We start from the raw sequence: 57,671 nt of genomic DNA on the forward strand, positions 1-57,671 counted from the left end.
TTTCCTCTTTTTTTAGTTTAGTAAAGTATTTATAAAATATTTCCAAAAAAATGGTGAAAATATGTTAATATTTTGTTATTGTAATTTTAAAACATATATACTAATTTTAATTTCTATATTCTTATTCAGGAATAGTTGTATAGTGTGCTCAAATGTCTATTTCGCTAGTAAAGTAAAAAGGTTAGATGTAAGTAGAATTAGTAGGAAACTAGGGTTGTATAGAGCTAGTTATAAAGGTATGTAAGAGAATGAAGAAGCTATAATAAGGTAAGCTAAGTATAGCGATAGGAAACAACTATTTATAATTGAAACGGTATTATATTGCTTTTTATTACAAATAATATTATGTTATTTTAATCGGCATATTTCAAAACGTGATGTATGTAAAGGACGATTATTAGGAAATGAAATGTCTCTATTTCTATGAAAAGAAACAAGTTGTGTTTTAGTCAGATAGGAAGCAAGGAGAGATGCGCATGCTAGAACAAAGAGGTCATGCATTATATGAATCTTCATTGCGAGATTTAAAGTTAGCATTAGATGAGTCTTCAATTGTTGCGATTACAGACCGAAAGGGTCTTATTACATATGTAAATGATAAGTTTTGTGAAATCTCCAAATATACACGAGAAGAGTTAATAGGGAAAGATCATCGTATTTTAAATTCAGGACATCACCCGAAAACATTTTTTCAAATGCTATGGAAGCGTATTTTGAGCGGAAAAGTATGGAGAGGTGAGATTCGAAATCAAGCAAAAGATGGTACATATTATTGGGTTAAAACAACAATTGTTCCATTTTTAAATGAAAAAGGAGAGCCATATCAATTTATTGCGATCCGAAATGATATTAGTAGTAGGAAAGAAGCAGAACAGAGGTTGCGGTTAAGTGAAAGTCGTTATAGGGAGCTTGCGTATCATGATGCTTTAACGAGTTTACCGAACCGTTTACAATTAATAACGACTGTTAACGAATTGATTGCAGATAAAAAAGAGTTTGGTATGATTTATTTTGATTTGGATCGTTTTAAATTAGTAAACGATACGCTAGGTCATATGATAGGAGATTTACTTTTAAGCGAAGTTGCTTCACGGTTGCATTATGTGCTAGGAGAGAAAGATGTTCTGGCTAGGCTGGGTGGCGACGAATTTGTGTTGTTAACAAAAAATCATACACAAGATGAGATGAGGCAGCTAGCGACATCTGTATTGTCATGCTTTCAGGCACCATTTATGCTTGAAGGTCATGAAGTATACATTTCAGCTAGTCTAGGACTGTGCTCATATCCGCAAGATGGACAAGATGTAGAAACTCTATTGAAGAATTCGGATTTAGCTATGTATAGTGCGAAAGAACAGGGGAGAAATGCAGCTTGCTTCTTTACAGGTGAGTTACGTGCGAAAATAAATCGTAGAATGAAAATTGAATTTGCTTTGCAAAAGGCAATTCGTGATGAAGAGTTAGAGGTGGCGTTGCAGCCTATTATTGATTTGAAAACAAAGAAATATACTGGTATTGAAGCTTTAGCACGTTGTTCAACAGAAGAAGGACCGATTTCACCAAGCGAATTTATTCCAGTAGCTGAAGAATCTGGACTTATTATAAAACTAGGAGACTGGGTATTAGAAAAGTCATGCCGCTTGTTTAAAACATTGCCGGAGTATGAAGATGGACTAAAGTTATCTGTGAATTTATCCATACAACAATTAATGCAAAAGCGTTTTATTATATCTGTACGTAGTATTTTAAGGAGAACTGGTTTTCCTGCGAATCGTTTAATTTTAGAAATAACGGAAAGCATTGCTGTTCGTCATTTTGATTATATTATTGCCACATTACAAGAATTAAGAAATATGGGTATTTTAATTGCTTTAGACGACTTCGGAACGGGCTATTCTTCCTTATATTATTTAAAACAATTACCGCTGGATATAGTGAAAATTGATCGTAATTTTATTCGTGAATTTCATTATGATCATGCACAGCCAGAGCGAACGATTGTAAAATCTGTTATTGAAATTGCCCATAGCTTAAATCTAGCAGTAGTTGCTGAAGGGGTAGAGACAGTAGAGCAAGAAAGTTTATTACAATCTATGGGTTGTGATTATGTGCAAGGATTTTATTATGCGAAACCTTTATCTGTAGGAGAGTTAAAAGAAAAGTTAATTACAGATTTTGAATAAAAAAGAGAAGCGGGTAGCTTCTCTTTTTTTAATTCATTTTTTGGGAGTTTTTCATTAGTACTGGATAAAGAATAAGACCTAATACGAACAATCCGATGCCTAAGAAGAACGTTTTTAAATCAGCAGTTCCCGTTTTTATAACCCAAATAGAGTATACAAATGCTAATGTAGTGATGATCCCGTCCTTTATTCGAGAACCGGGCATTATATCATACGTTTCTCCTGTAATAACTAATTTGAATTGGTACAGCGTCGAAACAAGGTATGGAATTAAATAAGCTAATGTTGCTACAACGATAGCGAAATTATAAGCTTCTGATACAGTACCAGAAATCGTTGAAAATAAGAAAATTTGCGTCATCACATTTGTAATCAATAATGATTTTGAAGGACTCCCTTTTTTATTTGTTTTTGCGAACAGCTTAGGGAAAAGTCCGTTCTTTGCAGCCTGGTAAGGTACTTCTGAACTAACAACAATCCAGCCCACTGTAGATCCAAATAAAGATACAAGTGCAAGTAGAGCCATGATATAGGCACCTTTATTGCCAATTGCTAAATTTAATGCGTCTACTAATGGTTTTTGAGACTCTTTTAAAGCATCTTGCGGGAGAGCACCCATTGTAAGTAGAGTAATTGACATGTAAATAAGAAGAGCGATAATTAATCCAAAAATGGTAGCTTTTTTTACATCGCGCTGAGATTTTGCACGATTAGAAAGCATGACAGCCGATTCAATACCGATGAACGCCCAAAGTGTTGCAATAGCAGCTGAATTGATTTGTCCACCTAAAGAAATGGATTGTCCTGCTTCATTCATAAATGTTTGCCCGTCTCCGAAATTAGAGGCGTTGAAAATGAATAATGTGATTACAATAAACATTGTAAATCCGATAATTTTTGCAATAGTAGCAAGAAGATTCATATTTCCAGCACGATCAATATTTTGAGAAAGAATATATTGAATTCCCCATAACATAAGGCTGCATACGAGGAACGTTAATCCTTTTCCAAGTTCTAGTGAAAATCCGTTCGTTGAAAAGAGAATTTGCTTACTTTGTAAAACTGGAAAGAATGTTGATAAATATCCAGCAAAGGAAATAATAACAGATGCTGTTGCAGCCCAGTTCGCAGCCCAATATCCCCATGCCATACTATATCCTGCAACTTTACCCGCTTTTTTTGAAGGAAACATCGCTTGAGCATAGCTTTGTGGCCCCGCTTTTAATTCTGGTTTTCGGATTGCTAAATTTCCAAATACGAGTGCAATCATAAATACGCCAAGTCCTGTAATACTCCATGCAAGTGTAGAACCCATTGGACCTGATACTTGTGCTAAATTTGCTGGGAGCATAAATACGCCACCGCCAACCATATTTCCGATAACAAAAGCTGTTAAAACCCATAATCCCCATTTTTTCGTTTCCATTTTTGTTAACTCCTTTGTAGTAAGATTTGCTTAAACATCATTTTTTACTAGCTTTTTGGCAATAAAAAAAAGAGCCATGTAGATAAAAAATACCTACATGGCTCTTCGCCAAAACGTAGGTACAACGGGAATAACCCTTGTACCTACGCGTAATTTTTCCGCTAGGTTTCAAGGGTTACGTATGATGATGATGTTTTTGTGCAAATGTAACTACAATTGTTGTATAAGTAAGCATAGTTCTTTGCTCCCTTTCTCCTCTGATTTTGAAGTTAGTATACTACATGTTTTTTTGAATGAAAAGAAAAATATAAAAATTTTTATAAAAATACGTTTTAGAGATTAAATATTTACCTTTATTTTTCCTATACTGGAAAATAAGTGAGAGATTGGCAGAAGAGTGTAGCATGGTATAATACATATAGAACTAGAAGGTGACAAGGGGCTATTGTAGATGATGAGTAAGTATGAACAAATTTATACAGAAATCAGTAATTCTATTGATAATAGGCAATTAAAAGAGGGATGCAAAATCCCATCAGAAACTGAATTAATGAAGCAATATGAAGCGAGCCGCGGTACTGTAAGAAAAGCTGTAGATTTATTACAAGAACGTGGATATGTTCAAAAAATACACGGAAAAGGTGTTTTTGTTTTAAAGCGAAAAAACATTGAATTCAACTTTGGTGGTATTGTAAGTTTCCAAGAAGAAAATGAACGTTTAGGACGCCATTGTATTACAGAAGTCGTGGAAATGGAGAAAGTAAAAGCGACAAAAGAGGTTGCAAAGCTATTAAATGTGAAAGAGAAAACAGACATAGATCATATTAAACGCGTACGAAATATTGATGGAGAAAAAGTAATTTTGGATATTAATCATTTTGTATCGGAATATATTCCTGGATTAACGAGTGAAATTGCAGCGGGGTCCATTTATAAATATATTGAGAAAGAACTAGGTCTTCATATTAGTTACTCACAGAGAGTAATTGAAGTGCAACCATGTACAGAGGACGATAGGAAGTATTTAGATTTAAATGGAACAGATTATGTTGTTGTCGTGAAAAACTTTACGCATTTGTATGATGGAAGTCAGTTCGAATATACAGAATCCCGCCACCGCTTAGATATTTTTCATTTTTCGGATGTGGCGCGGAGAAAATAAGGAGATGGAACGTAATAACGTTTCATCTCTTTTTTTATAAAAAATGACAAACTCGTATATACGAGTATTGACTAACTTATATATACGAGTTAATATGTAATTGTAAACGGTATCAAAAAAAGAAAAGAGGGACGGGAATATGGGGAAAGACTATCGTAAAACAGCAGAGGAAGTGTTGCAGTATATTGGCGGGAAAGACAATATTGAACAAGCTGCGCACTGTGTAACGAGACTCCGTATCGCTTTAAAGGATGAAAGTAAAATAGATAACGATAAATTGCAGTCTGTTTCATTAGTGAAGGGAGCGTTTCATAACGCTGGGGTATTTCAAATTGTAATCGGTCCAGGAGATGTTGATCGAGTATATGCTGAATTGATAACGCTTGCAGGTATGAAGGAAGCGACAGTAGCTGATGTAAAAGATTCTGGAAACCAAAAGTTAAATCCAGCTCAAAAGTTTGTAAAAGTATTTTCAGATGTATTTATGCCGATATTACCAGCAATCGTAACAGCTGGTTTACTAATGGGTATTAACAATCTATTAGGCGCAAAGGACTTATTTTTTGATGGGAAAAATTTATTAGATGTGTATCCAAACTTAGGCGGGCTTTGGGATTTAATTAATATGATGGCCAATACAGCATTCGTATTCTTACCAGCACTTGTCGGTTGGTCAGCAACGAAGCGTTTTGGTGGTAGTCCAATACTAGGGATTGTTATGGGATTAATGCTTGTGCACCCAGCCTTATTAAATGCCTGGGATTACGGAAAAGCAGCGACTGGTTTAGATGGTCAAAAGATTGAGTACTTCAATATTTTAGGACTGTTCCAAATTGAGAAGGTAGGATATCAAGGACAAATTTTACCTGTTTTAGTAGCAGCATTTGTATTAAGTAAAGTAGAAATCTTTTTAAAGAAACATGTACCAAATGCAATTCAATTATTAGTTGTACCAATTACAACAATCGTTGTGACAGGTGTATTAGCATTAGGAATTATCGGTCCGGTTACACGTCATATTGGAGATTTATTAACAGTAGGATTAGTAGGTGTATATGAAACAGTACCAGTAGTTGGGGCAGTATTGTTTGGAGCATTATATGCACCACTTGTAATTACAGGTATGCATCATATGTTTATTGCTATCGATTTACAATTAATTGCACAACACGGTGGTACATTCATTTGGCCAATGATTGCTCTTTCTAACATTGCGCAAGGTAGTGCGGCACTTGCGATGTTCTGGATTTCTAAAAATCAAAATGATAAAAGTATGGCATCTACATCAGCAATCTCGGCATATTTCGGTATCACAGAGCCAGCTATGTTTGGTGTAAACTTACGAAATAAATTCCCATTCTATGCAGCAATTATAGGATCGGCTGTGGCAGCAATATTTATTACGTTAAATGGTGTATTAGCACCGGCTATCGGAATTGGCGGATTACCAGCATTTATTTCTATCATTCCGAAATCGATTCCCATGTTTATTGTCGGAATGATTATCGCAGTTGTAATCCCATTTACGTTAACGTGGTTATTTGCAAAACGAGTAAAACAGAAGTAGGAGGAAGTTAAACATGAAGGATTGGCATAAAAGTGTAGTTTATCAAATTTATCCGAAGAGCTTTAATAGCTATTACAATAAAGAAACCGGTGATATAAAAGGGGTTACAGAAAAACTAGATTATTTAAAAGAACTCGGAGTAGATTATATTTGGTTAACACCGATATACCAATCGCCACAAAATGATAATGGATACGATGTAAGTGATTACTACCGTATTGATCCATCTTACGGAACGATGGAAGAGTTTGAAGAGCTTTTAGAAGAAGCAAAAGCACGTAACATTGAAATTATGCTTGATATCGTTGTAAATCATAGTTCGACGGAGCATAAGTGGTTTAAAGAAGCGAAGGAAGATAAAAATAGTCCATATCGTAATTACTATATTTGGCGTGATGAAAAAAATAATTGGCAATCTAAGTTTGGTGGGTCTGCTTGGAAATATGATGAAAAGACAGAGCAATATTATTTACATCTATTTGATGAGACGCAAGCCGATTTAAATTGGGAAAATGAAAAACTTCGTGAAGAAGTATATGATATGATGCGCTTTTGGCTTGATAAAGGGGTAACTGGATTCCGATTAGATGTTATTAATTTAATTTCAAAAGATCAACAATTCTTAAATGATGACGGAAGTACAGCGACAAGCGATGGACGTAAATATTATACAGATGGCCCGCGTGTTCATGAATATTTACAAGAAATGAACCGAAATGTTTTTGAAGGGAAAGATGTAATTACAGTTGGAGAAATGTCATCTACGACAATTGATAATTGTATTAAATATTCAAACCCTGAGCGTAATGAATTAAGTATGACGTTTAGTTTCCATCATTTAAAAGTAGATTATCCAAATGGAGATAAGTGGACGAAAGCGAATTTTGATTTTATTAAATTAAAAGAGATTATGTCTAATTGGCAAATTGAAATGCAAAAGGGCGGAGGATGGAATGCGTTATTCTGGTGTAATCATGACCAGCCTCGTATTGTGTCACGCTTTGGTGATGATAGAGAGTACCGAAATGAATCTGCGAAAATGTTAGCGACAGCGATGCATATGTTGCAAGGAACGCCTTATATTTATCAAGGCGAAGAAATCGGTATGACGAATCCTAATTTTGAGTCTATTGAACAATATCGTGATGTGGAATCGTTAAATATATATGATATAAAGCTGGAAGAAGGATTATCAAAAGAAGAGATTATCGGGATTTTAAAACAAAAATCTCGTGACAACTCCCGTACTCCAATGCAGTGGAATGAAGAGATGAACAGTGGCTTTACAACAAGTACACCTTGGATTTCAGTGGCTGAGAACTTTAAAGAAATAAACGTAGAGAAGGCATTAGAAGATAAAGAGTCTGTATTTTATCATTATAAAGAGTTAATAGAACTTAGAAAAACGTATGATGTAATTACAGAAGGAGAATATGCTATTTTAGATAAAAATGATCCTAAGATTTGGGCATATACTCGTACTACAGAAAGTGAAGTGCTGCTTGTTATAAATAACTTCTATGGAGAAGAAATAACGTACTCTGTACCAGCGCACGTTCAATTAGATGGAATGAAACAAGAAATACTACTGTCAAATTATAGAGATGCCAGCAAGGACATTACAAAACTTAACTTAAGACCATATGAATCAATTGTATATCGATATACGAAATAAAAAGGTTGTATGCCCATACGGCATACAACCTTTTTATTTTAGGACACCACTGTACAAAATGTTTACCTCTACCTCAGGTTTGAATTTTACTTTTGCATAATCTTTATTCCAATTTTTCTTCTTCCATAAGTCAGGATGATAAGCGATAAGATGTCTACCAATTCCGAAAGCATCACAATTTGCCTTTTGTAACTTTTTCGTTATTTTTTTCGCTTCTTTCGTGAGCTGTTTGGATAGTTCCTTATTTAGTTTTTTTCTTTCATCCATTTTGTAAAGATTATCTCTCGGAGCTTCAAGAGCTATAACTTTTAATTGAAGCTTAATGTGAGCATACACATTTCCTTTTTTATCTGTTGTTATTTTTAAGTCTCGTTTTAATTTCCGATTGCTCACTTCCATTGTTAAATAGTCAGATGTCTTCTCGGATTCATCGCTAGTAAGTTTTTGGGTTATACGGGCACTTGTTCCCATTTTTCCAGTTAATAATACGAATAAAACAGATTGTTTTAAAGGTAAATGCCCGGTCAATTTATCATTGTTAAATAAAGCTAATCCGTTTGTAATTACTTCTTTTCCTTTTATTTTTATAGAAGGGAGGGTAAAGTCTTTACCGGGATCTACCATTTTTGTAGCAGCTGTTTCTAAAGTTTCTTTTGGAAATACACTCATATCTTCTAAGCTTTTCACTTTTTTCTTTAGAAAATCTCCAATTAACAAATTTCCGACCTTCTTTTTTTTCAGTATTTCGGATGTTTCACCATCTACTGCAATAAGTTTTACTAAAGCAGTTGGGTTTGTTGGGTCCCGAAAACTGACATCTAAATAGGGTAGTATCCCTTTTTTTAAAATTTTGGTTCCTAGTAATTGAACACCATATTTGAAATAGCGAATATTTCCAGTCACATTTTTTTTTAGAGCATCGCTTGTATCCCTTATGTTATGCCCCGTTGCTGAATGTATTTCATTTTCGAATGAAGATTGCTCTCCGCTTGAACTTTTTACGAGCTCAATTGTTTGCTGGAGTTTATTCTCTTCCGTAATATCAGATCCAATACTATAAGCTAACCTTGCTTCTCTTAATGGTTCTTGATCCCAACAGCCAGAAAGGAGGGAACTCGTACATAATATAAAAAGTAATTTAACTCTTTTTTTGAACATATTGTTCTCCTTTCTTATTTCTTATTCCTGAATAAAGTAGAAATAAAAGAGGGAGGACAACGATGAAAATATAGGTGAACTTATCAGTGAAAGTTGAAATTACTTTTAATTCCTCTGGTGTATCGATAAATAAGGCTACACTAAAAGCAATAATACCAACGATTGGAACAGCCTTTTTATGGTTAGCAAGATTGAATATATGTCCAATGCCGATTGAAGCGGCACAATAATAACTAGCAATAGAAGCCACAACTGTTATCATCCATATTGGTATGAATAGTAAATCAGTTCGGTCTATAATTCCGATATGCAAGGAGCGTAGTAAGTAAGCAACTGGTTCTGGAATAAGCTCAATTTGTTTCGGACTAAATACGATAAAGCAAATCCAAACAGTAAAAGTATAAAAAAGAGTTACAAATCCATTAGCGATAGAAATTGCCTTCAGTTTTGCAATAGAACTCCCATTTACTTTGGGGAAAGCGATAAGAAAAATTTCAAAACCATACATAGCTGTAATGGTTTCTTTGGATGCTTGAATAATATTCCACCATCCAGCTTCTGTAATTGGAAAAATATAAGAAAAGTCAGCCCGTGAGAGCCCAAGTCCAATTAAAAGTGCCATAGGTAAAATAAGAATAGAGGCCATGACATAAAATCGTACGATGACTTTAAACGTGTTATAAGCTACATAACAACAAGCTATTGTAAATAGCATGAGAATGGCAGACCAAGGAGTAGCTTGTAATATCCAAACTTTAATGACATTACAAGCGCTTAACATAACTGTCATACCGATAAGAGTGAAATAAAAAACATAAAGAAAACCTAATAATTTTCCAAATTTATTACCAAATAGCATACAAACACTTTCATACATATCTGCATCAGGAAATCTTTTTAAGAAAAGCCACATAAGTAAAATAATAATCTGAATTGCAAGCCCAGCGATGAGTACAGAAATCCATCCACCACCTTTTGCTATTGGGTGAAGACGGTTTGGGAGAGAAAGTATACCCACTCCAATTTGGCATTGAATAACGAAAAAGGTAAATTGAACAAGCGAAATTTTACTTTGCGTGTTTGTCACCGTCCTCATCCTCTCTCGTTACATGTTGGCGCTGCATTTTTTTCGGTTTTGGATCATGTGGTCGTTCCCAAAATGACCAAATTGGTAGTCTTACAAAAGAATCTTTCATATCTTTAATCCGCATTGGTGCAACAGGAGAAAGATATGGTGTATGAAAAGAATGAAGCTGACATAGGTGAACGAAAGTTATAATGAGACCGAATGATATTCCTACGTATCCGAATAGGGCAGCAAGGAGCATTAATGGAAAACGAAGAATTCGAACTGCTGAACTCATATCGTTTGATGGAACGAGAAAAGATGAGATTGCAGTTAAAGCTACAACGATAATCATTGTGTAAGAAACGAGTCCGGCTTTTACAATTGCATCACCAATTACTAAACCGCCTACAATACCGATTGTTTGCCCAACGCGGCTTGGCAGACGAATACCAGCTTCTCGTAATAACTCGAAAATCAGTTCCATTAAGAGAGCTTCAAAAATAGGAGGGAGCGGTACTTTTTCTAATGAAGCTTTAATTGTATAAACGAGTTCAAGTGGCAACACATCAGGATGAAAAGCAACCGTTGCGATATATATAGCTGGTAAGAGAAAAGCAATTAAGAAACTCACTAACCGAATCATTCGGACGAAAGAACCGACAATCCAGCGGTTATTATAATCATCTGGTGATTGATAGAAAGCAAATAATGTAACAGGAACGATGAGAGCTGTTGGATCACCGTCAGATAAAATAGCAACTCGTCCTTCCATTAAATTTGCAGCGGTCCTATCTGGACGCTCTGTATTTAATTGCTGCGGAAATGGTGAAAAAGACGTATCCTCTATAAATTCTTGTATATATCCTGGAGGCATAAGTGCATCTGTCTTAATCGTTTCTAACCTTCTTTTCACTTCTGTAACTAAATCGTCATTCGCTATATTTTGCATATAAGCAATTGCCACTTTCGTATGCATTTCTTCACCAAGTGTGAAATATTTAACGACGACGTTTGGACTTTTTATGAGTTTACGAATGGAAGCTAAATTGGTTGCTAAATCTTCTACAAAACCAGTATGTGGTCCACGTACAATGCCTTCATTATCAGGCTCTGCTATATCTCTCTTTAAAGATAAAGCTGTTTCGAAAATACAAAAACTGTCGACTTGTTCATGAAAATATAATGATTTGCCTTGTAATAAGAGCTGCACGCCATAATTTAAATTCGTTTCCTTTTTCATATTTAATGTAGAAAAAGCTTTATCTAAAGCTAAATCTGACCGCGTCAATAAAGGCTCAAGGGCTAATTGATGAATTAGATTTGGGTCTGCTAAAGATTCGATATATAGGATTGCTCCTTTTCCGTTTTGAAAAGGGAGATCCAATTTTTTTATATCGTCTGAATGACAGAGCTTATTTTCGATATAATTAATGTTTTCCGGAAGTGATGGAAACATATGCTTTTGATCCGTACTCTCTTGTTGTTCTTTTTGCTCTGTCATAATTTCCACCTCTTTAGAATAAAGTTACTTCTGTTAATTTTTGTTTTTTGTGAGAAATTTATGCTTGGATTATATGAGAAAACAAATTCTATTTTATCGGCTATGATTGTCCACGCATTATTCAATTTCATAGCAGTACTTCTCACATTTGTGTCGAATTAAGAAGATATATAGGAGGGATACATATGGAAATAGCAGTAGAACGAGTTTTTACAAAAGAAATTTTAGCAAGAGCAGCAAAGACATTTCATGTAACAGTGGAAGAAAAGCCACTTGGAGATTTTGAAAATTATATTTTTAAGGCAAAGGGTAATCGTGGCGAAGATTACGTATTGCGTTTAACCCACTCTTCTCATCGTTCTAAAAAAGAAGTCGAAGCTGAACTAGATTTTTTACGATATGTTGCGGAGAATGGGGCAAAGGTAGCAGGACCCCTTTATTCAGCATCTCAAAATCTTGTAGAAGAAATCAGAGCAGAGGATGGGACTTTCTTTTTCGCTTCCTTATTTACATATGCAAAAGGGGAGCAAGTAAAAGGAGAAGAATCGCCTTATTGGGGCGAGCCTCTCTTTGAAGCATGGGGAAAAGCGATTGGACAACTGCATCGTCTAACAATGAACTATCCTAAAACGGATCATCGTGATACGTGGGAAGAAGATGAGAGTGGGATTGTTAATGAATTAGAAGATGATCAAGTGAAAAAGATCGCTGCGGTATTAATGGCTGAGATAAAGGCTCTTCCAATTGAAAGAGAAACGTTCGGCCTTATACACGGTGATATTCATCCAGGTAATTTTCATTATGATGGTAAAGAGCTAACAATCTTTGATTTTGATGATGCGGCTTATAATTACTTTATACACGATTTAGCGATGGTTCTTTATTACTCTGTTCTATTTACACCGTGGACAGCGGAAGAGAAGACCGATTTTGCTCGTAAACAATTACAAGTGTTAAGAAAAGGATACGAATATGAACATAAGCTAGCGGATAGTTGGTATGAATCATTGCTGTTATTTTTACGTTTACGCGATATAGGTTTATATGGCACGATTCAAAAGAAGTTTAAAGGGAAAGATATGCCTGATAACTTCTTGAAATTATCAGAAGAGCTATACGAAAGAATTATAAAAAAAGAAGCAATTGTGAATATATAATACATTCTGTTCAAAACAAAGTATATAAAACAAATATATACTTTGTTTTTTTATACAAAAATATGTTTACTTTATTAAAATAATATTGTCCTAGATTCGGTATACACTTATAATTTTATATATATTCTGAATATTCTTTATAAAGAAGGAGGGGGAATGTTGGAAGCTTTCGTAAATTGGTTAAATAATATTGTTTGGAGTCCAGCACTTGTTTATTTATGTTTAGGGGTAGGTTTATATTTTTCTATTCGAACGAAGTTTTTACAAGTAAGACATGTAGGAGAAATGGTGAAACTGACATTTCAAGGAGAAAAATCAGAGGCTGGTGTTTCTTCGTTCCAAGCGTTAGCACTTTCATTATCAGGGCGTGTTGGGACAGGGAATATAGCTGGGGTAGCAACAGCGGTTGCCTTCGGTGGACCAGGAGCTGTATTTTGGATGTGGGCAGTAGCCTTTTTAGGAGCAGGATCAGCTTATGTAGAATCTACACTCGCACAAATATATAAGACGAAACATCAAGGACAGTTTCGCGGTGGACCTGCTTATTACATTGAAAAAGGTTTAGGGGTTAAATGGTATGCTTTAGTATTCGTGGCAGCGACAATTCTAGCAACGGGGCTTTTATTACCGGGTGTGCAAGCAAATAGTATCGCTGTAAGTTTAGAGACAGCTTTTGGAATTAACACTACATTATCAGGGGCTTTATTGGTTGTTGTATTAGCTCTTATCATCTTCGGTGGAGTAAAGAGAATTGTTAACGTAGCGCAAGTTGTCGTACCTTTTATGGCTGTTGGGTATATTTTAGTAGCTTGTGTTATTGTCGCTATGAATATTGAAAAATTGCCAGAAGCATTTATGTTAATTATAAGAAGTGCGTTTGCATTAGAAGCAGCATTTGGTGGTATTATCGGTTTAGCAATTTCTTGGGGAGTAAAACGTGGTATTTATTCTAATGAAGCAGGGCAAGGAACTGGGCCACATGCAGCGGCAGCAGCTGAAGTATCACATCCAGCTAAGCAAGGTTTAGTGCAAGCATTTTCCGTTTACATTGATACATTATTTGTTTGTTCAGCAACAGCATTTATGATGATTATTACAGGCATGTATAACGTATTTGATGCAAGCGGAAAAAACTTTATCGTAAATAAATTAAATGGTGCTCAGCCAGGACCGGGGTATACACAGGCGGCAGTAGAATCTGTTTTCCCTGGATTTGGAAACGGTTTCGTTGCAATCTCGTTACTATTCTTTGCCTTTACAACAATTATGGCGTATTACTACATTGCAGAAACGAATATCGCGTACTTAAATCGTGATAAAGACCGTCCTTGGATGTCCATGGTACTAAAGTTTGTATTTTTAGGAGCTGTATTCTACGGTTGTATAAAAACAGCAGCAACAGCTTGGGCTTTAGGTGATATCGGTGTAGGAATTATGGCGTGGGTAAATATCATTGCGATTTTACTATTACAAAAACCTGCATTAGTTGCATTAAAGGATTATGAAAAGCAGAAAAAAGAAGGAAAAGATCCAGTATTCGATCCAGGGCCATTAGGAATTAAAAATGCTGATTTCTGGGAGCATGAATATGGAAAAGATAAGAAAGAAGAAGTATCGTAATGGAATAGAAATGAAAAAGCAAAGGGGAAATTCCTTTGCTTTTTTTATGGACAAAATGAGGCTGGAAGTTATTTTTTTGCCTATTTTTGAATATAAAAAGAATGTACATGCTTTGTTAGGGGAAGGGGTGAGTATGTTGATAGAGTTTCGTAACGTAAATAAATATTATGGTACCTTTCAAGTTTTAAAAGATATTAATGTGCAAGTGAAAAAAGGTGAAGTGGTAGTAGTTGTTGGGCCTTCAGGATCAGGAAAAAGTACATTACTTCGGTGTATAAACCAGTTAGAGTCAATTACAGATGGAGAGTTAATTGTACAAAATACGGAGGTACACAATGCGAAAACAGATATGAATGAATTACGCCGAAATATCGGAATGGTCTTTCAACATTTTTATTTATATCCACATAAAACAGTTCTTCAAAATATTACATTAGCACCTATTAAAGTAAATAAAATTTCAAAAGAGGAAGCAGAACAAACAGCGATGTTTTATTTAGAGAAAGTAGGAATTCCAGAGAAGGCTAACGTGTATCCACATCAATTATCTGGAGGACAACAGCAACGGGTGGCAATTGCTAGAGGGCTTGCGATGCAGCCGGAGATTATGCTATTCGATGAACCTACGTCTGCTCTTGATCCAGAGATGATCGGGGAAGTACTTGATGTTATGAAAACGCTAGCTAAAGAAGGGATGACGATGGTCGTTGTCACGCATGAGATGGGATTCGCGCGGGAGGTAGCCGATCGGATTTTATTTATGGATGATGGCAAAATCATTGAGGATACAACACCGGCGCAATTTTTTGCAAGTCCTGAACAAGAAAGAGCGCGTCTATTTTTAAGCCGAGTGTTAAACCATTAAAGGAGGAGTTTTATGCTTAAAATGAAAAAGTTGTTTACGTTAATCGTATTTTCATGTTTATTCGTACTTGTCGTTGCTGGGTGCGGAAGTAAAAAAGATGAGGCGAAAGAAACGAATACGAAGCAAGGCGGGGCTGTTGAGCAAATTAAGAAGCGCGGGAAATTAGTAGTTGGGGTGAAGAATGATACGAACTTATTTGGATTGAAAAACCCTTCAACAGGGCAGGTAGAAGGATTTGATGTTGATGTTGCAAAGGCGCTTGCGAAAAAGATTCTTGGGGATGAAAAGAAACTAGAGTTGAAAGAGGTAACATCTAAAACGCGTATTCCACTACTGAAAAACGGTGACATTGATGCAATTATTGCAACAATGTCAATTACAGAAGAACGTAAAAAAGAAGTCGATTTTTCAGATGTATATTTTAAAGCAGGGCAATCGTTACTCGTGAAAAAAGGGAGCGATATTAAAAGTATTGATGATGTGAAAAAGGGCGTAAAAGTGTTAGCAGTAAAAGGTTCAACGTCTACAAATAACATTCGCCAAAAATCACCAGAAGCGACTGTATTAGAATTTGAAAATTATAGTGAGGCATTTACAGCGTTAAAAGCAGGAAAAGGTGATGTTTTAACAACAGATAATGCAATTCTTTACGGCATGGCAAAACAAGATTCAAATTATGAAGTTGTCGGGAAAATTTTTACGGATGAGCCGTACGGAATTGCAGTGCAAAAAGGTGCAGATGATTTAACGAAAGAGATTAATAGTTTAATTAAAGACATGAAAGCAAGCGGAGAGTATGACAAATTATATGAGAAATGGATTGGGCAAAAACCAGAGAAGTAAAGTGATAAATAGTAAAAGCGAGAGGATGAGAGCACTCATCCTCTTCTTGTAAAGAAAGAGGGGAGAATATGTGCCTGATTTTTCTATATTAACGAATAACATTGATATGTATTTAGAAGGATTTAAATATACAGTGATGTCTAGTGTAATCGCATTAATAGGCAGTTTTATTTTAGGCATAATATTAGCGGTAATGCGTATTGCACCGATTCGCATTTTAAATTGGTTGGGAGCTGCTATTGTAGAATTTGTAAGAAATATTCCGCTCGTATTAATTGCATTTATATTCTATTTCGCTTTACCTGTAATAGGAATTACTTTAAATGGTTTTGTAGCAGGAACAGTTACGCTTACCGTATATACAGCAGCGTTTATTGCGGAAGTCATTCGCGCTGGTATTTTATCAGTCGCGAAAGGCCAAATGGAGGCAGCACGTTCTTCAGGATTGACTTACACGCAAGCGATGTACCATGTCGTTTTACCCCAAGCGATGAAAATCGTAATTCCTCCTCTAGGAAATCAATTTCTCAATTTAGTAAAAAACTCTTCCATACTCGGAATTATCGCTGGTATGGATTTAATGTATCAAGGAGATTTAATTTCAACGAAGACGTTTGTTACGTTCGACGTTTATATATTTGTCGGGATGTTTTATTTAATATTAACAATTCCGCTCAGTATGTTAGTGCGTTATTTAGAAAAACGCTTAGCAAAGGAGGCGGTGTAAATGGATTTTAAGGGAGCAATAACAGGTGATCATATTCTCTTTTTATTAAAAGGGTTACTCATCACATTAGAGGTAGCGCTCGTAGCGATTGTACTTAGCTTTATTATTGGTAGTGTAATAGGAATATTGCGCTACATGAAAATCCCTGTCGTCTCACAAATATTGGGGATTATTGTTGAAGTCATTCGAAACTTACCACTACTTTTAATTATATTTTTCACGTATTTTGCACTTCCAGAAGCAGGATTGAAATTAGAAATTATAACAGCTACAATTGTTGCGTTAACAATATTTGAAGCAGCAATGATATCTGAAATTGTTCGAAGTGGTCTATTATCGATTGAAAAAGGACAGATTGAGGCCGCAAGATCTTCAGGATTAACGTATGTTCAAGCGCTTTGGCATATTATTTTACCACAAGCATTAAGAAGAATGGTTCCGCCGCTTGTCAGTCAGTTTATTTCATTGCTGAAAGATACAGCGCTAGCAGTCGTTATATCACTGCCAGAGCTTATTCATAATGCTCAAATTATTAGCGGACAAAATGTAAATTATATGATTCCAACGTTTATAGTAGTAGCTTGTATGTATTTTATCGTAAATTATAGTTTATCAATTTTATCGAGAAGGTTAGAACTCCGTTGACTCTTACAATATATGTAAGAGTTTTTTCCTTGTTTCTCCTTATTTTCCTCTAAATAGAATCTAAATCTTGCAATAATTCGATTTTTTATATTATTTTATCAGAAAAGTTTTAATTTTATATAGAAAATGTAATCGCTTTCGTGTATATTTTTATTATCAGAAAATTTTAACAAGATATAGGGGTATTGGTAGGGGGAGGATTTAGATGCAGCAACAAACGAATGAGAAATTACATCGTACGATGAAGAGTAGACATTTATTTATGATCGCACTAGGTGGTGTAATCGGAACTGGTTTTTTCTTAGGTTCGGGTTACACCATTAATCAGGCTGGACCAGGGGGAGCCATCCTTTCATATTTAGTAGGCGGATTTATTATGTATTTAACAATGCTTTGTCTGGGAGAGTTAACGGTAGCAATGCCAGTTTCAGGTTCTTTCCAAAAGTATGCGACGAAGTTTATTGGACCAGGAACGGGCTTTATGATCGGTTGGCTATATTGGCTTGGCTGGGCAGTAACAGTAGGACTAGAATTAACGTCAATCGGTTTAATGATGAAAAGATGGTTTCCGAATGTTGATGTTTGGGTATGGTGCCTTGTATTCGGTGTTATTTTATATGCTTCAAACGCAATTTCGGCGAAAAGTTATGCTGAATTAGAATTTTGGTTTTCTAGTATTAAAGTAATTACAATTCTTGCATTTGTTGTTCTTGGTGGTAGTGCATTATTAGGGTTTATATCATATGACGGAAAAGAAGCAGCACCTCTTTTCTCTAACTTTGTAAGCGATGGTGGATTATTCCCGAATGGACTAGCTGCCGTATTACTTACAATGATTACAGTTAATTTCTCGTTCCAAGGAACAGAGTTAATCGGAATTGCAGCGGGAGAAAGTGAAAATCCAGAAAAAACAATTCCACGTGCAATCCGTAATACAGTATGGCGCATCATGTTATTCTTCATTTTAACAATGACGATTTTAGTAGGATTAATTTCTTGGAAGGAAGCAGGCGTAATTGAAAGTCCGTTCGTAGTTGTATTTGATAAAATCGGTATTCCATATGCAGCTGATATTATGAACTTCGTTATTATTACAGCGTTACTATCTGTAGCGAATTCAGGATTATATGCGGCAACTCGTATACTATGGTCACTTGCAAATGAAGGAATGGCACCAAAGTCTTTCCAGAAAGTAAATAAGCGTGGTATTCCAATTACAGCACTAGTTGTAACAATTGCTGTAGCTGCTTTATCTTTATTAACAAGTTTCCTTGCAGAAGATACAGTATACATGTACTTATTATCTATAGCTGGTTTATCAGCTGTATCAAGTTGGATTATTATTGCCCTGTCGCAACTGAGCTTTAGAAGTCAGTATATAAAAGGCGGAGGAAAGTTAGAGGACTTAAAATATAAAACACCGTTATATCCAATCGTTCCTATTTTAGCTTTAATTACAAATAGTATCGTTGTTATTAGTTTAGCGTTTATTCCAGAACAAAGAATGGCGTTATATTGTGGTATTCCATTTATCATTTTCTGCTACATATATTATTATATAAATAAGAAACGGCAGAAACCGATGAAGGTGGAGACAACAAATGAAACTAACCATCAAACAAGATGATATTGAGGCAGATTTATCGTATGGTCAATTAGCGATTGGAAAAGAAAACGGGTATTCACCGTTACAATTACTCATTTCTTCAATCGCAGGATGTAGTGCAATTGTCTTTCGAACAATTTTAGAAAAGAAACGTATTACATATGATACGTTTACAATTGAAACGGAAATTGGTAGAAGTGAAGCATTATCAAAACCAGTTGAAAGTGTTCATTTGCATTATAAAATTAAAGCACAAAACATTACAGAAGAGAAGTTGGACAAGGCACTGCAACTGGCAGTGAAAAATTGCACGATTGTTCAATCTGTAAAAGGTAGTATAAAGGTTACGGAAACAATTGAACTAATAAAATAAAACATAAAAACGTGAGAATACGGCTCTCACGTTTTTATGTTTTTAATAAAGGGGGAAATATGATGGAATGTTTAGGGTGTAAATTAGCCAACGAAGAAGAAATTATATATAAAATATATGAAGATGACTATGTAACAGGCTTTTTAGATCATGCACCTTTCTATCCAGGACATACTTTAATTGTGCCAAAACAACATGTTGTAGAAGTAGATGAATTAGATGATATTGTAGCAAAATCCATTATGGATGCTTCTAAGATTATTGCAAAAGCGATTAAGGCATTATATAAACCAGATGGAGTTACAGTTTGTCAAAATGGTGGAGTATTTAACGAGTTAACACATTACCATATGCATGTCGTACCAAGATATAAAGAGCGCTCGTTTGCTGAATTTTATACGGTACAATCGGGAGAAAAGCACAATCATAATTTTGAAGAGACTAAGCATTTGTTAAAAGAAGCGATAGAGCATATGCTGCTTATTGAAAAGGCGTAGCGGTCAGGAAAATTCTAATATTAAAAAGCCCAATTTCTCAGTTAAAATAGAGAAATTGGGCTTTTGTTTATCCTATTATTAAATTTTATCTATAAAAAGATTTTGCAGTGTCACAAAGTATGGTGCTCATTCGTTATATAGAGTGAGAGGAGGAATTATATGAAGGTTACAAACAACGATTATGAAAAGATGGAAGAGCTATATGAGTTGTATGAACAAAAGATTTATTATGTAGCGTATTCTATTTTAAATAATATTCAACAGGCTGAAGATGTGGTTCAAGAGACGTTTATTACTCTTTATAAGAACCTGGCAAAGCTCCATAGCTTGAGCACTGAAGAGCTTAAACGTTACATATTGAGGGTCACGAAAAACAAGGCGATTGATAGTTACCGGAAAAATAAACGACATGAAACATTTTTAGAAGAATATGAAAGAGAATCAGTAGAGGCAGTAGATGAAAATATTGAAGAGTGGGAAAAACGTAAAATGTCTGAGGTTCAAATTGATGCATTGCTAAAAGAGTTAAATGAATCTAATAGACAGGTGTTTAAGTACAAAGTCTTCTATAACTTAACGTATCAAGAAATTTCAAGTGTTATGGGGATAACGGAGGTCAATGTCCGCAAGCAGTTTGAACGCGCTCGAAAACGAGTCCAAACTATTATAGGAGGTATACAACATGACGAATTCAAAGAACTCCAAAGAAATATATGAACTTGCTGAAAAAATTGCTTTAGATGATTTTGATAAACTCGAAGAACAACATGAATTTTCACATACATATACGCGCAAAAAGAAATTGTTTATGGAAGAAATGAAGCTGAAAGATGGACAACCGCAGAAAAAGCGTAAAAGACATCGTATGTTAATCGCTGCTGCTTGCTTATTGATTGGCATGCCGACAACCGTTTTTGGTGCAGTGAAAGTCTATAATATGATTGTTCAAAAACAAAATTACGAAGTAAATGTTTCCTTAACAAATAAGGATTCGAAAAAGAGTGATAAGTGGTATAAGTTGAAGGTTGGTAAATTGCCAGAAAATATGGAAGCAATTGATGACTCTGCTATGAAATATTCATTTAAAGATAATGACGCAATGGGTGGGTTTTCATTTAGTCTTTGGAGGGTAGGGGAAAATGCGGACTTTCAGACTTTGTACTCAAAAAGCTATGAAGAAAAAGAGATAAATGGTAAGAAAGCAGTAATTATTCATAAAGAAACTGGAAACAACAATGTAATGTTTGACAGGAAGGTCTTTCTCTTTTTTGAGAAAGAAGGGATTATGTTAGAAAGTTTTATTGGATCAGATATAAACGAAGAACAAATGATAGATGTGTTAGGGAATATTTCCCTTGAGCCTACGTCAAAAGAAAAGGCATCATATATAGCAGATTATGATGAAAATCGCTTTACCAAAGCAGCTGAACCGAAAGAAAATAAGGTGATTCCATTGAAAAAAGATAGTAAACGACTATTTCATATAGGACAAAAGGTGCCAGTAACGATATCTATGGATAACAGCCAAATTGAATATGTGATAGAAAAAGTTGAAGTCTTTGATTCAATCAAAGATTTTAAACAAGAGAACTTTAATGAACTTGGCCTAGAGATATTAAGCAAGAATAAGGCTTTAGATCAGACGGGAAAATTACTATCGTACAGACGAGATGAATATAAATTAGGGAATGGTAAAGATTCAATTGATACATTAGTAGATTCGAAATTAGTTAATGTTAAATTTGTCTATTTAACAACAACAGTGAAAAATATTGGTAAAAAGTCGACAGAAGAAATCTATATGCATCCATCCATAAAACAGCTTAAATTTGAAGGGAATGCATGGAAATACGCTAAAGAAGAGGGAATGGACGCAACGCGTATTATGACAGGTGAAGTTGATTATTTAGAACCTCACGGAGATGGAAAAAGTTTTTACAATATTGGCAGTATCCGACCAGGACAAACGATGAAAGTTAACTTAGGTTATTTTGTAGATGAGGATAAACTAGATTCAATCTTTCTTGATGCTTTCCATTACAGAGGGGATGGTGGCACTGAAAATATGAATGCGAAACATCGTTGGTGGTTTGATATTCGTCAACAGTCAAAATAATAGAAACAAATGGACGAAAAAGGCTGCTTATATTTTGCAGCTTTTTTCGTCTCCATACATATGTAAAATTTCTTTCGCACGTATACGTAAACCATCTATCAATTCTGTCGGTTCTAACACTTGTGCATCTTTTCCAAGCCTATAAAATAAAGGCGTAATAAAATTGATTTCTCCTTTATCAATTGTTGAATGTATATATCCTGTCCCATCTTCGTTTACTACTACGAATTCTTCAAGGTAAGGAACGCTTTTACATTGGCGTACACCTTCTGTTGTTAGTAAAACATGTAATTGGATAGGAATGTTTATGACGTTAGAGTTAGAGTCGAACCATTCTTCTAAATTCATGAACGTATCTTTATTTTCTTCTGTTGATAATAAAGAAAGAATACGATCAACGCGATACAGTAATACTTTTTTTCTACTGAAGTCGTAGGATGGTAAGTACCATAGCCCGTCATGAGCATATACACCGATAGGATGAACATGTTTTGTTTTTATCCCCGATTTAGATTCGTATTGAAAGTGTAAATCTTTATTTTCAATAGCCGCGGTTAACACTTCATTTAAAAGAGGTGTATCAATTGTTCTCTTCGGATTCCAGAAAGCAATATAAGAGCGTATTTTATCAACTTTCGCTTTCGCATCATGTTGTAGAGAGCTGTACAGTTTGTGTGTAACGGAATTGATTTCTGTATTAAAAGGTAAGTCTCGGTAGTAGCTTAAAGATTGAAATGCAAAAAAGATGGAGACTGCTTCTTCTTCCGTAAATAAAATAGGGGGAATGACTCTATTCGTTAATACTTTATAGCCGCCGTTACGACCTTGTTCTGCGTAAATGGGCAACCCCATATCACTCAAATCTAAAATGTATCTATGAACCGTACGAACGGAAATATTAAATTCATCAGCTATTTCTTGCGCTGTAAATGTCTTTTTTGCAGAAGCAAATATAAGAATATCTAATAAGCGTTTAGCTTTTGACAAATGTATCACCTTTTTCTTTTTAACATGACATAAATTGTCATGTTTTATTGTTAGTATATTGTTTACATCATATGTTATCAAGATGAGATGCAAGGAGGGAAAGAGATGTCACGTGAAATTGTTTTATTTATTGCGGCGAGCTTAGATGGATATATTGCCAAAGAAGATGATGATTTACAGTGGTTAATGGAAACAGAAGGAGAGGGAGATAACGGTTATACAGAAATGTATGAAACAATTGATACGATAATCATGGGAAAAAGAACGTACGATTATGTAGTAGAGCATATGGAAACATTCCCGTATGTAGATAAAAAATGTTATGTTTTCTCTAACTCAGAAAAAGGTTCAAATGAATACGTGGAGTTTGTAAGTGAAGATGTAGTGGAGTTTACAAAAAGGTTGAAAGAGCAAGAAGGATCTAAAATATGGATGGTTGGTGGAGGAAGTCTACTAAGAGAATTCTTTAAGAATAATTTAATTGATGAATATGTTGTTACGATTACACCGCATATATTAGGCTCGGGAGTTCCGTTATTCCAAGATAAGAACCCGGAAATTCATTTAACTTTAACAGATACGAAACGTTTTGGGCAATTTGTAAATTTATATTATAAAGTAAGATGATAAAGAAACACGACTACTGATGGTAGTCGTGTTTTTGTATAGATGGCAATGAAATAATAAAGCAAGATCCGTGGTCGACTTCACTCATTACAGTAATATTCCCACCGTGTAGCTCTACAATTTCTTTCACGATAGATAATCCTAAACCAGTTCCGCCTGTAGCTCGTGATCTCGCTTTATCAACTCGATAAAAGCGGTCGAAAATGTGAGGGAGGTCTTCAAGCGGAATACCTTCACCTTCATCTTCAATTGTAATAGAAATACTTTTATGTTCTTCAGTAACAGAAATGTGGATAAGAGAATACTCTTTTGAATGTCTATAAGCGTTATTTAAAATGTTCACCACAACTTGTTCGAAGCGTTGTTCATCTAAGTTCACTAGCAGTGTAGGAGGACAAGAGAAAGAAACTCTAATGTGTTTTTCTTTATATATGGCATTTACTTTTTCAGCTATGCGAGTCAGGAAGGTGTGTAAATGCACTTCCTTTACTTGAATAGAAAAGTTATGTTGTTCCATTTGTGCAAGGGAAAACAAATCTTGAACTAAGTTTGTGATGTAATCAGACTCATCTTTTATAATAGATAAATACCGCAAACGTTGCTCAGGAGATGTTGCTTCTTTTGAAGCAATGTCAGCATAACCTCTTACGTATGTTAATGGTGTTCGTAATTCATGAGCAACACTTGCCAGAAATTCACTTCGCTCTGTTTTCATATAATGTAAATCATTTGCGAGTGTTTGAATAGATGATGCTAGTTCACCAATTTCATCATTTCGAGTAGTTGTTAATGAAACGGATAAATCTCCTTTACTCATTTTTTCAGTGGCATGTTTCATGTGTAACAATGGTTTTGTTAACAAACGTGATAATAGAAAGATGGTGATGGCTGTTAATAGAAAAGTAATGATCCCAGCAATAATGAATTGTCTTGTTAGCCCATTCACCATCTTTTCAATGGATTCTGTCCCAAGAAACATGTACACATAGCCTTCATGTTTTCCATCTATTACAATGGGACTAACTGTACATATATAATTAGATGTTTTCCAATGATTCTCTATAATTGCGCCTTCATGATCTGTCCGTGTTTGCATCTTTTCAATATGTCTTTTTATAGTAGTATTTATTTCGTTGGATTTAGCTAGTACATCCTTATTTGCATTTGTAATAACAACAGTCGTTTCGGCCTCGGATTCCATTAGCGCAACATGGGAGATTGTTTGCTTATCAAAATACTTTTCAAGGACATCTCTGTGACTATTTCCGCGCTTTAATAAAGCTGTCATTTCTTCATTTACTCTATTGTTGACAAGGCTATAATAAAGCAAGACAAATAGAACACTTTCGATTAAAAGTGTAACAATTAAAAAATAAAATCCGAGCTGAATAGAAATTCGCTTCATCGTTTTGCTCCTTAATCTAAAGTATCAACCCATCGATATCCGACTCCGTACACAGTTTTTAAATGATTATCAATAGGGAAATTTACTTTTCGTAATTTATCACGCAAATTACGAATATGTGAATCGACTGTTCTATCTTCTGTATTTGTATTTAATCCCCAAATTCGTTCAATGAGCTGATCTCGGCTTAATACGTAGTTCACATGACGTAAAAATAATCCGAGTAAAGAGAATTCGATTGGAGTAAGAAAAAGTTCTTCATTATGGACAGAAACGGAGTGCTTCGCTTCATCCCATATAATCCCGTGATATTGGATTTGTTTATGTTCATTTGTGCGCCTTAAAACAGCTTCAATTCTTGCGAAAAGTTCCTCCTCATGGAAAGGTTTCGTTACGTAATCATCCGCTCCGATTTTTAATCCTCGGACGAGATCTACAGTTTGATCACGAGCTGTTACCATAATGATAGGAACGTTACTAAATGAGCGGATTTTTTTGCACGTTTCCCATCCGTCCATCTTTGGCATCATAATATCGAGTAAAATAAATTTAAAGTTTTGATTTTCTATATGTGAAATCGCTTCTTCTCCGGATTGTGCACATATGCAGTTATATCCAATTGGAGTAAGATAAAGCGTTAATAATTCAAGCATTCGCGGTTCATCGTCTACGAGCAGTATATCAATCATAGAGAGCCCTCCATATATAATTTTTACTTAAATTGTAATGCAAAATCATGAAGAAATGGTGCAGATTGTAATGCGTCTGCATAATTTCTTCAGAATTGCTTGTTATTGTAAAGTTGAAATTCCATTTTAGGTAATGATATTGGCTCGAAAACGATTTATACGGAGGCGGTATAGTGAAAAAGATGACCCGAATCTTTGGGATAACAATAGTTACAGCAGTTGGTCTTGCTGCATGTGGACAAACGAACACGGATCATAAAAATCATGAATCGAAAGAAGAGAAGAAAACAGAGCAGAAGGAAATGAAAATGAATCAGGAGGTAACTGCACCGAAAGAAATGAATCAAGGTGCATCAAATGATTTATTAACGACAAGTTTAAAAAATGTAACGAGATTAAACACAAATGATCCTCTTCAAATGGCAGTATTAACTTCGCAGACGATATGGCCAGCAACACATAAAGAGAATCAGCCAGGCGCTGTTATTTTAGTACCAGTAAACGAGTGGCAATTAGGTATTGCAAGTGCAGACCTTATTCATCATCCGAATAACGGACCGATTTTATTTATAGAAAAAGAAAAGGTACCCGAGATGACGTTAAAAGAAATAAAACGGCTAAATCCGCTCGGAACGAAAGATGGAACACAAATTATGGTGATGGGGGATATAGGGGCAGCCGCACTGGAGCAATTAAAAGATTATAAAGTAAAGCAAATAAAGGAAACGGATCCAGCTATCTTTGCTAAAGATGTTGATAAAGAGTATGCGGATATAACAGGTAGTTATCCGCATAGTGTTATTATCGGTTCGTCTGAAGAAGAAGGGCGTTTATATACAACACCAGCTGTAAACTGGATTTCTCATATGCCAGAACCATTACTTTATACAGAAAAGAATAAAGTGCCAGAAGCGACGATAGAGGCATTAAAGATGCGAAAAGATAAAGCAAATATATATGTACTAGGACCAGAAAAAATCATTTCAAAAGAAGTAGAAAAAGAGTTAAGCAAATACGGGAAAGTAACGCGTATTAGTGGAGAGACTCCAGTAGAAAATTCTATTGCATTTGCAAAGTTTAAAGATGAAAAAACAAAATTTGGATGGGGGTTCACAAAACCAGGTCACGGTGTATCATTTGTTTCAAGCAAAACACCAGACTTAGCAGTTGCAGGAGCACCATTTTCACATATGGGTAAACATGCCCCCGTTATCTTATTAGAGGAAGGAAAAGCTTCACAACCAGTGTATGATTTCCTTGCTACTATTCAACCGAAGTTTAAAGATGACCCAACACTTGGCCCGTACAATCATGGATTCTTATTAGGCAGTACGAATGATATTTCATTTGAAACACAAGGTATATTGGATGAGAGGTTAGAGATTGTTCAGGAAAGTGGTCAAGGGCACGGTGGACATTAATAAAAGAAGCAAAGACGCTACTGAGGTAGCGTCTTTTTATTTAGGAAACTTTTACGTAGGACAAAATCTTCTACTCGTTATATAATCTGTCCTTAGATAAGGAGGGAATATATCGTAAGACACCGAAATTTGATAATTATAATCATTTTGTTACTTGAACCAATAGGAATTGTGATGAAGACTATTTTTGCATTGCGTTCCAAATATTGATTTGTCAAAAGTAATGAACTTTCTAAGAAAGGTGGTGAAAACAATGGTTAGAAAGAAAGCAGTGAAAGTATTACGTAAACAAAAGAAAAGAGAAGACATGCAACGTTTCACGCAGAAACAGAATATTGGACGAGCTTGCCTGACTGCAAAAGAATTTCGGTTACTTCAGCGCATGTCACATAGTTCAAAAGCATTGCGAAATGTTGGATTGTACACGATGAAACAAAGTTACTTGAATCATAACAAGATGGCTACTGTAAAAGAAGTGGACACTGCCATGCAAGCCGATATGAACTACTGGGGCATTCAATCAAACTCTGTTCAAGCGATTCGTAGAGCCTTATTTACAGAAGTGAAGAGCTTTTTTAAAGCAATGGAACAGTGGAAGAAAAAACCTGAAACCTTCGCAGGTCGTCCTAAGTTTCCGAATTATTCTTCTACAACTGACAAACGAATTATTGAAATCTATCAAGTTCCAAAAGTAGATGACAACGGGTATTGGATGATTCCGATGAGTGTTGCATTCAGAAAAAAGTTTGGTTCTATTCAAATACGTATGCCTAAAAATATAAGAAATAAAAAAATCTCCTACATTGAGATTGTACCGAAGCAAAAAGGTCGGTTCTTTGAGGTGCATTACACATATGAAATGCATGTTTCTCAAATGAAGAAAACACCCACGACCACAAGTATTGCTTTGAGTTGCGATTTAGGTGTAGATAGATTATTAAGTTGCGTAACCAATACAGGTGATGCATTTTTAATTGATGGAAAAAAATCAAAATCCATAAACCAATATTTCAACAAAATGGTATGTAATCTGCAACAAAAAAATATGGACAATGGAATTTCCAAACGTGTTGTAACGAACAAAATGGCAGCACTTTGGCATAAAAGGGAAAGACAAATAAATGGTTACATTTCACAAGCGGTAGGCCTGTTGTTCAAAAAAGTGAGAGAATTTGATATAGATACGATTGTTGTAGGGTATAACACGGGTTGGAAACAAAAATCTGATATAGGGAAAAAGAATAATCAAACATTTGTTCAAATCCCGTTTCATAAACTGATTGCAGCGATTGAGAATAAATGTATAAAAGAAGGTATACGATTTTTAAAACAAGAAGAAAGCTATACTTCAAAAGCTAGTTTTCTTGATAAAGATCCGGTTCCTGTTTTGTCTAAGGATGATAGGACGCATTATCGCTTTAGTGGCAAACGAATCACGCGTGGTCTGTATCGAAGTCAATCAGGAACATGTATTCACGCTGATATTAATGGTGCGCTGAATACATTGGAAAAATCAAAAGTTGTAGAATTGGATGACCACCTCAAAGTGAAAACACCGATTTTATTAGAAGTACAAAAACGTAAGGCTGTTGCTTCGCGCATAGCTTAGTGGGTGTGTCAACCATCCATGTGTACTCGACTTGTCGGGGCTTGTAGCACACGCCAGATTCATCTGAGTGGTGGCTTTTTCCGTAAGGAAGAACTGCTCTTTTTCGAAAGGGTGGTGCAAGTGGGAAAACAATCGTTCGTTGCCAGTACCAACCAAAAACATACTTGGGGTGTTACCGTATGGTGGCATGAATGCTGGAGCGTCAAACTGTCTAGCGATAGACGAAAAGACCTAGCGTTCGAACTCAAGCCCCCACTGAAATGCTTTATCTCAGTGGGGGTAGTTGACTTGCATTCAATATGGCAAAGATTCACGTGAAACATTTATATATTGAAAATAAGAAAATATACGAAATTCACGGCTAACTTTTCTTTGCATCTACGGCAGATTTTATAAAAATTTTTTCATTTGAGGAAGATGTAAAAGAAATTGAGTTGAATTTTTCTCACGCACACGTATGGGATGATTCAGCAGTGGCATCAATTGATAAAGTTATCATGAAGTATGAACAAAGTGGCGTGAAAGTAAGTATAACGGGATTAAATGAACGTAGTGCAAAACTTGTTACAAATTTAGCTACTTATAATAAAAGAATTGCTAGTTAGAAGCCTCCTTTTTAGGGGGCTTTATTATATAATACGAGTAGGATAACGAAAAGGGGATTCAGCATATGTATAAACAAATTATATTAGCATGTGACGGTTCTGAACATGCACTTCGAGCAGCGGAACATGCAACATATATTGCAAAATGTAGCGAAGAAACAAATGTTGAAGTAGTGTACGTTGTAGATAATAGAACGGCAAAGTCAGATATTATACAAGGTCAAACAGATTTAGAAACGATATCAGCTAGTCGAAAAGATAAATTAAAAGAGATTGAAGGTTTATTAAAGAAAGAGAACATTTCTTATAAAATTACGATATTACATGGCGATCCAGGAGATACGATTGTTCAATATGTGAATACAGGAGATATAGATCTTGTTATTGCTGGGAGTAGAGGGCTAAATACACTGCAAGAAATGGTGCTTGGTAGTGTCAGTCATAAAATAGCAAAGCGTGTGAAATGTCCGGTGATGATTATTAAATAAATTGAGTGAGATATTCTGTAGTGTAAGCAGGGCCTTGATATAATTCAAGGTCTTTTTTTGACGTATAAAAGGGGAGAGTGTGGACATAATAGATATAGATACATAAGTTTTGGAAAATATTAACTTACAAATTTGTAAGTTTGTTGTTAGGAAAATCGATGTTATGACAATTATTCCATTGGTAAAATAAAAATATCGAAGGGGAGAGAGGGAGGATGAAAAAGATGAAAGCACTTCAAAATTTATCATATAGCCAAGGTGTCAGTCTTATTTGTTTAGGGGGATTTGCTGCATCTGTTACGTTAGCTGTTGTAATAAAGATGATTCATCAAATCTTTTAATCTTAGAGTAGGGAAGGAATTGGTTGTTATAAATAGTAAGAAAAGGATTGTAAATAAAAAATAGCTCTTAGCAGTAAGTAAATGCTGAGAGCTATTTTTATGATTATTTTTCTACTTCTGGCTTCTCACTTGTTACAGTAACGTCTTTCCAATGTGAAGTTATTTGATTCACTTCAGCATTGACATCAAAATCTTTTACGCGCTTATTAACACCTGTTAAATCAAATGTGTAATGAATTGGAATCATCGGTGCTTCGTCATGAATTAATTTTTGCCATTTATCGTATACTTCTTTACGATATTTTTCATCAGTAGCTTTTTCTGATAATCCAGCATCTAATAACTTCGTATTTTCATCATTTACCCAGCGCTGATAGTTAAAACCAGCATTTTTACCCCATAGACCAGAAAGGTCAGGATCAGAACCAGTGTTCCAAGCACCAGAGAAAATATCAACCTTTGGATCATCTTTTTTAATCATTTCACGCATAGCATTAAATTCATGTAAGCGTCCATCAACAAGTTCTACTTTTAAGCCGATATCTTTCCAAGATTGGATATAGAATTTTGCAAGTGGTTCACTTGTTTCACTACCGTTACTAGCTAAGAAGTTAATTTTAAATTCATTACCTTTTGGATCTTCACGGAATCCGTCACCATTTTTATCTTTATAGCCAGCTTCATCTAATAGTTTTTTCGCTTTATCTACATCTAAGTTATATGCGCCAGCATTGTTATTATGGTACTTTGGCATAGATGGTGGAATTGGAGAGTTAGCTGGAACACGAAGTCCGTGATATACTTTTTCTCCTAATTTTTCTCTATCAATTGCATAAGCCATTGCTTGACGTAAACGAACATCTTTGAACTTATCGTTATCCATTACAGCTTCATTCTTTGCTTTGTCCATATGTCCAAATTTAAATCCGATATAAGTGTAAGCAAGCGCAGTTTTTCCTACTAGTTGTGTATTTTTTAATTTACTTACGTTTGGATATTGATCAGCAGTAATTGATGCAATATCAATATCACCTTTTTTCAGAGATGCACTAACAATAGATGGATTTACAACTTTTAATGTTACATTTTTTAGTTTAGGTTTGCCAGCCCAGTAATCATCGAAGCGCTCATACTCAACTGATTCACCAGGAACAATTTTCTTCACTTTAAATGGTCCGAATCCAATTGGGTTTTGACGGATCTTATCAGATTCAGCCAGTTTTTCAATTGGTACATCACCTAAATATTTTTTAGGTGTAGGATATGTCCAAATACCAGTTTTCAGTGAAGGGTTTACTTCTTTATAAGTAATTGAAATTGTTTTTGGGTCGACTACTTTAATACCAGAGATTTTGTCAGCTTTTCCAGCGTGATATTCTTCCATACCTTCAATCATTTGCATTTGTGTATCGTAACGGATACCTGTATATTTACTATTACCAATGATTAAGTAAGAATATTCTAAATCCTCAGCGGTTACAGGGTTACCATCGTGCCATTTTACATTATCTTTAATCTTAATAGTAATTGTTTTTTTATCTTCAGAAATTGTATACGTTGCAGCACCGTCATTTGTGATTTCCCAGTTTTTATCTGAAGCTAATAAACCTTCATCAAAGAAATCCATAATTTCTGAATCTGGAGCAACTTCATACAATACTCTACTTAAAACACCAGCGAAAGGTGAATTTGAAACGAGTCCATAAGTTAATGATCCGTCTTTAATTTCTTTACCATCATTTTTTACAGCAGCACTAAATTTATTTGTTTCTACTTTTTTCGTATTTGCCTTTTTGCTACCGCTATCAGCACCCCCACATGCAGATAGTAATAATGTTGAAGCAGCAAGTGTACTTAATACTTTGTACAATTTTGGTTTGTTCATAACTTCTCCACCCCTTAACCTTTTCTTTGTCTCGCATCAGCCGCACGTTTTAACGCTTGACCAATAAAATTTATACACAGCATCAACACTAAAATCATGATTGATGCGGGTAACCAAATCCACCATTTTTCTTGCAATACATCTGGGTTTGTTGCGTAACTTACAAGTGTACCAAGACTCGGTGTGCTTTCTGGTAGACCGAAGCCTAAGTAAGTCAAACTAGATTCAATCCCGATGTTACCAGCAAGATTTAATGTAATATTTACGATAATAATAGAGCTCAAATTAGGTAATATTTGCTGGAAGATAATTTTCCAATTTGGTGTTCCTAACGTTTTTGATGCAGATACGTAATCAAGTTCTTTCTCCGTTAATACTTTAGAGCGTATAAGCCTTGCTTTTCCGACCCATAAGAAAGCCGTCATTATGAGAATAAATGTAGTAATATTGAAAGTTGGAACGAGTGAGATAAATACGATAACAATCATTAAGAATGGTAAAATCATCATAAAGTCGATAAAACGCATGATGATGTTATCAACAACTCCCCCAAAATAGCCAGCAATTAGTCCCATCGTAAGACCGATAAGGGTTGATAAAAGAGTAATGGCTAAACCAACTGTAAAGGAATTACGTGTACCAATAATTAATTGTCCGAAAATATCACGGCCTCCATAATCAGTTCCTAGCCAATGTTCAGCAGAAGGAGGATCATAAATGGCGAACAGATCGACTCGAACGATATCTTCTTGTTTCATAATAAATGAAGTTGTATAAACGGCTATTAATATTAAAGCTAAAAAGAATAGGGAAAACATTGCTAGTTTATCTTTACGAAATTCGCGCCACATAATGGAGAAACCAGAAGGGCTCTTTTCGTAATGAATGACTTCAGTTTGTTTTTCAGGATTTGCTAACATAACGTTTCTTCACCTCCATTAATCAATACGAATACGTGGATCAACGATGCTTAGAATAATATCGGAAAGAAGAGTCCCGAGTAGCGTTGCGAATCCAGTAAATAATACAAGAGCAGTTACGACACTGAAATCACGTTGAGTAATAGATTGGAAAAATAGTTGTCCAATTCCTGGGTAGCCGAAAATATTTTCTAGAATAATAGAGCCACCAACTAAACCTGTAATTTCATATCCTAAAAATGCTGCAATTGGTAAAAATGAATTTCGTAAAATATGTCTGGAATATACTTTAGATTCTGGTACACCTTTTGCTTTTACTGTGCGTACAAAATCTTTATGTTTCGTATCAATAATTTCACTTCGTAAATATTGTACAGTTCCTACAGTGCCAATTAATGCCCCAGATAAAGCTGGTAAAATCATATGATTTAATTTACTTAAATAGTAATCAAATGATCCGGCTGCCACTTGTGGATCAACGCTACCACTTGTAGGGAAGATCGGGTATAAAAAGCCGAATAAGAATAACATTACTAATCCGAAAATAAATAGGGGTGTACCAAATCCTAAAAAGTTATAGAGTGTAATGAGTCGATCAGCCCACGTATCATTCCAACGCCCACTTATAACGCCAAGTGGAATGGCGATTAAATAAGTAAGAATAAGAATTAGAAGAGCTAACAGCACTGTATTACCAAGGCGTTCCCCAATAATATCTGTTACTTGTATTTTATGTGCGTAAGAAATGCCGAAATCTCCTTGTACGGCGTTTGAAATCCACCTTACATATTGTGTGGGAATAGGATCATTTAACCCAAGTTTCTCACGTTGTTCTTCAATTACTTTTGGATCGGCTTTTGGGTTTGCTAGTTCAGCGCCACTTAATGCATCACCTGGCATTGCTTTAGCAAGTGTAAAGACGAGTACGCTTAATACGAATAATTGCGGTATCATAACTAAAATCCGGCGTAATATAAATTTCCACATGTTTTATCACTCCCTTATGGTAATGCCACCCGGTGAGTTGGCGAGATTGGTTTTAAATCGTAAGCACGTCCATTTTCATTGAAATAATTTTCGTATGATTTTTCGTACTCAGTGCTTACTTCACGACGCAATTTACGCTGTTGTTCGCGGTTTTCCGGACGAATATCAGGAATAGCTGATATTAGGCGCTTCGTATAGATGTGCTGTGGGTTATTATAAATTTCAGCACTAGTTGCTTCTTCCACAATGCGTCCGCGATACATAACACCGATACGGTCACACATATGGCGAATTACACCTAAATCATGACTAATAAATAAGTATGTTAGTCCGAGTTCAGATTGTAAATCTTGTAAGAAGTTTAAAACTTGCGCTTGTACTGACACATCAAGTGCAGATACAGGTTCATCTGCGATAATAAGCTTCGGTTTTAGTGTAAGTGCGCGTGCAATACCAATCCGCTGTCTTTGTCCACCGGAAAATTCATGTGGGTATTTATAAATAGACTCTGGATTTAAGCCAACTTTATCAAGATAATCTTGAACAGCTCTACGCTCTTCATCAGGTGAGAGTTTCTCAAAATTCCGAAGTGGTTCAGCGATAATATCCATAACACGTTTCTTCGGGTTTAAGGATGAATAAGGATCTTGAAAAATCATCTGAATATCTTTTCGCTGTTCTCTTAGTTCTGAGCGACTTAATTTTGTTAAATCTCTATTATTAAAATGAATGCTACCGCCTGTTGCTTTTGTTAAGTGCATAATTGCTTTTCCAGTTGTTGATTTGCCGCTCCCAGATTCCCCAACGATTCCGTACGTTTCGCCAGGTTGTAGTTCGAAGCTTACGCCATCAACAGCACGAACGTAATCTAATGTACGACCGAAAACACCACCTTTAATTGGAAAGTGTACTTTTAAATCTTCTACTTTAAGCAGTGCCATGAGTTACGTCATCTCCTTTCTTATCTTGGAAGTTAAAATGTTTGTAGCAAGTGCAACGTACCCAATGGTCTGGTTTTACTTCATGTAAAACGGGATTTTCTTCATGTTGATCAGGTCTAATCCACGGAATTCGTGCTTGGAATCGACAACCTGTGCGAGGTAACTTAGCTAATGTCGGCACAACACCTTGAATAACATGTAATTTTTCCTTTTCAGCATACGCAGATGGAATAGAGTTTAATAGAGAACGAGTATATGGGTGAAGAGGGTTATTAAAAATTTCTTCAACTTTTCCTGTTTCTACAACTTGTCCAGCGTACATAACGACGATACGATCGGCTGTTTCTGCGACAACACTTAAATCGTGAGTAATTAAAATAATGCCCATTTTCGTTTGTTCTTGAATAGATTTTAGTAAGTCTAAAATTTGTGCTTGGATGGTTACGTCAAGAGCCGTTGTTGGCTCATCTGCAATAATAAGTGCTGGGTTACAAGCAATTGCAATTGCGATAACAATTCTTTGTCTCATTCCGCCAGATAATTCGTGTGGGTATTGTTTATATGTAAGTTCTGGTTTTGGAATACCAACTTGATGAAGTAGTTCTAAGGTACGTTCTTTCTTTTCAACTTTTGAAAGGCTTGTGTGGTAGTCTAAATTTTCTTCGATTTGTTTTCCAACTGTCATAAGAGGATCGAGTGCTGTAAGAGGTTCTTGGAAAATCATACCGATGTTTGATCCGCGTACTTTATTCATCTCTGCGGCTGACATCGTTAGTAAATCCTTATCTCTATAGTTAAGCTGCCCTTGTAATTTTGTATTTGCTTCATTATGCAGTCGCATAATGGAAAGGGCAAGTGCACTTTTTCCGCAACCTGATTCACCGACTATCGCGACAATTTCATTTTCATGGACTGTTAACGAAACATCATCAACTGCGGCATGATATTGATCTTGTATGCGAAAGGAAGTCTGTAAGTTTTCAATGCGAAGAAGTGGATTCTTCATGGCTATCCCTCCATCTTTCTGAAAAGACTAAATATTTTGTATGTTGTTGTTATTTTAATATAAATTGACAATGTTTGACAAGAGAAAGTTGAGAAAATATTCAAAAATCTTTTTATATAGAGATTGGATGCATGTATATAAGTAGTTGGAGTGTTTTGAAAACGCTAACATGTATAAGAAAGGGAAATAAATCTTTTGTAAGAAAAAAGTATTATATGTAGAAAAAAGAGAGATGTTCTGTAAAGAACAGTCTCTCTTTTTTTGGTAAGAATAATATTAGTGCTTAAGCTTGCTTTTGTTTTGGAGATCCTGTCTTTAAAGTAAGAGCAAGGAAGAACATTGCAAGTACACAAGATGCAAGTAACAAGATGAATCCGCCATCCCATCCAAATGCATCGACGATAAAGCCCATAGCAGCACTAGCGAAAGCTGCTCCGCCTAAGTAACCGAAGAAGCCAGTTAAGCCCGCTGCAGTTCCAGCAGCTTTCTTTGGTGCTAAGTCAAGAGCGTGTAGACCAATTAACATAACCGGTCCGTAAATTAAAAATCCAATTGCAACAAGTGCGATACTATCAACCATTGGATTACCAGGAGGGTTTAGCCAGTAAACAAGAACGGCGATAAATACACCAACCATAAATAAAATACCAGCAGGTGCGCGGCGTCCTTTGAATAGTTTATCACTCATCCAGCCGCAAAGAAGTGTACCTGGAATACCAGCCCATTCATATAGAGCGTAAGCTGTACGTGAACTACTATGAGTAAAGCTTTTTTCTTCTACTAAATAAGTAGGAGCCCAGTCTACAACACCGTAACGTACGAAATATACGAAAACGTTCGCAATCGCGATGTACCATAAAAATTTATTGTTTAGTACGTATGTAAATAAAATTTCTTTTACCGAAAGTTCGCGTTCGCGATCTTGTACTTTTTCATCTGGTGGATATTCTCCAGTATGTTCTTCAATAGAAGGTAATCCACAAGATTGAGGTGTATCTCTCATCGTAATTAATACATAAATACCAACTAAAATTGAAAGAATACCTGGGAAGTAAAAAATACTTTTCCAGTCATTTGCAAAGAAATATAACCCTAATGTTACAAGGGAAGGCATAAGTGCGCCACCGACATTATGAGCGACGTTCCAAATAGACATTTTTGTACCACGTTCACTAATAGAGAACCAGTGAACCATTGTACGACCACAAGGAGGCCATCCCATCCCTTGTACCCATCCATTTAAAAACTGAAGTACAAACATAAGTATAATGCTCGTTGTAATGAAAGAAAATGAGCCGAAAACAATATTAATGATACCTGATAAAAATAGCCCAGCTGCTAAAAAGTAGCGAGGATTACAACGATCGGATACGATACCCATAAGAAATTTACTTAATCCGTAAGCGATAGAAACTGCTGAAAGGATAACCCCAAGCTCCCCTTTACTAAAGCCTTGTTCAATTAAGTATGGCATTGCTAGTGAAAAGTTTTTTCGAACAAAGTAATAACCTGCATAGCCGATGAAGATACCTAAAAATACTTGTAAACGTAATTTACGGTATTCACTATCAACGCGATCAGCTGGTAAGCGTTCCACGTGGGGCGCAGGTTTAAAGAATTGTGTGAAAAACATAAAATGAAAATCCTCCCCAATTTAATTCGAAGTGTTGTAAGTCAGAGAGAATATAAAAAGGCCATGAAATATAAAAAAGTTTCCTTTTTTATGATTCATAGCCGTGTACTCCGATTCTCCGTGACTGTCAATATTAACTTCGACGAAAATTATACAACTTTGTGACAAAAATGTAAACGTTTTTATAAATAAAAAGTGTTGACGGATTTTGTTCGCGGTATTAATATTTAAATACATTAAATATTTTGGTGCTTAAATAAGAGGTGGATAACATGCCAAATGATATGACGCATATCGATAAAATTCAAGCTCTTGCTTTTTCGATTGGAAAGAAAATGCAGACAGAGTTATTAGAACAAATGCAAGCAACAGGACTTACACCACCGCAGTTTTATATTTTAAAGATTTTAGATCATTATGGAGCTTCAAGGGCGACAAAATTAGCGAAAAAAATGTATGTAAAGCCTAGTGCAATTACAGTGATGATCGATCGCTTAATTGACCAAGAGCTTGTCGAGCGTTATCACGATAAAGATGACCGTCGTGTTGTCGTCATTGAGTTAACAAAAAAGGGGAAAGCTAGGGTAGAAGAGGCGATGACTGCTCGTAATGAGCACATTGCAAAATATTTCTCACATTTAGAGTTGCAAGAAAGAGAAGATTTGTTACGCCTTTTTGAGAAGTTAGAAACTATTATTTGCGGGACACAAGAGGAAAAAGAGAAAAAATAAGAGGAATTGAGGAGATTACATGGAGCAACAAGACAATATAAATAGAAAGTTGTTGTTAGTCGGTTTAGTAATTGCGATGCTATTTGCTGCCTTAGATGGAACAATCGTTGGTACAGCAATGCCACGTATCGTTGGTGAACTAGGCGGATTAAGCTTAATGACGTGGTTAACAACAGCTTATATGTTAACATCAACAACAGTTGTACCAATTGCAGGTAAATTAGCGGATTTGCTTGGTCGTCGTAACGTATATATAACAGGGTTAGTTATCTTTATGGTTGGCTCAGCATTATGTGGTATGGCAAATGGTATGACAGAATTAATTATTTTCCGTGGTATTCAAGGTCTTGGCGGCGGTATTATGATGCCGATGGCTATGATTATTATCGGAGATATGTTCACGGGGAAAGAACGTGCGAAATGGCAAGGTATTTTTGGTGCGTTATACGGTCTTGCTTCTGTAATTGGACCACAAGTGGGTGGTTGGATTGTAGATGCAGTGAACTGGAGATGGGTATTCTACATTAACTTGCCAGTTGGTATTTTAGCAACAATCTTTATTGCAATGGGATTAAAATCACATAAACAAACAGGACCAATTAAAATTGATATTGCTGGGATCTTTACGATGATTCTCGGTGTTGTCAGTTTATTACTGGCATTAACGTTTGGTGGAAAAGATTACGCATGGGATTCTTGGCAAATTATCGGGTTATTTGCATTAGCTTTAATTGGTATCGTTAGCTTTGTTATTGTTGAAACGAAAGCAGAAGAACCAATTTTACCGATGCATTTCTTTAAAAATCGTACATTTACATTACTAAATGCGATTGGATTTTTTATGAGTATTGGAATGTTCGGTGCGATTATGTTCGTACCATTCTTCATGCAAGGAATTGTAGGAGTAAGTGCAGCTGAATCAGGAACAATTATGACGCCAATGATGATTACAATGATTGTGATGAGTATTATTGGCGGGCAACTTGTATTAAAAGTTGGTGTAAAACCACAAATTATTACAGGAATGCTTATAATGGCTGGAGGATTCTGGTTATTAACAACGATGGATATGCACACAACTAAATTGACTGCTACTTCTTATATGATGGTTATCGGTTTAGGAATGGGTCTTGTAATGCCGACATTAACATTAGCGTTACAAGAAAGCTTCCCGAAAAAAGATCTTGGTGTCGTAACATCATCAAGTCAGTTCTTCCGTCAAATCGGCGGAACATTTGGTATTACAATTTTAGGATCAATCATGAATAACACTTCAGGTACAACATTAACAAAGAATTTAGTACCTGTATTAGATACATTCCCGAAAGAAGCGGGACAAATGGTAACGAAATTTAAAGATATGATTCATACAGATCCACAAGGTTTATATTCAATGTTATTTAGTCCAGAGGCATTAAAACAAATGCCAGAAGCGTTCGCTAACAGCATTGTACCGATTTTGAAAAACTCTTTAGTAGACTCACTTCATACTGTATTCTTAACAGGATTAGTATTTATCGTAGTAGGCGCTATCTTTACGATTTTCTTACAGAAGATTAAACTGTCAGATCGTAAAAAAGATGCTAAAGAGCCAGCTACAGAAGAAAAAGAACAAACTATATCATATTCGTAATGAAAAAGCATCGCCTTATGGCGGTGCTTTTTTGAGTATAACCTTAAAAGCTTTTTCGTGAGAAATGATTGACGTATTTCTAGAAATACGTTATATTATTTTCTGTAAACGGTTACATGAAATGGAGAGGGAAAAGAATGAGTACGATTAAAGACGTTGCGAAATTAGCGGGAGTATCTGTTGCGACCGTTTCCAGAGTGTTAAATAAAAATGGATATGTTCATGAAGATACATTAAAGAAAGTAGAACGAGCGATTGAGATGCTAGATTATAAACCTAGTACAGTAGCACGCTCACTGTATAATAAAAAATCTCGTTTAATTGGCTTAGTTGTTCCAAATATCGTGAATCCATTCTTTCCAGAAGTTGCACGTGCCGTAGAAGATGTAGCTCATAAGCAGGGATATACGGTTGTACTTTGTAACTCTGATGAAAATTTAGAGAAAGAAAAGCAATATATTGATGTACTTAGGCAAAATAATGTGGACGGATTTATTGTAGCAACAAATCCACAAAATAGTGTTAATTACATGAATTTGTCAGTACCAGTCGTTGCAATTGACCGTATGTTTAATGAGCGTATACCTGCTGTGTATGCAGATAACTATGCGGGAAGTCAGGCAGCGACAAAGCTATTAATAGATAAAGGCTGTAAACATATTGCGCATATTCGTGGACCGCGTGACGTAAGCACAGCGAATGAACGTTTTGAAGGCTTTGTAGACGTTATTACACAAAATAATCTTTCTTATATGATTGCAGAGAGTACATTTGATCCAGCTAATAGTGAGCGTGTAGCAGTGGAACTATTAGAAGAATATCCGCATATTGATGGTATTGTTGCTGGGAATGATTTAATTGCAATAGGTATCGTCAAGGCTGCGCTTCAAAAGGGGATTTCTATTCCGGATGATTTACAAATTATCGGATTCGATGGAATTTCTTTAACAGAGATGATGTATCCATCTATTACAACTGTTGCACAGCCAATTTACGAAATGGGGAAAATTGCAACAGAACTACTGTTAGATCAGATGGAAGGAAACGTATTAGAAGAGAAACATTATCGTTTACCGATTGAAATTATAGAACGAAATACAACGAAGTAAGGAGATGAAATAGATGCCAAATATTGCAGTAGTAGGTAGTATTTCAATGGACTTAGTGGCCGTTTCAAAAAAACGTCCGAAAGCAGGGGAAACAGTAATTGGTGAAGCATTTCATACAATTCCAGGAGGGAAAGGAGCTAACCAGGCGGTTGCTGCAGCGAGATTAGGCGCAAATGTAGCGATGGTTGGAGCGGTAGGAGACGATAATTATGGAACTGTAGTTAGAAAAAATTTAGAGAACGAACGCGTTTTTATCGACTATGTGGTACCGGTTACAGATACGGCGACAGGAATTGCTCATATCGTTTTAGCAGAAGAGGATAACAGTATTGTTGTCGTGCAAGGAGCGAATGCTCTTGTCAATGAGTCGGTTGTAAATCGTTCAAAAGATCTTCTTACAAAAGCAGATATGGTTGTGCTTCAACTAGAGATTCCACTTGAAACAGTAAAATATGTATTGGCTATTTGTGAGGAACACAAAATCCCGGTTATGTTAAACCCAGCGCCAGCACAAGTGTTATCAGAAGATATTTTAGAAAAGGCAACTTATATTACGCCAAATGAACATGAGTGCCGCATTGTATTAGATGATTTCACATCACCAATTGAAGAGTTACTGGCTAAATATCCAAACAAACTATTGATGACAGAAGGTTCTAACGGTGTACGTTTCCATAATGGTACGGAGATTGTACATGTTCCTAGCATTGCTGTTGATGTAGTAGATACGACTGGAGCTGGTGATACATTTAATGGTGCATTAGCAGTTGCGCTTTCTGAAGGAGAAACACTTCAAAAAGCAATTCGTTTTGCGAATATTGCTGGTGGTCTTTCTGTAACGAAACTTGGGGCGCAAGGCGGTATGCCAACGAGAGATAAAGTACGTGAAGTGCAGGTGATTGTCGGATGAAAAAGCACGGCGTATTAAACAGTGAGATTGCATCAATCCTTGCTTCACTTGGGCATACGGATACGATTGTAATTGCTGATTGCGGTTTACCAATTCCTGATGGAGTAAAAAGAATTGATTTAGCTGTTGAAATTGGAAAACCTAGCTTTTTAGATGTATTGCAAGTGGTAGCGGATGATATGGCAATTGAAAAAGTGACGTTAGCAGAAGAGGTTATTAACAATAATGCGGAAATAAATAAAGAGATTGAGCTGAAATTAGTAGAGCCAGCGCTTGAATATGTATCTCATGAACAATTTAAAGAGCATACGAAAAAAGCGAAAGCTATTATTCGTACAGGCGAGGCTACGCCTTATGCCAATGTAATTTTACATGCAGGCGTGATTTTTTAATAAAGGGAAGTGATGGGAATGCGTATTGAAATGAAAAATATTTCAAAGGCGTTCAATGGCAATCCTGTTTTGAAGAATGCACAATTTATGATTGAAACAGGAGAAGTCCATGCATTGATGGGGGAAAATGGAGCGGGTAAATCAACGCTCATGAAGATTTTAACAGGTGTATACAAAAAAGATGGTGGAACAATCACGATTGATGGGCAAGAGCACACCTTTAAAAATGCGAAAGAAGCTGAAGAGTACGGTATTGCATTTATACATCAAGAATTGAACATATTATCGAATTTAACAGTAGCTGAAAATATGTTTCTCGGTAAAGAGTTAATGTATGGAAAGACAGGGATTTTGCGTACACGTCAAATGAATGCGATTGCGCAGCAGCAACTAGCGGAACTAGGGTTACATGTAAAAGGCGCTATGTTGGCAGGAGAGTTATCGGTTGGACAACAGCAAATTATCGAAATTGCGAAAGCATTAATGACAAACGCGAGCGTTATTATTATGGATGAGCCTACAGCGGCATTAACAGATCGTGAAATTGAAACGTTGTTTACTGTCATTAATAAATTACGTAAAGAAGGCGTTTCGTTCGTGTATATCTCACACCGAATGGAAGAAATTTTTTCAATATGTGATACCATTACGATTTTACGTGATGGGGAATACGTCGGAAAGAGATCCATTCCGGAAACATCGTTTGATGAAGTAGTGAGTATGATGGTGGGGCGCAGCATTGGTGAACGTTACCCAGAACGGAATAGTCAAGTTGGCGATGTTATTTTTGAAATCCGTAATGGAACGAAAAAAGGGAAGTTTGAAAATGTTTCGTTTCAAGTGAGAAAAGGTGAAATCCTTGGTGTAGCTGGCTTGATGGGAGCTGGCCGTACGGATATTATGAAAGCGATATTTGGATACGAGCCTTTAGATTCTGGCCAAATTTTTATAAATGGGCAAGAAGTAAAGATTGATAGTCCGATAGATGCGATTAGACAAAGAATCGCATTCATTACAGAGGATAGAAAATCTGAAGGGTTAGTGCTAGATTTCTCAATTCGAGAAAATTTAGCTTTACCAAATTTAGAAAGTCTTTCAAAGGGAAGTGTTCTAAGCGACGAACTAGAACAACAGTTTACAGCGGACATGATGAAACTTCTTAATGTGAAAGCATCTAGTGGAGAACAAGCGGTGAAATCTCTTTCTGGTGGAAATCAGCAAAAAGTTGTTATTGCAAAATGGTTAGGTATCCACCCGCAGTTACTCATTTTAGATGAGCCAACAAGGGGTGTTGATGTTGGAGCAAAAAAAGAAATTTACTCTATTATGAATAAGCTTACCGAGCAAGGAGATGCCGTTATTATGGTATCATCTGAGCTTCCAGAAGTTTTAGGGATGAGTGATCGCGTTCTTGTTATTCATGAAGGAAAAGTCGGCGGCATTTTAGAGAAAGATGAGGCATCACAAGAGTCTATTATGGCACTAGCTACAGGGGGAGAGTAAGGATGGCTAAGAAGGGGAATGTATTACAACAACTTGGGTCTTTAATTGGACTAGCGCTAATTATTGTAGTAATTACGGCTTTAAATCCAGCGTTTATTGAAATTCCAAATTTATTTAATATACTGCGTCAAGTATCGATTAATGCGCTTATTGCATTCGGAATGACCTTTGTAATTTTAACAGGGGGTATTGACTTATCGGTAGGTTCTATTTTAGCATTATCAAGTGCACTTGTTGCTGGAATGATGGCAAGTGGCATGGACCCGTTCCTTGCGATGGCAGTTGGATTATTAGCTGGTCTTGTAATGGGAATTGTAAACGGTATCATCATAGCGAAGGGAAAAGTAGCTCCATTTATTGCGACTTTAGCAACAATGACTATTTTTCGCGGGTTGACGCTTGTTTATATGGACGGACGTCCGATCACTGGACTTGGTGATCATTTAATGTTCCAAATGTTTGGTCGCGGTTATTTTCTCGGTATTCCGGTACCAGCTGTTACAATGATGATCGCTTTTGCAGTACTGTACTTCATTTTGAAGAAAACGACATTTGGTCGCCGTACATTTGCAATTGGTGGAAATGAAGAAGCAGCAGCACTATCAGGTATTAATGTTACGAGAATTAAAGTAATGATTTATGGTCTTTCCGGAATTTTGGCAGCGCTTGCAGGTATTGTCTTAACATCACGATTAGATTCTGCACAGCCGACTGCAGGTACTTCTTACGAATTAGATGCAATTGCAGCAGTTGTATTAGGTGGAACTAGTCTTTCTGGGGGAAGAGGATGGATTGTTGGTACATTCATCGGTGTACTTATTATCGGTGTACTAAATAACGGTTTAAATTTATTAGGTGTATCTTCTTTCTTCCAACAAGTTGTAAAAGGACTTGTAATCTTACTAGCTGTATTAATTGATCGCCGAAAAGAAGCGTAATGGAGGGACAGTTCATGAAGAAATGGTTACTTATACTCGTTGCATGTATTATGGTCATTACTGCTGGTTGTTCAATGGAACCACCAGAATGGGCAAAGGATTCTAGCGATAAAGGTCGAAATAAAACTATTAAAGTTGGATTCTCTGTTTCAACTTTAAACAATCCATTTTTTGTAACTTTGAAAAAGGGTGCAGAAAAGAAAGCGAAAGATAGCGGCATTGAATTGATTGCTGTTGATGCGCAAAATGATGCAGCAAAGCAAACGAACGATGTTGAAGATTTAATTCAAAAAGGTGTCGATGTAGTTGTTATTAATCCAACCGATTCAGATGCTGTTGCTTCAGCAGTAAGTGCGGCAAATGCAGCGAACGTTCCTGTTATTACAGTAGACCGCGTTGCAAATTCAGGTAAGGTTGTTTCTCACATTGCATCTAATAACATCGAAGGTGGTCAAATGGCTAGTGATTACATTCGTGAATTGGTCGGCGAAGGAGCAAACGTTGCTGAGTTAGAAGGAATCCCTGGATCCTCTGCTGCTCGTGAACGTGGGAAAGGATTCCATAACGTAGCCGATAAGTCTTTAAAAGTAGTTGCTAAACAAGCGGCTGATTTTGATAGAGCGAAAGGATTATCTGTTATGGAAAACATTTTGCAAGCAAATGGTGATATTAAAGCCGTGTTTGCTCATAACGACGAGATGGCATTAGGTGCACTTGAAGCATTGAAGTCTGCTGGAAAAACAGATGTAGTAGTTGTTGGATTTGATGCAACAGAAGATGCTGTGAAAGCGGTTAACGATGGGCGTATGGCTGCAACAGTTGCTCAAAAACCGGAATTAATCGGAGAGAAGGCGATGCAAACAGCAAAAGAGATCACACAAGGTAAAAAAGTGGACAAATCTATTCCGATTGAATTAGAGCTTATTAAGAAAAATAAATAAATATAAAATGAAAATTAGGAAGGAAGAATAACAAATGAAATTCTTTATTGATACAGCAAACATTAACGAAATTAAAGAGGCAAATGAATTAGGCGTATTAGCTGGAGTAACGACAAATCCATCACTTGTAGCAAAAGAAGGCGTAGATTTCCACGAGCGCATTCGTGAAATTTGCAACGTCGTAGAAGGACCTGTAAGTGCAGAAGTAATTAGTTTAGAAGCAGATAAAATGATCGAAGAAGGAAAAGAGTTAGCGAAAATTGCTCCAAACGTTGTTGTAAAAGTTCCAATGACAACAGAAGGTTTAAAAGCAGTAAAAGCGTTCTCTGACTTAGGAATTCGTACAAACGTTACATTAGTGTTCTCAGCAGTTCAAGCATTACTTGCAGCTCGTGCTGGTGCAACATACGTTTCACCATTCTTAGGTCGCTTAGATGATATCGGTCATAACGGTATGGACTTAATTCGCCAAATCGCAGAAATCTTTGCAATTCACGGTATCGAAACAGAAATTATCGCAGCATCTGTACGTCACAGTGTTCACGTAACTGACGCAGCATTAAATGGTGCACATATTGCAACAATCCCAGCAAACGTAATTGCTTCATTAGTGAAGCACCCATTAACAGATCAAGGAATTGAGAAATTCTTAGCTGATTGGGAAAAAACACAAGAGAAATAATAGAAAATCAAGAATCCTAGTTTAATTGACTAGGATTCTTTTTTTATTTAAAAGAATTTTCATGCAATTTTGCATATTGTCTTTTAAATTTTTTATATAAGCTATTTAATATATATCAAATCACTTTTTATGTTTCATATTTCGACATAAAACGGTAGAAGTTCTGACCAGAAAACTGGAGGGCATGATTCTATAACAGAAAGCTTAACGTTTATAGAATTATGCCTTTTTATCCCGCATTAACGGTCAGTAAGACTCCCACCTCAAAATTCAGCTGGGGCAAAGAAGTTAGGTGGGAAATCAACTGCCCGTAAATGCCCGATTGGTTCAACTAATAATCAGTGGGGATGAACAAACTCCCCACTGATTAAAGTTTCACTTTATATAGGGAGGGCAGTAAACAGGGATTTCGACAAAAATGCACTTATTTATCTGAATTTTAAGTTTTATAAAAGGAGAGAAATAGAATGAGAAGAAAAGCGCCATTTAAAGTGTTATCGTCATTAGCAATTGCGGCAATTATCGGATGTACATCTGTCATGAGTGCTCCATTAGCATACGCAGAAACGCCAGCAAAAGAGAAAGAAAATGTATCTACAACACCAATTGATTACAACTTAATTCAAGAAGATCGTTTAGCGGAAGCGTTGAAAGAAAGAGGAACAATTAATCCAGCATCTTCTAAGGAAGAGACGAAAAAAGCTGTAGAGAAATATATTGAAAAGAAACAAGGGGATCAGGCAAATAAAGAAATTTTCCCAGCCGATACTGCTAAAGAGGCATCTGATTTCGTGAAAAAAGTAAAAGAGAAAAAAATGGAAGAAAAGGAGAAAGTAAAGAAACCTGAAAAAAATGTTAGCCCTGAGCAAAAGCCTGAACCAAATAAAAAACAATTGAATGGGCAAGTTCCAACATCTAAAGCAAAGCAAGCGCCGTATAAGGGATCTGTTCGAACAGATAAGGTATTAGTATTACTCGTTGAATTTAGTGATTATAAACATAATAATATTGATCAAACGCCAGGGTATATGTATTCGAAGGACTTTAGTAGAGAGCATTATCAAAAGATGTTATTTGGTAATGAACCATACACGTTATTTGATGGTTCGAAAGTAAAAACATTTAAACAATATTACGAAGAGCAGTCTGGTGGTAGTTATACGACAGATGGATATGTAACGGAGTGGCTAACTGTTCCAGGAAAAGCATCTGACTACGGTGCGGATGGTAGTAGTGGTCACGATAATAAAGGACCAAAAGGCGCACGTGATTTAGTGAAAGAAGCTTTACATGCAGCTGCTGAGAAAGGGTTAGATTTATCTCAATTTGATCAGTTTGATAGATATGATACAAATGGTGATGGGAATCAAAATGAGCCTGACGGTGTAATTGATCATTTAATGGTAATCCATGCAGGTGTTGGTCAAGAAGCTGGTGGTGGTAAATTAGGCGATGATGCCATTTGGTCACATCGTTCAAAATTAGCAATAGATCCAGTAGCAATTGAAGGGACAAAATCAAAGGTAGATTACTTTGGTGGCAAAGTAGCAGCACATGATTACACAATTGAACCAGAAGATGGAGCAGTAGGTGTATTTGCGCATGAATTTGGACATGACCTTGGCTTACCAGATGAATACGATACGAAATATACTGGAACTGGTTCACCTGTCGAAGCTTGGTCACTCATGAGTGGGGGAAGTTGGACAGGGAAAATTGCAGGAACAGAGCCAACTAGTTTCTCACCACAAAATAAAGATTTCTTACAAAAGAATATGGGTGGCAACTGGGCAAAAATTTTGGAAGTAGATTACGATAACATTAAGCGTGGTGTAGGAGTTCCTACATATATCGATCAAAGTGTTACAAAATCAAATCGTCCAGGCGTTGTACGTGTTAACTTACCAGGTAAAAGTGTCGAAACGATTAAGCCGGAGTTTGGAAAGCATGCATATTACAGTACAAGAGGAGATGATATGCATACAACACTAGAAACACCATTCTTTGATTTAACAAAAGGAACAAATGCAAAATTCGATTATAAAGCAAATTATGAGTTAGAAGCAGAGTGCGATTTTGTCGAAGTACATGCAGTAACAGAAGATGGAACGAAAACATTAATTGATAGACTTGGAGAAAAAGTAGTCCAAGGAGATAAAGATACAACAGATGGGAAATGGATAGATAAATCATATGATTTAAGTCAATTTAAAGGAAAAAAAGTGAAACTGCAATTCGATTATATTACAGATCCAGCTGTAACATATAAAGGTTTCGCGATGGATAATGTAAATGTAACTGTTGATGGACAAGTAGTATTTTCTGATGATGCAGAAGGAACACCTAACATGCAGTTAAATGGATTCGTTGTTTCTGATGGAACAGAGAAAAAAGCTCATTATTACTACTTAGAGTGGAGAAACTATGCAGGATCAGATAATGGATTAAAAGCAGGAAAAGGTCCAGTGTATAATACAGGTCTTGTCGTTTGGTACGCAGATGATAGCTTTAAAGATAACTGGGTTGGGGAGCATCCAGGTGAAGGCTTTCTTGGTGTTGTAGATTCGCATCCAGAGGCACTTGTTGGCAATTTAAACGGAAAACCAACTTACGGTAATACAGGTATGCAAATTGCAGACGCAGCATTTTCATTTGATCAAACACCAGCATGGAGTGTAAATTCATTAACACGTGGACAGTTTAACTATTCTGGATTACAAGGTGTTACAACTTTTGATGATTCAAAAGTATATAGTAATAAACAAATTGCAGACGCAGGAAGAAAAGTTCCGAATCTTGGACTTAAATTCCAAGTTGTTGGACAGGCAGAGGATAAATCAGCAGGTGCTGTTTGGATTAAACGTTAATAACAGAAAAGCACATTCTTCATATGAGGAATGTGCTTTTGAATTTGTACAGTAAGTTATTATTTTAGCTTATGTAATACAAGTGTCTGTTTATATGTAGTGTATCAAATTATGTAGGGAAAGGAAATATTTCCGAGGAAATTGTCGAAGTATCGTTGGTATTGATACACTTTTTTGTAAAAGAAGAAATGTAGTATTGCCTTTACCATTCAATTTATTTACATTGTTACTTAGCTACACACAAAAGTAATATATTCGGCAAAAAAAGACAATGATGGAATTATCCTATCATTGTCTTTTTTACTTTGTCTCTGCCTTTTATTTTGCTTCTTACGTAAATCATTCCGGCAAATGTTAATAAGAATGCAGTTCCAATAACGAAGCTGGCGCTAGGGGATGCCCCGATTGCTCCAACTGTAAAGGATCCAGCAACAACTCCTAATGAGAAGAAAGCATAAAACAATCCAAATGCTTTTCCGCGTTTATCATCTGTCGTATTTTCAACAAGTAATGCATTTATCGATGGGAAAAGGATAGCGAATCCAATGCCATAAATCATCATAACGATAAAGAGCATGCCTTTTGTTGCAAATAATCCAAGTAAAGATAATGCTAATGCCATTACTGCAATACCAATTAGCATTAGTTTTGAACGATTAAATCGATCGTAAATACGATTTGTTGGTAGTAAGAAGAAGAGGATAGCGGTAATACCGAATACACTTAACATCATGCCTGTTGTAGATGCTTTAAGCGCTAATGCCTCAACTTTCACTGGTAACATATAAGTGACAATTCCTTGTGAAAACATGAGTGTGAAAGCACCAATATATGCCTGTAATAACGGTTCTGATTTCAATAGTTCAAACATATCTTCTTTATTCATCATTTGTGTTCTTGAAGTATCTTTTCTTGATACGTTATTTGGTAAGAAGAAGAGAGATACGATTGTACCAAGAACCATTAAAATAGAAATGGTAATGAACACCCACTCTATACCAGCAGTTGCTTTCATAATCCCGCTGAAGGCAGGTCCTACAATTGCCGCTGTTCCAACAGCAGCACCAGATAGGGCCATTGCCTTACCTTGTCTTGCTGAATTTGTTTGTTTTGATAAAAACGTAAAGGCAGCAGGAATTAAAAATCCGTCACTAAACCCATGCATAAAGCGCACAACTAATAGTTGTTCACCACTTTGAACAACGGTGTATAACAAGACTATGAAACTCGTGAGTCCCATGCTTATATAAAGTATTTTTTTTGCACCAAATTTATCGACAGCAGCGCCAGCAATAATATTACCAATCATATTAGCGAATGAGTACATGCCGACAACTAGCCCAATAATAAGAGGGGATCCTCCAAGACTTTGAGCGAACGTACTCATAATAGGTAATTGTGAAAATGTATCTAGAAACGCTACGATAACAATAAAGTAAATAAAATATTTCAAGCGATATTCACCTCTCCTATGCTATTATGGCATAATGCTAATTTCAACCGCAATGAAATTGAGTTAACAGATGTGGAAAAAAGTACAAAGTGACAAAATATTGAACGTTATTTGTTAAAATTTAGTGGAAATGAGATTGTTTTTTTGAAATATATGGATAGAAGTATTATAATAGATTTGTAAACTTCACCAGGTTAAGTATATACATAGAGAGGGATGTATAAAATGAAAGCATTACTTTGGCATAATCAACGTGATGTAAGAGTAGAAGAAGTACCAGAACCAACTGTAAAACCAGGAGCAGTTAAGATTAAAGTTAAATGGTGTGGTATCTGCGGGACAGACCTGCATGAATATTTAGCAGGACCTATTTTTATTCCAACAGAAGAGCATCCATTAACACATGTAAAAGCACCGGTTATTTTAGGTCATGAGTTTAGCGGTGAGGTAGTTGAAATCGGTGAAGGCGTTACATCTCATAAAGTGGGAGACCGCGTCGTTGTAGAACCAATTTATTCTTGTGGTAAATGTGAAGCTTGTAAACATGGACATTACAATGTTTGTGAACAACTTGTTTTCCACGGTCTTGGCGGAGAAGGCGGCGGTTTCTCTGAATATACAGTAGTACCAGAAGATATGGTTCACCATATTCCAGATGAAATGACGTATGAACAAGGTGCACTTGTAGAACCAGCAGCTGTAGCAGTTCATGCAGTACGTCAAAGTAAATTAAAAGAAGGGGAAGCTGTAGCAGTATTTGGTTGTGGTCCAATTGGACTTCTTGTTATCCAAGCAGCTAAAGCAGCAGGAGCAACTCCTGTTATTGCAGTCGAGCTTTCTAAAGAACGTCAAGAGTTAGCAAAATTAGCAGGTGCGGATTACGTATTAAATCCAGCTACTCAAGATGTATTAGCAGAAATTCGTAACTTAACAAATGGTTTAGGTGTAAATGTGAGCTTTGAAGTAACAGGTGTTGAAGTAGTACTTCGTCAAGCAATTGAAAGTACAAGTTTCGAAGGACAAACTGTAATTGTTAGTGTATGGGAAAAAGACGCAACAATTACTCCAAACAATCTTGTACTAAAAGAAAAAGAAGTGGTTGGTATTTTAGGATACCGTCATATCTTCCCAGCTGTTATTAAATTAATTAGCTCTGGCCAAATTCAAGCAGAGAAATTAATTACGAAAAAAATCACAGTGGATCAAGTTGTTGAAGAAGGATTTGAAGCACTTGTAAAAGATAAAACACAAGTGAAAATTCTTGTTTCACCTAAATAATATAGAATAGTAAAAAGTAGCTCTTTTCTAGAAATAGAAGAGGGCTACTTTTTTTCTGTACAGAAAGGTGATAGACTTTCCTGTAACTACAGGTATTTTGTTTGGAAGGGGAAGTCTAATGCTTTCATTTATGTTGACATTGAAACGGATGCTAAAAGCTTGTTTACGAGCGTGGAAAGATAAAGAATTTCAAGTATTATTCGTATTAACATTTTTAACATTAATGTCTGGTACAATTTTTTATAGTACAGTTGAAGGATTACGTCCTCTTGACGCTTTATATTTTAGTGTGGTCACGTTGACGACTGTCGGTGATGCGAATTTTAGTCCGCAAACTGATTTTGGAAAGATATTTACAATCTTATACATATTTATTGGAATTGGATTAGTGTTTGGATTTATTCATAAGTTGGCAGTTAATGTCCAACTGCCAAGTATATTATCGAATAGAAAAAAAGAGTAAAGCATGTGTATGCTTTACTCTTTTTTTACATTAGTTTAGATAAGCCTTAATAATAGTTTATTAAAATGAAAGTGCATTCATTCATTATATTCACTATGTATAAAGTTATAATGATATGAACATTTGCATATTTTAATTTAGTGATAGAAATTTCGTGAAAGGTGGGATATTCTAGTCATAGGTTAACCGGACGACATCATAGGATCCTAACAAAAAGTTTACAATAATTCGATTATAAAATGGAGGATTTCAGATGAAAAAGAAAGTACTTGCTTTAGCAGCAGCTATTACAGTAGTAGCTCCTTTACAAAGCGTTGCATTTGCTCATGAAAATGATGGGGGAAGTAAAATAAAAATAGTTCACCGCTGGTCTGCTGAAGATAAACATAAAGAAGGTGTAAATTCTCATTTATGGATTGTAAACCGTGCGATTGATATTATGTCTCGCAATACAACACTTGTAAAACAAGATCGAGTTGCACAATTAAATGAATGGCGTACGGAGTTAGAGAACGGTATTTATGCTGCTGACTATGAAAATCCTTATTATGATAATAGCACATTTGCTTCACATTTCTATGATCCAGACAATGGAAAAACATATATTCCATTTGCAAAGCAGGCAAAAGAAACTGGCGCTAAATATTTTAAATTAGCTGGTGAATCATACAAAAATAAAGATATGAAACAAGCATTCTTCTATTTAGGATTATCTCTTCATTATTTAGGAGATGTAAACCAACCGATGCATGCGGCAAACTTTACAAATCTTTCATATCCACAAGGATTCCATTCTAAATATGAAAACTTTGTAGATACGATAAAAGATAATTATAAAGTAACGGATGGAAATGGATATTGGAACTGGAAAGGTACAAATCCAGAAGAGTGGATTCATGGAGCGGCAGTAGTAGCGAAACAAGATTACTCTGGAATTGTAAATGATAATACGAAAGATTGGTTCGTAAAAGCAGCTGTGTCACAAGAATATGCAGATAAATGGCGCGCTGAAGTTACACCAATGACAGGTAAGCGATTAATGGATGCACAACGTGTTACTGCTGGATACATTCAGCTTTGGTTTGATACGTACGGAGATCGTTAAGTATTTAAAAAAGGTCAAATCTCACAATAGAGTATTTGACCTTTTTATTACTATACAAATGGAGGTATGGAACGTGAAAGGTAAATTGCTAAAAGGTGTACTTAGCTTTGGGATTGGTTTAGGAGTTTTATACGGAGGTTCTTCAGTGCAAGCAGATACGTCTACAGATCAAAACAACACTTTGAAAGTGATGACGCACAACGTGTATATGCTATCAACTAACTTATATCCGAACTGGGGACAAAGTCAGCGTGCCGATTTAATTGGGGCGGCAGATTATATTAAGAATCAGGATGTAGTTATATTAAATGAAGTGTTCGATAATAGCGCATCAGATCGTTTGTTAGGGAATTTGAAGAAAGAATATCCAAATCAAACAGCAGTATTAGGTCGTAGTAATGGAAATGAATGGGATAAAACGTTAGGTAGCTATTCATCTTCAACGCCTGAAGATGGAGGCGTTGCAATCGTGAGTAAATGGCCGATCGTTGAAAAGATTCAATATGTATTTGCAAAAGGATGCGGACCAGATAATTTATCAAATAAAGGGTTTGTATACACGAAAATTAAGAAAAATGATCGTTTCGTTCATGTAATTGGGACACACTTGCAGGCTGAAGATAGTATGTGTGGAAAAACTTCACCTGCATCTGTACGTACAAACCAGCTAAAAGAAATTCAAGATTTTATTAAAAATAAGAATATACCAAATGACGAGTACGTTCTATTTGGTGGTGATATGAACGTGAATAAAATAAATGCAGAGAACAATAGTGACTCAGAGTACGCATCCATGTTTAAAACATTGCATGCGTCAATTCCATCTTATACGGGACATACAGCAACTTGGGATGCAACGACAAACAGTATTGCAAAATATAATTTCCCTGATAGTCCTGCCGAGTATTTAGATTATATTATTGCAAGTAAGGACCATGCGAATCCATCATTTATAGAGAATAAAGTATTACAACCAAAATCTCCACAGTGGACTGTTACATCATGGCTCAAAAAATATACGTATGATGATTATTCTGATCATTATCCAGTAGCAGCAACTATTTCTATGAAGTAGTCCTAAAAAAGTTTCTTCTTAAATAGGAAGAAACTTTTTTATTTTGTAGAGGAGATTCCAACTTTCTTTCCAATATGTATAAGACATATAGAGAAGAGGAGAGAAAGAATGTGGATCGAGGAATTTTTAAAGAAGTTCCATTACCTTGTGCATTTTTGGATGAAGTAGCTTTAGATAGAAATATTCAATTGATTATAGAATTAAGTGGAAATAAGAAGATTCGTATAGCGAGTAAATCGTTACGTTCTGTTCCGGTTATGCAAAAGATTTTAGCTGCAAATGATCGTTTTCAAGGTATTATGTGTTTTTCACCTAGGGAAGTTTTGTTTTTAATTGAACAAGGATTCAATGATTTATTGCTCGGATATCCTGCTTATGATGATAGAGCGTTACATGAAATAAGTTTGCTAACAAAGCAAGGGCTCATTATAACTTGTATGGTGGATTGTGAAGAGCATATTGTTTATTTAGAAAAAATTGCTGAGAAATCTAAAGGATGTTTTCGTGTTTGTTTAGATATTGATATGAGTAGTCGTTTTCTTATGTTCCATTTTGGGGTCAAAAGATCACCGGTAAAAGATGTGCAAGGTGCTTTGAAAATAGTAAAAAGGTTGAAAGAATCATCATTTTTAATATTAGATGGTGTAATGGGATATGAAGCCCAAATTGCAGGGGTAGGAGATCGCATACCAAATCAACGAGTGAAAAGTAAAGTAATTTCACATTTAAAGAAGAAATCAGTGTTAGAAGTTAAAGAAAGAAGAGGACATATCGTAAAAGAAATACAAAATCTAGGTATTGAACTAAGGTTCGTAAATGGGGGAGGCACAGGAAGTATAAAAACAACTGAGCAAGATCATTCAGTTTCAGAGATTACAATAGGTTCGGCTTTTTATGCCCCGAAGCTGTTTGATTATTATAAAGAGGTGCAATTTCATCCAGCTGTCGGATTTGCTTTACCAGTTGTGCGTAAACCAGCCCCAACAATTTACACTTGTCTAGGTGGTGGATATATTGCCTCAGGCGCAATTGGGAAAGATAAAGAACCTGAAATTTGGAGGCCGGGTGGTGCCAAACTATTAGCTGTAGAAGGCGCGGGTGAAGTGCAAACACCGATTTTCTATAATGGTGAGGAACGAGTAGAGATAGGAGATTCTATCTTGTTTCGCCATAGTAAAGCTGGAGAATTATGTGAGCGGTTTCCGTTTTTATATCGTGTGAAAGAGGGAGAGATTGTTGGGGAGTATTCAACATATCGGGGGGATGGCCAATGCTTTCTATAAAGGGACAAAAATGGAGAAATTGGACAGGGAATGTAGAAGGAACACCGCATTATACGATGTATCCAGAAAGTATACAAGATGTAGTAGAAGTTGTAGAGCTTGCACGAAAAGAAGGGAAGAAAATTCGCGTTGTCGGTTCAGGACACTCGTTTACCCCTCTTGTGCAGACGGAAGAAATTTTAGTCTCTTTAGATGAATTGAAGGGTATTGTGAATGTTGATGCGGAGAAGATGGTTGCCGAAGTATGGGCAGGAACAAAGTTACATGAGCTAGGGAAGTTACTTGAGGAAAAAGGTTATGCGCAAGAAAATTTAGGGGATATTGATTCGCAATCTATTGCAGGAGCGATTAGTACAGGGACTCATGGCACGGGGATTACCTTTGGAAGTTTATCAACACAAGTTATAGAGATTACCGCAGTTTTATCTACAGGTGAGAGTATAGTTTGTTCACAAACGGAGAATGTACAATATTGGAGAGCTTTTCAGTTGTCTCTTGGAATGTTAGGTATCATTGTAAAAATAAAATTGAAGGTTATTCCAGCTTATTCACTCGTTTATAAAAGTGAAAAACAGTCCTTATCTACTGTAATGAACAAGCTAGAAGAATATAAGAAGAATCGCCATTTTGAATTTTTCGTTTTTCCTTATTCAGATGAAGTGCAAGTGAAAATTACAAACGAAACAACGGGTAAAAAAAGTGATTTGAAATGGCATAAACTAAAGGTAGAGTTACTTGAAAATAAGATGTTCTCTTTGTTATCTAAAGGATGTAAATGGTTTCCTTCTATAAGTAAAGGAGTAAGTCGATTATCGGCTAAAGCTGTACCGAATACAAAAATAATTGGTCCGAGTTATGAAGTATTTGCTACATCGCGTGCGGTTCCATTTTATGAAATGGAGTATAGTGTTCCTTCAAAGTATATGCAGGTCGTTGTAGAAGAAATTTCAAACCTTATTGAAAAGAAAAAGTATAAAGTACACTTCCCAATTGAATGCCGTTATGTGAAAAAGGATGACATATGGCTCAGTCCAGCGTATGGAAGAGATTCTGCATATATAGCTGTTCATATGTATAAAGGTATGAAGTATGCTGCTTATTTTGGTGAGGTGGAGAAAATTTTTCTAAAATATGAAGGACGCCCGCATTGGGGGAAAATGCATACGTTAACGTATGAAAAATTACAAAATATATATCCAGAATTGCATTCGTTTCTAAAGGTGAGGAAATTATTAGATGAAGCAGAAATGTTTTCAAACCCTTACACAGAAAAGTTATTTACGATTATGAAAAAAAGCTGACAAAGTATTACTTGTCAGCTTTTTTTAGTACGATCGCATTTTTTGTTTGACTAATTCGCTCGTAAAATAGTAACTTATCACGACTAAATACATGTAATAAAACATGAATAATAAATAGACCGTTAATTACGAGTTGGAATAATAATATAACTACTAATACTAAAGGTTCTTTAAGATTTAAGATAGAGCTACTAGAAAGAATATAATTGATTCCACCTAAAACGAAATAGAATATACCATAACGGATGAATAGTTCCTTCAACGTAATACGAT

At 35.8% G+C, this 57,671-nt stretch carries 51 protein-coding genes and 2 pseudogenes (1 of these 53 only partly in view); 38 read left to right on the forward strand and 15 right to left on the reverse strand.

All coding sequences use genetic code 11. The features are described 5' to 3' along the window. Nucleotides 1–476: 476 nt before the first annotated feature. Nucleotides 477–2,183, forward strand: coding sequence for a putative bifunctional diguanylate cyclase/phosphodiesterase (locus ACTFRN_RS17485; RefSeq protein ID WP_088106340.1), 1,707 nt, complete (start codon nt 477–479; stop codon nt 2,181–2,183). Nucleotides 2,184–2,211: 28 nt separating this feature from the next. Here the strand turns inward: ACTFRN_RS17485 and ACTFRN_RS17490 are convergent, their stop codons facing one another. Next, the gene (locus ACTFRN_RS17490; protein WP_061402094.1) at nt 2,212–3,609 is read right to left on the reverse strand and encodes an amino acid permease; all 1,398 of its coding nucleotides are present in this window, start codon (nt 3,607–3,609) and stop codon (nt 2,212–2,214) included. Nucleotides 3,610–4,060: 451 nt separating this feature from the next. Here ACTFRN_RS17490 and treR point away from each other — a divergent pair, with 451 nt between their 5' ends. The 3 genes from treR to treC all read left to right on the forward strand — a co-directional run bounded on the left by treR (nt 4,061) and on the right by treC (nt 8,013). After that, nucleotides 4,061–4,771 (forward strand): trehalose operon repressor, encoded by a 711-nt coding sequence (gene treR, locus ACTFRN_RS17495; RefSeq protein ID WP_000987250.1) that lies wholly within the window; start codon nt 4,061–4,063, stop codon nt 4,769–4,771. 139 nt (nt 4,772–4,910) lie between these two features. Next, nucleotides 4,911–6,338, forward strand: a complete 1,428-nt coding sequence (gene treP / locus ACTFRN_RS17500) for a PTS system trehalose-specific EIIBC component (protein WP_000513945.1) — start codon at nt 4,911–4,913, stop codon at nt 6,336–6,338. A 13-nt stretch (nt 6,339–6,351) separates the two neighbouring features. Continuing rightward, entirely contained in the window at nt 6,352–8,013 is a 1,662-nt protein-coding gene (gene treC, locus ACTFRN_RS17505; RefSeq protein WP_088106341.1) for an alpha,alpha-phosphotrehalase, read from the forward strand. A 33-nt stretch (nt 8,014–8,046) separates the two neighbouring features. Here the strand turns inward: treC and gerKC are convergent, their stop codons facing one another. Genes gerKC through gerKA form a run of 3 tightly spaced genes read right to left on the reverse strand, consistent with a single transcriptional unit; the run spans nt 8,047 to nt 11,741 of the window. Beyond that, the gene (gene gerKC / locus ACTFRN_RS17510) at nt 8,047–9,171 is read right to left on the reverse strand and encodes a spore germination protein GerKC (RefSeq protein WP_088106342.1); all 1,125 of its coding nucleotides are present in this window, start codon (nt 9,169–9,171) and stop codon (nt 8,047–8,049) included. Next, entirely contained in the window at nt 9,152–10,258 is a 1,107-nt protein-coding gene (locus ACTFRN_RS17515) for a GerAB/ArcD/ProY family transporter (protein ID WP_088106343.1), read from the reverse strand. Before ACTFRN_RS17515 ends, gerKC begins: the two co-directional genes overlap by 20 nt. After that, a complete protein-coding gene (gene gerKA, locus ACTFRN_RS17520; protein ID WP_000139252.1) occupies nt 10,239–11,741 on the reverse strand; it encodes a spore germination protein GerKA in 1,503 nt (500 codons plus the stop codon). The genes ACTFRN_RS17515 and gerKA overlap by 20 nt, the downstream gene beginning before the upstream one ends. Before the next feature lie 69 nt (nt 11,742–11,810). On the opposite strand from gerKA, the pseudogene ACTFRN_RS17525 reads away from it, so the two are divergent. The 12 genes and pseudogenes from ACTFRN_RS17525 to ACTFRN_RS17580 form a co-directional block, all read left to right on the forward strand. Then, a pseudogene (locus ACTFRN_RS17525) lies at nt 11,811–11,903 on the forward strand (CPBP family intramembrane glutamate endopeptidase); the annotation flags it as partial. Nucleotides 11,904–11,926: 23 nt separating this feature from the next. Beyond that, nucleotides 11,927–12,898 carry a phosphotransferase enzyme family protein gene (locus ACTFRN_RS17530; protein ID WP_088106344.1) on the forward strand — a complete coding sequence of 324 codons (972 nt, stop codon included), beginning with the start codon at nt 11,927–11,929 and terminating at the stop codon, nt 12,896–12,898. Between the two features lie 159 nt (nt 12,899–13,057). Continuing rightward, complete coding sequence (locus tag ACTFRN_RS17535; RefSeq protein WP_014893318.1) at nt 13,058–14,518, forward strand: alanine/glycine:cation symporter family protein; 1,461 nt, start codon at nt 13,058–13,060, stop codon at nt 14,516–14,518. Nucleotides 14,519–14,654: 136 nt separating this feature from the next. After that, entirely contained in the window at nt 14,655–15,383 is a 729-nt protein-coding gene (locus ACTFRN_RS17540) for an amino acid ABC transporter ATP-binding protein (protein WP_014893317.1), read from the forward strand. A gap of 12 nt (nt 15,384–15,395) precedes the next feature. Beyond that, a complete protein-coding gene (gene glnH, locus ACTFRN_RS17545; RefSeq protein ID WP_088106345.1) occupies nt 15,396–16,226 on the forward strand; it encodes a glutamine ABC transporter substrate-binding protein GlnH in 831 nt (276 codons plus the stop codon). A gap of 70 nt (nt 16,227–16,296) precedes the next feature. Further along, nucleotides 16,297–16,953 carry an amino acid ABC transporter permease gene (locus ACTFRN_RS17550; RefSeq protein ID WP_001112660.1) on the forward strand — a complete coding sequence of 219 codons (657 nt, stop codon included), beginning with the start codon at nt 16,297–16,299 and terminating at the stop codon, nt 16,951–16,953. Further along, nucleotides 16,954–17,598 (forward strand): amino acid ABC transporter permease, encoded by a 645-nt coding sequence (locus ACTFRN_RS17555; RefSeq protein WP_000345968.1) that lies wholly within the window; start codon nt 16,954–16,956, stop codon nt 17,596–17,598. 205 nt (nt 17,599–17,803) lie between these two features. Next, nucleotides 17,804–19,225 (forward strand): amino acid permease, encoded by a 1,422-nt coding sequence (locus ACTFRN_RS17560; protein WP_001187349.1) that lies wholly within the window; start codon nt 17,804–17,806, stop codon nt 19,223–19,225. Beyond that, entirely contained in the window at nt 19,200–19,577 is a 378-nt protein-coding gene (locus tag ACTFRN_RS17565; protein ID WP_000778861.1) for an OsmC family protein, read from the forward strand. Before ACTFRN_RS17560 ends, ACTFRN_RS17565 begins: the two co-directional genes overlap by 26 nt. 62 nt (nt 19,578–19,639) lie before the next feature. Continuing rightward, nucleotides 19,640–20,074, forward strand: coding sequence for an HIT family protein (locus tag ACTFRN_RS17570; RefSeq protein ID WP_000388967.1), 435 nt, complete (start codon nt 19,640–19,642; stop codon nt 20,072–20,074). Nucleotides 20,075–20,233: 159 nt separating this feature from the next. Then, a complete protein-coding gene (locus tag ACTFRN_RS17575) occupies nt 20,234–20,791 on the forward strand; it encodes an RNA polymerase sigma factor (RefSeq protein ID WP_000869281.1) in 558 nt (185 codons plus the stop codon). After that, nucleotides 20,757–22,190 (forward strand): DUF4367 domain-containing protein, encoded by a 1,434-nt coding sequence (locus tag ACTFRN_RS17580; RefSeq protein WP_000185104.1) that lies wholly within the window; start codon nt 20,757–20,759, stop codon nt 22,188–22,190. The genes ACTFRN_RS17575 and ACTFRN_RS17580 overlap by 35 nt, the downstream gene beginning before the upstream one ends. Before the next feature lie 27 nt (nt 22,191–22,217). Here ACTFRN_RS17580 and ACTFRN_RS17585 read toward each other — a convergent pair whose 3' ends face one another. Continuing rightward, a complete protein-coding gene (locus ACTFRN_RS17585) occupies nt 22,218–23,177 on the reverse strand; it encodes a helix-turn-helix transcriptional regulator (RefSeq protein ID WP_000030247.1) in 960 nt (319 codons plus the stop codon). 105 nt (nt 23,178–23,282) lie between these two features. Between ACTFRN_RS17585 and ACTFRN_RS17590 the strand changes: the two genes are divergently transcribed. Continuing rightward, nucleotides 23,283–23,804 (forward strand): dihydrofolate reductase family protein, encoded by a 522-nt coding sequence (locus ACTFRN_RS17590; protein WP_000085774.1) that lies wholly within the window; start codon nt 23,283–23,285, stop codon nt 23,802–23,804. Between the two features lie 13 nt (nt 23,805–23,817). On the opposite strand, the gene ACTFRN_RS17595 is transcribed toward ACTFRN_RS17590, so the two are convergent. Continuing rightward, nucleotides 23,818–25,209 (reverse strand): sensor histidine kinase, encoded by a 1,392-nt coding sequence (locus tag ACTFRN_RS17595; protein ID WP_000822569.1) that lies wholly within the window; start codon nt 25,207–25,209, stop codon nt 23,818–23,820. An 11-nt stretch (nt 25,210–25,220) separates the two neighbouring features. Beyond that, nucleotides 25,221–25,898: a response regulator transcription factor gene (locus ACTFRN_RS17600; protein WP_000565452.1), complete on the reverse strand. Its 678-nt coding sequence runs from the start codon at nt 25,896–25,898 to the stop codon at nt 25,221–25,223. Nucleotides 25,899–26,071: 173 nt separating this feature from the next. On the opposite strand from ACTFRN_RS17600, the gene ACTFRN_RS17605 reads away from it, so the two are divergent. The 5 genes and pseudogenes from ACTFRN_RS17605 to ACTFRN_RS17625 all read left to right on the forward strand — a co-directional run bounded on the left by ACTFRN_RS17605 (nt 26,072) and on the right by ACTFRN_RS17625 (nt 30,362). Next, entirely contained in the window at nt 26,072–27,319 is a 1,248-nt protein-coding gene (locus tag ACTFRN_RS17605) for a cell wall-binding repeat-containing protein (protein WP_014893316.1), read from the forward strand. A gap of 253 nt (nt 27,320–27,572) precedes the next feature. Further along, nucleotides 27,573–28,928 (forward strand): RNA-guided endonuclease TnpB family protein, encoded by a 1,356-nt coding sequence (locus ACTFRN_RS17610; RefSeq protein ID WP_440038329.1) that lies wholly within the window; start codon nt 27,573–27,575, stop codon nt 28,926–28,928. A 290-nt stretch (nt 28,929–29,218) separates the two neighbouring features. Further along, a pseudogene (locus ACTFRN_RS17615) lies at nt 29,219–29,533 on the forward strand (STAS domain-containing protein); the annotation flags it as partial. Nucleotides 29,534–29,598: 65 nt separating this feature from the next. Next, nucleotides 29,599–30,021, forward strand: coding sequence for a universal stress protein (locus tag ACTFRN_RS17620; RefSeq protein ID WP_000277996.1), 423 nt, complete (start codon nt 29,599–29,601; stop codon nt 30,019–30,021). Nucleotides 30,022–30,236: 215 nt separating this feature from the next. Continuing rightward, the gene (locus tag ACTFRN_RS17625) at nt 30,237–30,362 is read left to right on the forward strand and encodes a DUF4027 family protein (RefSeq protein ID WP_000738301.1); all 126 of its coding nucleotides are present in this window, start codon (nt 30,237–30,239) and stop codon (nt 30,360–30,362) included. A 103-nt stretch (nt 30,363–30,465) separates the two neighbouring features. Here ACTFRN_RS17625 and opp4A read toward each other — a convergent pair whose 3' ends face one another. The 6 genes from opp4A to glpT all read right to left on the reverse strand — a co-directional run bounded on the left by opp4A (nt 30,466) and on the right by glpT (nt 37,734). After that, nucleotides 30,466–32,247: an oligopeptide ABC transporter substrate-binding protein gene (opp4A, locus tag ACTFRN_RS17630; protein WP_049112125.1), complete on the reverse strand. Its 1,782-nt coding sequence runs from the start codon at nt 32,245–32,247 to the stop codon at nt 30,466–30,468. Nucleotides 32,248–32,261: 14 nt separating this feature from the next. Next, the gene (locus ACTFRN_RS17635; RefSeq protein WP_000880733.1) at nt 32,262–33,167 is read right to left on the reverse strand and encodes an ABC transporter permease; all 906 of its coding nucleotides are present in this window, start codon (nt 33,165–33,167) and stop codon (nt 32,262–32,264) included. Between the two features lie 18 nt (nt 33,168–33,185). Then, nucleotides 33,186–34,154, reverse strand: a complete 969-nt coding sequence (gene opp4B / locus ACTFRN_RS17640) for an oligopeptide ABC transporter permease (RefSeq protein WP_000265445.1) — start codon at nt 34,152–34,154, stop codon at nt 33,186–33,188. Between the two features lie 14 nt (nt 34,155–34,168). Next, complete coding sequence (locus ACTFRN_RS17645; RefSeq protein WP_001196380.1) at nt 34,169–35,095, reverse strand: ABC transporter ATP-binding protein; 927 nt, start codon at nt 35,093–35,095, stop codon at nt 34,169–34,171. After that, the gene (locus tag ACTFRN_RS17650) at nt 35,082–36,101 is read right to left on the reverse strand and encodes an ABC transporter ATP-binding protein (protein ID WP_000795378.1); all 1,020 of its coding nucleotides are present in this window, start codon (nt 36,099–36,101) and stop codon (nt 35,082–35,084) included. Before ACTFRN_RS17650 ends, ACTFRN_RS17645 begins: the two co-directional genes overlap by 14 nt. A 283-nt stretch (nt 36,102–36,384) precedes the next feature. Next, nucleotides 36,385–37,734: a glycerol-3-phosphate transporter gene (gene glpT, locus ACTFRN_RS17655; RefSeq protein WP_000466377.1), complete on the reverse strand. Its 1,350-nt coding sequence runs from the start codon at nt 37,732–37,734 to the stop codon at nt 36,385–36,387. 272 nt (nt 37,735–38,006) lie between these two features. Here glpT and ACTFRN_RS17660 point away from each other — a divergent pair, with 272 nt between their 5' ends. The 10 genes from ACTFRN_RS17660 to inhA2 all read left to right on the forward strand — a co-directional run bounded on the left by ACTFRN_RS17660 (nt 38,007) and on the right by inhA2 (nt 49,440). Then, on the forward strand, nt 38,007–38,465 hold the full coding sequence (locus tag ACTFRN_RS17660; RefSeq protein WP_001132363.1) for a MarR family winged helix-turn-helix transcriptional regulator: 459 nt from the start codon (nt 38,007–38,009) through the stop codon (nt 38,463–38,465). A gap of 19 nt (nt 38,466–38,484) precedes the next feature. Then, on the forward strand, nt 38,485–40,098 hold the full coding sequence (locus ACTFRN_RS17665) for an MDR family MFS transporter (RefSeq protein ID WP_000437625.1): 1,614 nt from the start codon (nt 38,485–38,487) through the stop codon (nt 40,096–40,098). Between the two features lie 137 nt (nt 40,099–40,235). Next, nucleotides 40,236–41,207 (forward strand): ribose operon transcriptional repressor RbsR, encoded by a 972-nt coding sequence (rbsR, locus tag ACTFRN_RS17670; RefSeq protein ID WP_000104021.1) that lies wholly within the window; start codon nt 40,236–40,238, stop codon nt 41,205–41,207. A gap of 13 nt (nt 41,208–41,220) precedes the next feature. Then, nucleotides 41,221–42,117, forward strand: coding sequence for a ribokinase (gene rbsK / locus ACTFRN_RS17675; RefSeq protein WP_001132856.1), 897 nt, complete (start codon nt 41,221–41,223; stop codon nt 42,115–42,117). Beyond that, on the forward strand, nt 42,114–42,509 hold the full coding sequence (rbsD, locus tag ACTFRN_RS17680; protein WP_000716156.1) for a D-ribose pyranase: 396 nt from the start codon (nt 42,114–42,116) through the stop codon (nt 42,507–42,509). Before rbsK ends, rbsD begins: the two co-directional genes overlap by 4 nt. A gap of 18 nt (nt 42,510–42,527) precedes the next feature. Next, the gene (gene rbsA, locus ACTFRN_RS17685; protein WP_074568119.1) at nt 42,528–44,012 is read left to right on the forward strand and encodes a ribose ABC transporter ATP-binding protein RbsA; all 1,485 of its coding nucleotides are present in this window, start codon (nt 42,528–42,530) and stop codon (nt 44,010–44,012) included. Nucleotides 44,013–44,014: 2 nt separating this feature from the next. After that, a complete protein-coding gene (locus ACTFRN_RS17690) occupies nt 44,015–44,950 on the forward strand; it encodes an ABC transporter permease subunit (RefSeq protein WP_001074633.1) in 936 nt (311 codons plus the stop codon). A gap of 14 nt (nt 44,951–44,964) precedes the next feature. Beyond that, nucleotides 44,965–45,891 carry a ribose ABC transporter substrate-binding protein RbsB gene (gene rbsB / locus ACTFRN_RS17695; RefSeq protein WP_000758975.1) on the forward strand — a complete coding sequence of 309 codons (927 nt, stop codon included), beginning with the start codon at nt 44,965–44,967 and terminating at the stop codon, nt 45,889–45,891. Nucleotides 45,892–45,925: 34 nt separating this feature from the next. Beyond that, on the forward strand, nt 45,926–46,573 hold the full coding sequence (gene fsa, locus ACTFRN_RS17700; protein ID WP_000667670.1) for a fructose-6-phosphate aldolase: 648 nt from the start codon (nt 45,926–45,928) through the stop codon (nt 46,571–46,573). Between the two features lie 467 nt (nt 46,574–47,040). Beyond that, a complete protein-coding gene (gene inhA2, locus ACTFRN_RS17705; protein WP_001252971.1) occupies nt 47,041–49,440 on the forward strand; it encodes a M6 family metalloprotease immune inhibitor InhA2 in 2,400 nt (799 codons plus the stop codon). 280 nt (nt 49,441–49,720) lie between these two features. Here the strand turns inward: inhA2 and ACTFRN_RS17710 are convergent, their stop codons facing one another. Then, nucleotides 49,721–50,893 (reverse strand): MFS transporter, encoded by a 1,173-nt coding sequence (locus tag ACTFRN_RS17710; RefSeq protein ID WP_000873249.1) that lies wholly within the window; start codon nt 50,891–50,893, stop codon nt 49,721–49,723. A 225-nt stretch (nt 50,894–51,118) separates the two neighbouring features. Between ACTFRN_RS17710 and bdhA the strand changes: the two genes are divergently transcribed. The 6 genes from bdhA to ACTFRN_RS17740 all read left to right on the forward strand — a co-directional run bounded on the left by bdhA (nt 51,119) and on the right by ACTFRN_RS17740 (nt 57,398). After that, complete coding sequence (gene bdhA, locus ACTFRN_RS17715; RefSeq protein WP_000645822.1) at nt 51,119–52,171, forward strand: (R,R)-butanediol dehydrogenase; 1,053 nt, start codon at nt 51,119–51,121, stop codon at nt 52,169–52,171. A gap of 118 nt (nt 52,172–52,289) precedes the next feature. Further along, nucleotides 52,290–52,634: a potassium channel family protein gene (locus ACTFRN_RS17720; protein ID WP_000948231.1), complete on the forward strand. Its 345-nt coding sequence runs from the start codon at nt 52,290–52,292 to the stop codon at nt 52,632–52,634. Between the two features lie 253 nt (nt 52,635–52,887). Next, the gene (gene cerA / locus ACTFRN_RS17725; RefSeq protein WP_000731014.1) at nt 52,888–53,739 is read left to right on the forward strand and encodes a phospholipase CerA; all 852 of its coding nucleotides are present in this window, start codon (nt 52,888–52,890) and stop codon (nt 53,737–53,739) included. Nucleotides 53,740–53,797: 58 nt separating this feature from the next. Then, nucleotides 53,798–54,814 (forward strand): sphingomyelinase C, encoded by a 1,017-nt coding sequence (gene sph / locus ACTFRN_RS17730; RefSeq protein ID WP_225991017.1) that lies wholly within the window; start codon nt 53,798–53,800, stop codon nt 54,812–54,814. A 110-nt stretch (nt 54,815–54,924) separates the two neighbouring features. After that, a complete protein-coding gene (locus tag ACTFRN_RS17735) occupies nt 54,925–56,097 on the forward strand; it encodes an amino acid deaminase/aldolase (RefSeq protein WP_088106346.1) in 1,173 nt (390 codons plus the stop codon). Continuing rightward, nucleotides 56,085–57,398 carry a D-arabinono-1,4-lactone oxidase gene (locus tag ACTFRN_RS17740; RefSeq protein ID WP_000948934.1) on the forward strand — a complete coding sequence of 438 codons (1,314 nt, stop codon included), beginning with the start codon at nt 56,085–56,087 and terminating at the stop codon, nt 57,396–57,398. The genes ACTFRN_RS17735 and ACTFRN_RS17740 overlap by 13 nt, the downstream gene beginning before the upstream one ends. Nucleotides 57,399–57,405: 7 nt before the next feature. On the opposite strand, the gene ACTFRN_RS17745 is transcribed toward ACTFRN_RS17740, so the two are convergent. Further along, nucleotides 57,406–57,671, reverse strand: partial view of a VanZ family protein gene (locus ACTFRN_RS17745; RefSeq protein WP_000127966.1) — the 3' end only. 886 nt of this gene lie beyond the right edge of the window; 266 of the gene's 1,152 nt are visible here — the last part of the coding sequence; the start codon falls outside the window, past its right edge; its stop codon occupies nt 57,406–57,408.

The sequence above is a fragment of the Bacillus cereus group sp. MYBK245-2 genome (assembly GCF_051916145.1).
GTDB classification, from domain to species: Bacteria; Bacillota; Bacilli; order Bacillales; family Bacillaceae_G; genus Bacillus_A; species Bacillus_A pacificus.

Coding starts and splice junctions, on each gene's coding strand:
- ACTFRN_RS17600 (WP_000565452.1), bottom strand. CDS start 25,898: ATGATTGATATACTGCTCGTAGACGATGAACCGCGAATGCTTGAATTA.
- ACTFRN_RS17575 (WP_000869281.1), top strand. CDS start 20,234: ATGAAGGTTACAAACAACGATTATGAAAAGATGGAAGAGCTATATGAG.
- ACTFRN_RS17485 (WP_088106340.1), top strand. CDS start 477: ATGCTAGAACAAAGAGGTCATGCATTATATGAATCTTCATTGCGAGAT.
- ACTFRN_RS17690 (WP_001074633.1), top strand. CDS start 44,015: ATGGCTAAGAAGGGGAATGTATTACAACAACTTGGGTCTTTAATTGGA.
- gerKC (WP_088106342.1), bottom strand. CDS start 9,171: ATGTTCAAAAAAAGAGTTAAATTACTTTTTATATTATGTACGAGTTCC.
- ACTFRN_RS17660 (WP_001132363.1), top strand. CDS start 38,007: ATGCCAAATGATATGACGCATATCGATAAAATTCAAGCTCTTGCTTTT.
- treP (WP_000513945.1), top strand. CDS start 4,911: ATGGGGAAAGACTATCGTAAAACAGCAGAGGAAGTGTTGCAGTATATT.
- ACTFRN_RS17620 (WP_000277996.1), top strand. CDS start 29,599: ATGTATAAACAAATTATATTAGCATGTGACGGTTCTGAACATGCACTT.
- gerKA (WP_000139252.1), bottom strand. CDS start 11,741: ATGACAGAGCAAAAAGAACAACAAGAGAGTACGGATCAAAAGCATATG.
- rbsD (WP_000716156.1), top strand. CDS start 42,114: ATGAAAAAGCACGGCGTATTAAACAGTGAGATTGCATCAATCCTTGCT.
- ACTFRN_RS17555 (WP_000345968.1), top strand. CDS start 16,954: ATGGATTTTAAGGGAGCAATAACAGGTGATCATATTCTCTTTTTATTA.
- glpT (WP_000466377.1), bottom strand. CDS start 37,734: ATGTTTTTCACACAATTCTTTAAACCTGCGCCCCACGTGGAACGCTTA.
- ACTFRN_RS17610 (WP_440038329.1), top strand. CDS start 27,573: ATGGTTAGAAAGAAAGCAGTGAAAGTATTACGTAAACAAAAGAAAAGA.
- bdhA (WP_000645822.1), top strand. CDS start 51,119: ATGAAAGCATTACTTTGGCATAATCAACGTGATGTAAGAGTAGAAGAA.
- ACTFRN_RS17570 (WP_000388967.1), top strand. CDS start 19,640: ATGGAATGTTTAGGGTGTAAATTAGCCAACGAAGAAGAAATTATATAT.
- ACTFRN_RS17590 (WP_000085774.1), top strand. CDS start 23,283: ATGTCACGTGAAATTGTTTTATTTATTGCGGCGAGCTTAGATGGATAT.
- ACTFRN_RS17635 (WP_000880733.1), bottom strand. CDS start 33,167: ATGTTAGCAAATCCTGAAAAACAAACTGAAGTCATTCATTACGAAAAG.
- rbsA (WP_074568119.1), top strand. CDS start 42,528: ATGCGTATTGAAATGAAAAATATTTCAAAGGCGTTCAATGGCAATCCT.
- ACTFRN_RS17565 (WP_000778861.1), top strand. CDS start 19,200: ATGAAACTAACCATCAAACAAGATGATATTGAGGCAGATTTATCGTAT.
- opp4A (WP_049112125.1), bottom strand. CDS start 32,247: ATGAACAAACCAAAATTGTACAAAGTATTAAGTACACTTGCTGCTTCA.
- ACTFRN_RS17720 (WP_000948231.1), top strand. CDS start 52,290: ATGCTTTCATTTATGTTGACATTGAAACGGATGCTAAAAGCTTGTTTA.
- ACTFRN_RS17665 (WP_000437625.1), top strand. CDS start 38,485: ATGGAGCAACAAGACAATATAAATAGAAAGTTGTTGTTAGTCGGTTTA.
- ACTFRN_RS17490 (WP_061402094.1), bottom strand. CDS start 3,609: ATGGAAACGAAAAAATGGGGATTATGGGTTTTAACAGCTTTTGTTATC.
- fsa (WP_000667670.1), top strand. CDS start 45,926: ATGAAATTCTTTATTGATACAGCAAACATTAACGAAATTAAAGAGGCA.
- ACTFRN_RS17650 (WP_000795378.1), bottom strand. CDS start 36,101: ATGAAGAATCCACTTCTTCGCATTGAAAACTTACAGACTTCCTTTCGC.
- ACTFRN_RS17625 (WP_000738301.1), top strand. CDS start 30,237: ATGAAAAAGATGAAAGCACTTCAAAATTTATCATATAGCCAAGGTGTC.
- ACTFRN_RS17645 (WP_001196380.1), bottom strand. CDS start 35,095: ATGGCACTGCTTAAAGTAGAAGATTTAAAAGTACACTTTCCAATTAAA.
- ACTFRN_RS17580 (WP_000185104.1), top strand. CDS start 20,757: ATGACGAATTCAAAGAACTCCAAAGAAATATATGAACTTGCTGAAAAA.
- treC (WP_088106341.1), top strand. CDS start 6,352: ATGAAGGATTGGCATAAAAGTGTAGTTTATCAAATTTATCCGAAGAGC.
- sph (WP_225991017.1), top strand. CDS start 53,798: ATGGAGGTATGGAACGTGAAAGGTAAATTGCTAAAAGGTGTACTTAGC.
- inhA2 (WP_001252971.1), top strand. CDS start 47,041: ATGAGAAGAAAAGCGCCATTTAAAGTGTTATCGTCATTAGCAATTGCG.
- rbsK (WP_001132856.1), top strand. CDS start 41,221: ATGCCAAATATTGCAGTAGTAGGTAGTATTTCAATGGACTTAGTGGCC.
- glnH (WP_088106345.1), top strand. CDS start 15,396: ATGCTTAAAATGAAAAAGTTGTTTACGTTAATCGTATTTTCATGTTTA.
- rbsB (WP_000758975.1), top strand. CDS start 44,965: ATGAAGAAATGGTTACTTATACTCGTTGCATGTATTATGGTCATTACT.
- opp4B (WP_000265445.1), bottom strand. CDS start 34,154: ATGTGGAAATTTATATTACGCCGGATTTTAGTTATGATACCGCAATTA.
- ACTFRN_RS17530 (WP_088106344.1), top strand. CDS start 11,927: ATGGAAATAGCAGTAGAACGAGTTTTTACAAAAGAAATTTTAGCAAGA.
- treR (WP_000987250.1), top strand. CDS start 4,061: ATGATGAGTAAGTATGAACAAATTTATACAGAAATCAGTAATTCTATT.
- ACTFRN_RS17740 (WP_000948934.1), top strand. CDS start 56,085: ATGCTTTCTATAAAGGGACAAAAATGGAGAAATTGGACAGGGAATGTA.
- ACTFRN_RS17595 (WP_000822569.1), bottom strand. CDS start 25,209: ATGAAGCGAATTTCTATTCAGCTCGGATTTTATTTTTTAATTGTTACA.
- cerA (WP_000731014.1), top strand. CDS start 52,888: ATGAAAAAGAAAGTACTTGCTTTAGCAGCAGCTATTACAGTAGTAGCT.
- ACTFRN_RS17560 (WP_001187349.1), top strand. CDS start 17,804: ATGCAGCAACAAACGAATGAGAAATTACATCGTACGATGAAGAGTAGA.
- rbsR (WP_000104021.1), top strand. CDS start 40,236: ATGAGTACGATTAAAGACGTTGCGAAATTAGCGGGAGTATCTGTTGCG.